This window comes from Sutcliffiella horikoshii, assembly GCF_044809035.1.
GTDB classification, from domain to species: Bacteria; Bacillota; Bacilli; order Bacillales; family Bacillaceae_I; genus Sutcliffiella_A; species Sutcliffiella_A horikoshii_G.
The window spans coordinates 333,887-391,557 of the sequence record NZ_CP085237.1; the positions used below are offsets into that span (position 1 = coordinate 333,887).

Here is a 57,671-nt window from a genome sequence, read left to right on the forward strand (position 1 = left end):
TTACAGCTTTGCTACTTAAAGAGCAAGGATATGATGTAGTTGGTATTTTTATGAAAAATTGGGATGATACTGATGAAAGTGGTTTCTGTACAGCAACTGAAGACTACGAAGATGTGATTAAGGTTTGTAATCAAATTGGGATCCCGTATTATGCTGTTAATTTTGAAAAACAGTATTGGGATAAAGTATTCACATACTTCCTAGAGGAGTACAAATCAGGTCGGACACCTAATCCTGACGTCATGTGTAATAAAGAGATCAAATTTAAGGCGTTTTTAAATCATGCGATGTCAATTGGGGCTGATTATATTGCAACAGGTCACTATGCACGAGTCGAAGAAAAAAATGGACAATACCGAATGTTGAGAGGTGCTGATCATAATAAAGACCAATCATACTTCCTTAATGCTCTTTCTCAAAAGCAATTATCCAAAACTATGTTTCCGCTTGGGCATTTATCCAAAAAGGAAGTGCGTGAGATTGCGATAGAGGCAGGTCTTGCAACAGCAAAGAAAAAAGATAGTACGGGTATTTGCTTTATCGGTGAACGAAATTTCAAGGAATTTTTAAGTGGTTTTTTGCCAGCTCAACCTGGTGAAATGCAAACCTCAGATGGTGAATTTAAAGGTCACCATGATGGTCTTATGTATTATACTATTGGTCAACGTCAAGGTCTTGGCATTGGCGGATCGGGGGAGCCTTGGTTTGTCATTGGTAAAGACTTAAAGCGTAATATTCTGATTGTTGGACAAGGGGTTCATAACGAAGGACTTTATTCAGAAGGTTTAGAAGCTATTGGAATGAATTGGATTAAAACAAATCTAACTTTTAAGCAAGAATTTAGTTGTACCGCTAAGATGAGATACCGTCAAGAGGATCAAGAGGTAACAGTCTATCCGCAAGAAGATGGAACAGCTAAGATTTATTTTCACAAAAGACAAAGGGCTATTACCCCAGGACAAGCTGTTGTTCTGTATGATGGTGATATTTGTATTGGTGGGGGAACAATAGACCGTGTTGTTAAAAAATTGGAAAATGACTATATCCGTGAAAGTTCAATCATTGCTACACTATTAAAATGAAAAGTATATCGGGGGAATAATAATGAAAATGTTAGTTACAGGAGCAACAGGAAAATTAGGTTCTAAAATTGTAGAGACTTTATTAAAAAAGGTACCAGTAAACCAATTAGCTGTTAGTGTTCGTAATCCAGAGAAAGCAGAAGGATTACAGGCTCGAGGAGTAGATGTCCGAAAAGGTGATTTTGATTATCCAGAAACACTTGATGCGGCTTTTGCTGGCGTTGATCGCTTGCTAATTATTTCTGCGGATGGAGAAAATGAAACAAGAATACGACAACACGCGAATGCAATAGCTGCGGCTGAGCGTGCTGGAGTGAAATTTATTGCTTATACGAGCATAGCGAATGCAAAGGAAAGTGAAAACCTCCTTGCTCCAACGCATAAAGCAACAGAAGAAGCTATCATGAAAACAGGTATTCCTTATTCGTTTTTAAGAAATAATTGGTACTTGGAAAATGAAATTCCAAGTATTCAAGGTGTTCTAGCAGGTGCTCCTTGGGTGACATCAGCAGGAAACGGTAAGGTAGGATGGGCATTACAACAAGATTATGCAGAGGCTGCGGTTGCGGTATTGACTGGTAATGGGCACGAAAACACTATCTACGAGCTTTCTGGAAAACTATTAACACAGGAAGAGTTTGTATCAGCTCTTGGTAATGTATTGGGTAAAGAAGTACCTGTACAACAAGTGGATGACAATATTTATGCAGACATTATGAAAGGTGCAGGTGTACCAGATTTCCTTATTCCATTTCTTGTGGAAATCCAAACAGGCATTAGAAAAGGTACGCTTGAAGTCGAAAGCAATGACTTCGAAAAACTTCTTGGGCGTCCAGCTACACCAATTAGTGACGGACTTAATCAAATTGTTAATGGAATCTCTTAAACATCGAATCCATCATAAGTATTAAGACACGTTGTATGTCACAACTTTAAACTACGGACAGCATATTGTAAAAGCTGCTCAAACCTTTGATAGTAATGGGCATGAGAATGATCATATAAAATTTAATGAGGCTTTCCATATGTTAACTAAACAATGGAGAGCCTCTTTGTTTATGATTGAAAAAAACATTAAATGTTTAAGGCTTCCGAAAAGAATACATCCACCACCACTTTTAAAACCACACAAATCTGGGTATATGAAGCCTATACGAATGTGAGGGGAAAGCCAGATGATAAGGATCGCCGGAATGACAAAGGATCATCAAATTGATAAAAATATTAACATTGATAACCTCGATAGAAACGCCTATAAATGGATTTGGGTTGATTTTAACCAACCGTCGGAAGAGGAAATAAGGCATTTGGACAGTGCTTTCCACTTCCATCCATTGGCGATAGAGGATTGCATACATAGATTGCAACGGCCGAAGCTTGATCATTATGAGGATCATACTTTTTTCGTGACGCACAGTATTCAGGAAAAGGATGAAGAGCTTCATAAGGAGGAAGTGAATTTCTTTTTAGGGGAAAATTTTGTCGTGAGTTTTCATCATGCGCCTTCTAAAGAGGTGGATGAGGTGTGGAGGAGTTTGGACAAGCCACCGAAAGACGTGGAAAACTGGGATGAATATTACGTGTTTTATGAAATCCTGGACGACATTGTGGATAATTATTTTCCGTTGCTATATAAGCTGGAGGATCAGCTGGACAAGATTGAGGCAAACACGCAAGACAAATCAATGAATCAGCTGATGGAAGAGCTGTTTGATACAAGGTATTCTTTATTGGAGCTAAGACATACGATGAACCCAATGCGGGATTTGCTGTATCGCATGCTCAACACCCATCGTCTGGATGGGGTGATGAAAAGGAAAGAGTACTTCGCGGATATATATGACCATCTTTTGAAGCTCTCTGACATGATCACTGCCAACCGGGAATTGACGGCGGACATTCGGGATAATTACCTTTCCCTGAACTCCCATCAAGCCAACAATGTCATGAAGGTCCTTACCATCATCACGTCCATTTTCGCACCATTGACTTTTATAGCGGGAATTTACGGGATGAATTTTCAAAACATGCCGGAACTGACCTTTCATTACGGGTACTTTGTCGCCCTTGGAGTCATGGCTGTCTTGGGGATAAGCTTGTTTATTTGGTTTAAGTGGAAGGGTTGGTTTAAGTAAGAGTACTTTGAATGATGAGCCGTTGAAATAACACAAATAGCATATTTAATCCATTAGGACCAAATATGCTATTTGATTTGCTCTATTTTTTTGAAAAACGCAGCTCCGCAAACTGCGCGTATTTTTTCACTTGTTCTAATTTTTGCTGCGTGGACAAAGAAACTGGTGAAATCTATACATATAATACTTCTGAAGTTTCTTCTTCGGTTATACCTTTTGTTGTATATTTTGTTGGTTCTCAGGTATTGAGAGCAGCAGTAAAGCAGATTGCAAAATCTGTTATTATTAAAAAAGTTGGCAGTACCGTTTTAAAAACAAATCCACTAGAGAAAATTAAATATACAAATAAAGTTGTAGGTCAGATGAAACAAGGGGATTATCATGCATTTCCGAGAAGTGTTGAAGCTTACGGTAAATACGGTAAGGTAAAGACAATTACAGGGGGGGACGGTAAAAAGAGAAAGTTGGTAGAGATCTCAGGCAATTATAAAGGTAAAGACGGGGTATTTGAATTTATTATTGAGCCAGATGGTGTAACAGTTAACCATCGTTTATTCAGACCTAAAAAATAGGAGTGAAGTATCTTGAGTAACAAAATTATTTTCCATCCATCAGTCATTGAATCAGCAATTTCACTAAAGGATTTAGGGATAAATGAACTGGCTTGGAAATGGGAAGATGTTCATATTGTAATTGATTATTTAGTAGAAAATAAATATGCAATTCTCGGTGGAGATGTATATTTGTTACAAGGTGACGAAAAGATTGTAACGTATGACAGTTGGTATTTAGATAGAGACACTGGAACATCGTGGCTTGATTATGTAATTAAAAGTAAGGAAACAGCTGATGAATACATTAATTCTTATCACATGAAGAATGGGGATAATTATTGCTATTCTATTATCTACTCTAAGAATGAATAGTTATTAAGAAAGAGAAAGAACTATGGGGATTAGGTGATTTAATGACCTAATCCCCTTTTCTAGCTGTAGATGAAAAAAAGAATTTCCATGACTATCATTTAAACTATATACATCACAAAAAAAAGCATACCTAACCCCTCCGGATTAAATATGCTGCCATGTCCGTTCCCCTAAATCTTAATACACCTTATCCCCATTAAAAATAGAATTCTTCACAATCACGTAATCTACGTGACGGATGGCGTCCAAGGTGGTTCCGCCAGCATAAGAGATGGAAGATTGAAGATCCTGTTCCATTTCAGTTAATGTATCTTGTAAGGCACCTTTATGCTCAACGAACATCTTTTTGCCTTCTACGTTTTTCTTTTCGCCTTTTTGGAATTCGGAAGCGGAGCCGAAGTATTCTTTGACTAGCTTACCGTTTACTTCGCTGGTTTCTCCTGGTGATTCTTCATGGCCGGCAAATAGGGAGCCGATCATGACCATCGTTGCACCGAAACGTACGGATTTCGCGATGTCACCGTGTGTACGGATTCCACCGTCAGCGATGATTGGTTTGCTTGCTGCCTTTGCACATAAACGAAGAGCTGCCAACTGCCAGCCACCAGTTCCGAAACCTGTTTTGATTTTTGTGATACATACTTTACCAGGTCCAATTCCAACCTTTGTTGCATCTGCGCCGGCATGTTCCAGTTCACGCACTGCTTCAGGCGTACCAACGTTACCAGCGATGACGAAGCTCTCAGGCAGGTGTTTTTTAATATGCTGGATCATATGGATGACCGCGTTGGAATGCCCATGGGCAATATCGATTGTGATGTATTCAGGAGTAAGACCTGCTGATGCAAGCTCTTCAACGAAGGAATACTCTTCTTCTTTCACTCCTACGCTGATGGAAGCGTAAAGGCCTTTTGCATGCATGTTTTCGATGAATGCCTGACGCTTTTGTGGCTCAAAGCGGTGCATGATGTAAAAGTAGTTATTTTCAGCAAGATAAAGGGCAATCTTTTCATCAATAATGGTTTGCATATTGGCTGGAACTACAGGAAGCTTAAATTGACGGCCACCAAGAGTTACAGTGGTATCACACTCAGAACGGCTGTTAACGACACATTTATTTGGCACTAACTGAATATCTTCATAATCAAATACATTTTCCATGAGACACACTCCTAAAAGAATAATTTTCATAGTAATGTTCGGTTTTTACGCAACAAAAAATCCAGACTGAAAATGGGCAGAGTTAATCCACCCATTCGTAGTTAGGATTTTACGGCTCCTAGTAGAAACTCTTAGACCATATCTCTAAGAATATACGAATGAAACGTTATAAGTAATTTCAACACAAGTTTGATTATAAACGAACTTTTAAGATGTGTAAACGGTAAATGTTCGTATTTTATAGAAAGTTTGATAGTATTTTAATTGTTTTCTTTCGATATAGAGGTTTTTTATTAATAAAGTTAATGTAACCTTGCATTTAGATTTTATGTGTCTTTTTTTATGAAACCGTTTAAACTTAAAGAGAGAAGGCGCTTGAATTACGCAGCATTCAAAGCTTATCTTTTTAAATACAATAGTAATTTTTAATCAAACGTTTGAATAAATGGATTTTTGTTATTGAAATAAGGGGCTTAAAAGTGATTCGGGAAATATCGACTATTTTCGAATGGTATATTGAAATACAAATTTAGTGGCGTTACGCAAAAAGGGGAGGGTTACATATGAATTTAGTAGAAATGGCCATCGTTTTTGCAGCAGAGGCACATAAGCATCAAACAAGGAAGGGTACGGAGATACCATACATTACACATCCTTTTGCGGTGGGGATGATGTTGCAATCCGCAGGTTGTTCAGAAGAAGTGGTGGCGGCGGGTATTTTACATGACACTCTGGAAGATACGGAAGCCACTTATGAAGGCTTGGTGAAAGAGTTCGGTGTCCGTGTTGCCGATTTAGTGGTGGCGGCTTCTGAAAATGACAAGAGCCTTTCGTGGGAAGAGAGGAAACAACACACCATTGATGGTTTAAAAGGTGCAACCATAGAAGAGATGCAGGTGATTGTTGCGGATAAATTGCACAATTTACGCTCCATTCGGACGGATCTTGAAGAACATGGGAACATAATTTGGCAGCGGTTCAACCGTGGAAAAGAGAAGCAGCAGTGGTATTATGGGAACATTGTGAAGGCATTGACTCCTAGAAAAGAAGATTTTAAGTTAATCGGTGAGTTGGAAGAGGAAGTGAAGGCGGTTTTTGGAACTGTATAAGAAAGTTTCTTGGGATAGTTATTTTTAAACAAACGTTCGATCAAGCCGGATTTTTTTGTTGAAATAGAGGTCTTGAAATCGTCTCGAGCGATATCGACTATTTTTGCATAGTATCTTGAAATAAAAAAGGAGGATGTGGATAGCCTTCTTTTTTCTATTTCTAAAACCATCCATTTTCCCACAAATTTTACAATACCTTCATACCCACTTAACATTCCATCGGTAACATTTTAAATGTTCAAAAAAGTTCGGTGGAGGTTAGTGATGAGGAAAGAGAAGCGTAAGTTTGGTAGGAAGTTGCTGTCGTCATTGATGATTTTTTCTATCGTAGGAACGAGTTTTCAGCCGGTTGTGCCGCTTGGTGTGGTGCATGCGGAGGAAGAGGTTACGGAAACGGAAACCACTCCTGTAGAGGATACAAACCAAGAAGAAAATATGGAGCCGGTCGAAAGTACAGAGCCACCTGCCGATGAAGAAGTAGAGCCGCAGCCACCTGAAGTAGAACCGGTGGAAGAAGAGGTTACCGAAGAACCTGTAAAAGAAGAACCAGAAGTGGAAGAACCGAGAGTAGAAGAACCTCAAACAGAAGTTGCCCCTCCAGCCGACCAGGAAGAACAACCAGAAGAACCAACGGAAATGCCACAAACGGAAGAAGAAGCCATCATTGAAGAGCTGGATTACAACCTGCTCCCACATTTACTCATCACAGAAATTTCTCCAAACTCAGCTGGTGCTGGAACTGATTATTATGAGTACGTTGAGATTTACAATAATACAGACCAAGCGATCTCAACAGCGAATCTAAATTTTATCTATACATATACGGATACAGGAAGGGAGATCCCTTTCACTGTTCCTGAAACAACCATTGAATCACAAGAAATGCTTGTGTTCTGGTACAACAACGGAGACCGTAGTTTGGCAGATTTTAATCAGAACTATGGGTTGGCGTTAACGGAAGAGCAGGTAGTTTCTTTTAAGGATGCCTTCCCGGGCTTCGCGAATGGCGGAAACCGGGCGCTAGTGGTGAAGGACAAGCAAGGACAAGAAATGGTTTCTGCCAGTTATCTTGGAACTGAGAATGATAACAACGGAGCGGGAATTGAGTATAAGTTTCCGGTGAGCGGGACGGTGATGGACAAACATGCGGTTCTTGCATTGCCTACCCCTGGATCCATTGATGCGGTTCAAGTTCCCGAACAGCCGGTAACAGTGGAAGAAGAGGAAGCGCCTGTCGCTGACCAAACACCGCCAGTGATCGAACACACGGCTGTTACAGAAGCGGAAAGATTCACGGCAATCCCCGTCCAAGCGACGATAACGGATGACGTTGGCGTCACGGCGGCTACTCTTTTTTATAAAAAAGAATCAGAGGAAAGCTTCACGAACCTAAGTATGCAACAAACAGAGGCGACCTCTACGTACGAGGCTGAAATTCCAGCTTCTAAGGTAGATGCACCAATCACCTACTACATCGAAGCAACAGATGGAACCAATACAGCAGCGACGGAGCCGTCCACGATTGAGGTTGCGGTACCGGCGGAAACTTACAGTGAATTGCCACTGCTGATTACCGAGCTGTCCCCGCACTCTAAAGGGGGAGGAACGGATTATTTTGAGTTTTTTGAGGTGTATAACAATACGAATCAGCCTATGAATATGGCAAACTACTCTTTTGTCTATGGATATACGGACACGGGGAGTGAGCTGCCGTTCCAGGTGCCTGCTGTGATGTTGGAGCCGCAGGAGGAAATCGTATTTTGGTATAACAACGGAAACAAGACGCTAGCTGAGTTTAACGAAAACTTTGGGCTGGCGCTCACAGAAGATCAAGTTGTGGAGTTCATAGATGTTTTTCCAGGCTTTGTAAATGGAGGAAACCGTGCCCTTGTGATCAAAGATGCAGAGGGTGCGGAGGTTGTGTCCGCAAGTTATCTTGGCAGTGACAATGATAATAATGGAGCGGGCATTGATTATCTGTTCCCGTCTAGCGGTACGGCGATGCTGAAGCTGGAAGGATTGACTGCGCCGACACCTGGTACGGCAAAAGAAAGCCAGGTTCCTACTAACCCGGTGGAGCTGGAAGAGATTCCGGAAGATACGGTAGCGCCAGTGATGGAGCATACGCCTGTCACAAATGGCACTGCGTACTCGCCGATCCGAATCGAGGCGACCATTACAGATGGCATGGCAAAACCTTTTGCCACTTTATTTTATAAAAAGCGGGGGGACGAAACATTTACTTCGTTGTCCATGAACCCAACGTCTGAAGGTTCCTCTGTTTATACGGCGGAAATACCTGGGGCAGATGTCTCGGGGGATATCGTTTATTATGTGGAAGCTTCGGATGGTTGGAATGTTTCCAAGACAGACGAATTCACTATTGCGGTAAAACAAATCGAAGTGGACTATCAGTCGCTGCCGCCATTTTTGGTAACGGAAGTGGTTCCGGATTCGACGAATGTTGGGTCGGCGGATGGTTATGAGTTTATAGAAATCTATAATAATACTAATCAGGATCTGAGTTTTAAAGATTACAAGCTTTATTATCGTTACGGGGCGGAGATTGCGACAGATGTGGTGTGGCCTTCGATCCCGGATGATGTGGTAATTCCATCCAAGGAAACGCTTGTATTCTGGATTATCAATGCGCAAAACCGAGAGCAGACGGTAGCGGATTTTAACGCCAATTACGGCTCGAGTTTGGTGGAAGATCAGAATATCGTCCGCATTTACAGTGACGGGATGGCCAATGGCGCGATGCGCGGACTTGTAGTGGCAACGAACTCGAAGCAGGAGCTTGCGGTTGCTTATTACAATGATGTTCCGAATGTGAAGGACACGGCAGCCAATATGGGTGTATTTTATCAATACCCGTTAGATGGCTCGACGCAAATGATCAAGACAAGCGCAGCGGTAAAAGCAGCAACGCCTGGTGTGGTGGAAGCTTCGCAAGTCCCTGCGGAAACGGTGCAGATCGAGGCAGATACGGTTGCGCCGACCTATGAAAATTTAACAAAGGTAACTCAGGTGGATCAAACGGAAAATATAGAAATCGTCGTGGATGCACAGGATGACAAGGAAGTGAAGACGGTTCGTTTATTTTACCGGACAAACGATCAAACGGACTACAAACAGGCGATTCTGACGAAGGATTACAATGATTTGCTTTATCACTATACAGTGTATTCGCCTGAAATTATCGCCAAAGAGTATGTGGAATATTACTTCGAAATTTCAGATGGCATGAATGAAGTGACAACAGAAAAATATAAGGTTGATGTGACAACGGAATTGGATTTCTCCAGTCTCCGCTTGAATGTAAAAGAGGGCGAGATTGTTGCTGGGGAGAAGATTTTGAAAGGGACTTCCAGCACCGACGCTCCGGAAGATGTGAAGCTTTTGATAGACGGAGAGGAAGTGGAAGGCGAAACATTCCAAGCGGTCGAGCATACTTCTTATTTTGCTTTTGAGGTGAGCGGAATCAATACTTTCTTCCAAAATGGGGTAACCATGGGAGATGAAGTTCTGCATATTTTTGATGATTGGATCAATGAATGGCAGACGATCACCGTTCCGATTAACCCGGACAAACTGATGCTTGGGGACAATACAATTACGATTCGTGCGGGTAACAAAGCGTCTCCGTTTGACTTGGAGTCCGAGGATAACCGTGACGACTATAATTTGAGAAATGTCCGCCTTGTTTTGGCAGATGGGACGATTCTGCGCGATGCGGGGAAAAATGATCCTGCTCAAGTGTTTGACATGGGCGATGACGGGACAGACCGTATTTTTGAAGACTTTACTTTTACGGTGACAGGGGAGCAGGCTCCTTCCAAATCGTATAAATGGGACACAGCTTCCGTATCCGATGGGGAGCATGTGATCTCCGCGATGGATGCAGATGAGGAAATCGCAACAACCGTGATGGTCGATAACACGGCTCCAAGCATCACCACTTCCTTAGAAGAAGGAAAGGAATACAAGGGTGCTTTTACAATCGATGTGACAGCAACCGATGCGATAGCTGGTGTGAAAGAAACGAGGGTGCTCCTTGATGACAAGGAAATCGCGACGCCTTTTGAAACGGCTTCTTCTAAGCTTTCGGCTGGGGAGCATACGTTAAAGGTTGTGGCAATCGATGTGGCAGGAAACGAATCGGTAAAAGTGGTGCACTTTACGGTAGTGAATGAAAATCCGCTAGAACCGGAGCTCATTTCACCTGCAGATGATGCGGAAACCCCAGTGGATGGTGACCCGACGTTGAAAGTAAAGGTGGCCGATCCTACTGATGATGATTTAGATGTTACGTTTTACGGTGGCTACAAGTACGATGTAACCCAAGGTGATCGCATGAAGGGCTATAAAAATGCCAATGAAGTCGAGCCGCCGCAAACGATGGTGCCGGAGGGTGAGGAAGCTTTTACAGAAGAAGATATCGCGCTTGTTTCTGAGGAAGATGGAGAATACCTAATCACGGACTCTTCCACAGAATTTCCGTATCATCGTTTTGATGTGAAGGTGGCCGAATCTATTCAGGAAGGGGATACCGTCGAGCTTGTTTGGAAGGGGAATTCCCTTGAAGGCAGAAAGGTGACCATGTATGCCTGGAACCATACGTCCAACAAGTGGGAGATTATTGATTATAAGATTGCTGGAACGGAAGACTTTGGACTTCAAGGGGAAGTCGCGGTCGCTGATTTTGTAAAAGAGGGCAACATCAATGTACTGGTGCAGGATGAAATTCCGGCTTCCTCTGAAGAGTACGATTACACATTTGTCTGGATGTCTGACACACAGTATTACTCAGAAAGTTTTCCGTATATCTATGAAAGGCAGACAGAATGGATAGCGGAAATGGAAGAGGAATTGAAAATCGAGTATGTGTTCCACACGGGAGATCTTGTGAATATGGCAGATCAGGAAGTCCAGTGGAATTATGCGGACCAGTATATGGGAGTCTTGGACGAACGCGAAATTCCATATGGCGTGCTTGCCGGGAATCATGACGTGGATCACAAAACAAATGACTATACGCAGTATTATAAATACTTTGGCGCGGACCGCTTTGAGGACAAACCTTATTACGGCGGGACATATAAAAATAACCGCGGCCATTATGACCTTATTTCCTCCAACGGAAATGACTATATCATGGTGTATCTTGGCTGGGGTGTGGAAGACGAAGGGATTGCCTGGATGAATGAGGTGCTTGCTGCCCATCCAGACCGCATGGCAATCTTGAGTTTCCACGAATACTTGCAGGCAACGGGTGTGCGTCATCCACTTGGTGACAAGTTGTATGAGGAAGTTGTGCTGCCGAATGAGAATGTTGTTGCTGTGTTGAGCGGCCATTATCATGAGGCGCAGCTATTGGTTGATGAAGTGGATGATGATGGTGACGGCGCGCCGGACCGCCAAGTCTATCAAATGCTTGCTGACTATCAGGCAGGTCCGGAAGGTGGACAAGGCTTCATGCGCCTGCTGCATTTTGATACAGACAATAACCGGATTATCGTGAATACGTACTCTCCGTACCTGGATCAGTATAACTATTATGATACGGAAACTTACCCTGGAAAGGACGAGTTTGTACTGGAACTCGACCTTCAGCCAAAAGAAAAGCGCGTGGCAACGGACTACTTTGCGGTGAACGTTTATACGGAAGTGGAGATTGGCAAGCATGAGGCTGTTTCAAGCGGAAGTGTGGCGGAGATGGTCTGGGAAGGGCTTGCGGAAAATGAGCGTTACTGGTGGTATGTCGTAGTGGAGGATGAGCACACGGGGATGACTACGTCGGATATTTGGACGTTTACTAAGGGAGAAATGGCGGATGGGCCGGTTGAGCCGGATCCATCAGAGCCGGGTGAACCTGAGGAGCCAGGTAAACCTGGTGGTCCGAGTAATCCGGGTGCACCCGGGCCAGTGGAACCAAGCAAGCCAAACCCCGTGAACCCAAACCCCGTGAACCCAAACCCCGTGAACCCAAACCCTGGGCAGCCTGGAAACCCGGCAGATCCGATTAAGGTGAATAATCCTGCAGCCCCAGGCAAGGGCGATGCGAAGAAAAAAGAACAAGGAAAGAAACAAAGTGGCGAGAAGCTTCCAAACACTGCTGCTAATCTATATGACTTTTATGTCATTGGGTTTGTATTGCTGATGATAGGAGTAGGGGTTTTGGTGATGGTGGGGAAGAGAAGAAGGATAGTATAGGTAGATGAGCGGGACACATGGAATCTTTCATGTGTCTTTTTTCTTTTAAGAACATAAAAAAACAGGCCCTATATTAAGAGCCTGTTTGTATAAACAATTTAAGATTAAGAAGCTTTTTGAACGTTAGAAGCTTGAGCTCCACGAGCACCTTGCTCAACGTCAAACGTTACTTTTTGACCTTCGTCTAAAGATTTGAAGCCATCAGTTTGGATTGCGGAGAAGTGAACGAATACATCGTCTCCATTTTCGCGTTCGATAAATCCAAAACCTTTTTCTGCATTAAACCATTTAACTGTACCTTGTTCCATTTTTGTTGCCTCCTAGTGCGTTGCCACACATTGTATTACTATTCTTGGCCAAGCCTTTACACCGAACAAAAATAATTAACCTAATCATATCAGAAAACGAAAGAACTTGCAAATTATTGGTATTTGACGGTAGAAATTGCAGGTGTTAACTTCCTTTTATCGGTAATTCGACTTAATTTCTACTATTCCCTTGTTTTTTAAAGGAAATTGGTTGACGGTAAAAATAAAATTATGATATTATAAAATATTTTGTTAAAAAATTTTATTTATGTTAAGGTTAAGGGGGTTACCAAATATGGAGGTGGAATATTTGTTTGAAATTGGCGATAACATAGTTTATCCAATGCAAGGCGTAGGTGTAATTAAAGATATAGAAGAAAAGGAAATCTCAGGAGAGAAACAACAATATTATGTCATAAGAATGTTAATCAGTAATATGCAAATCATGATTCCTACGGGTAAAATTTTGAGTTCAAATATACGCCCAGTTACTGATATCATTGCATTGAAACACATCATCCACATTTTTCAGCACGGAGAATCAGATAGATTACTGCCGTGGAAACAAAGGTATAAAGTGAACACGGAAAAAATCAAAACAGGTAAAATACAAGAAGGTGCTGAAGTTGTACGTGATCTACTGCGTATGAAGAAAGAGAAAGCACTTAATTCTAGCGAAAAAAGAATGCTGAATAACGCAAATGAATTTTTGATTAGTGAACTGAGATTAATTAAAGGAATCACTGAAAATCAAATTAAAAGCTTTTGTTAAGATAACTAAAAATATTGTCTGACATCTCCCGGAAATGTTTTGAATGTTTCGGGAATATGATTGATATTTACAAGATTCTACTTCTTCCATTCACCTTTAGAGCATCATCCTCTTTTGTTATTTCTACAACCAATCCATTTTAATTTACCTCATTAAGGGAATTTTCAATTCTATAGAACGCTTGATTAAATAGTAGTGACGGAACAATTTGTAAACTTTTTTCCGGTTGGCATGCCTCTGGGATCATTTTAGTGCTTGATTAAAGGACGCTTTTGACGCAAAGGAAGAGATAAAATATGATAAAGGAAAATGATAAGGGTAAGGGTGTTGGGGAATGAAAGTGTTGATGGTGGAAGACGACAGGACAATCGCTACAGGTTTGGAGTATTCGCTTCGGCAGGAGGGATATGAGACCATTCTTTGTCATGATGTTCAATCGGCAGAGTTGACGATTGCTAGTAGGCTTGAAGAGATAGATTTATGTTTATTTGATTTGTCCTTGCCTGATGGGAGCGGCTATGACCTTTGCCAACAGGTGAAAAGGCGTGAGGACAAACCGGTGATTTTCCTTACGGCCTTTGATGATGAGGTGAATGTGGTGATGGGGCTTGATATGGGAGCGGACGATTATATTACGAAGCCATTCAGGGTCCGTGAGCTGCTTTCCCGCATTAAATCGGTCTTACGACGTTACAATAAGCAGCCTGAACAGGCCAAAAGCTACATAGATATCGAGAATATCCGCATTAATACGTTGGAAGGCAAAGTATTCAAAAACGGGGAAGAGGTCCTGCTGACTGCACTGGAATACCGGTTGTTAATGATTTTTGCCAACCATATAGGGCAGGTGCTGACGAGAGCCCAGTTGCTTGACCGGATTTGGGATGTGGCAGGTGACTTTGTCAATGACAACACGCTGACCGTTTACATCAAGCGTTTGAGGGAGAAGCTGGAGGACAACCCTCAGAACCCACTGATCATCCGAACCGTGCGCGGTATGGGCTATAAGGCAGGTCAATAAGATGTGGCGAAACAGAGAAGTTCAACTATACCTGATCATCATGATCTTGATTGGCGCTGTAGCCACTGGGGCAGCAGGCCTCTTTTTTACCATATCTACAACAATACTTGTTCTCATAACTACCATGCTGCTCATCGCTTGCAGTGTGGTTTTCACCCGTTGGAGATATAAGGAAATCGAAAAACTCTCAGGGTATTTACGCCGTATCAGCAATGGCAATTATGATTTGGATGTACGGGACAATCATGAGGGAGAGCTTAGTATTTTAAAAAGCGATATCTATAAAGTCACCTTGATGCTTTCAGAGCAGCGTTCCTATTTGGAGCAGGATAAAGTCAAATTAACGAATGCGATATCTGATATCTCCCATCAATTGAAAACCCCGCTTACCTCCATGATGGTCATGGCGGATTTGCTCAGCGATAGTAAACTCAATAAAACGAAGCGGGCTGAATTCACACAGAACATCCGTATTCAATTGGAAAGAATCGAGTGGTTGGTGTCTTCCCTTTTAAAATTATCCAAAATTGATGCTGGGACTGTCAGCTTTAAAAAAGACAATGTTTCAGTCCAGGGTCTTATTGAAAGGGCTGTGCAGTCGGTGTTGATTCCAATGGACATTAAGGAACAGACCTTATTGGTGGAAGGGGATAAGTCTGCCACTTTTACAGGAGATAATCACTGGACGGCAGAGGCATTGATCAATATTTTGAAAAACTGTGTGGAACATACTGCAGTAGGCGGCAAAGTTTCCGTTTCGTTCTCCGAAAACCCCCTATATACAGAGATAAAGGTGAAAGACAATGGGCATGGAATACCTAAAGAAGATCTCCCCTATATCTTCAGACGTTTTTATAAAGGGAAAAATGCAAGTGAAGATAGTATTGGAATCGGGCTTGCCATGGCATACAGCATCATTACAAGCCAGCAGGGGGATATCGAGGTCAGAAGTGAACAAGGAAAAGGAACCGAGTTTCATATTAAGTTTTATAACAAGGCTCGTACCTGACAAAAGGGGGATAGGTTCGTCCTGTGGGACATGAATCTATCCCCTTAAGTGACTAAACTGTCACAATAGAAGTCACTTAATAGTCATCTTAGGCAGATATACTGAGGATACATTTAACATATGGAGGCGAATGCGATGAGCATTTTACAAATAGAAAATCTGTCTAAGGTTTATGGTAAGGGAGATACGGCGGTAAAGGCATTGGATGATGTATCATTTTCAGTCAAAAAAGGAGAATTCGTCGCGATCATCGGTCCGTCCGGATCTGGCAAATCAACGCTGCTTCATCTACTAGGCGGAGTGGACAGACCTTCAAGTGGCAAGGTACTTGTTGATAACACGGATATCTATCAATTGAATGAAACACAGCTTGCGATTTTCAGACGCAGACAGATCGGGTTGATTTACCAGTTTTATAATCTGATCCCGATTTTGACAGTAGAAGAGAACATGACATTGCCATTACTGTTGGATGAACACAAAGTGGACCAGAAGCAATTCAGTGATATTGCGTCCATCCTGGGATTGACGAATCGTCTGAATCACTTGCCCAATCAACTTTCCGGCGGACAGCAGCAACGTGTCTCCATCGGAAGGGCGCTCATGAGCAATCCGGCGATCATTCTGGCGGATGAGCCAACAGGTAATTTAGACAGTAAAAATAGCGGCGAGATCATGGAGCTATTGAAAATGTTTAACAAAACCTATAATCAGACGCTTATCGTCATTACCCACGATGAAAGGATTGCCTTGCAGGCTGATCGTGTCATCGAAATCAATGATGGAAAAGTTGCCAAGGACGAGGTGATCCGTCCATGAACATCATCAATAAGCTGACGTTAAGGCATCTGAAGAAAAATAAGAGAAGGACAATGGTGACCATCATTGGTGTCATCATCTCGGTTGCGATGGTGACGGCTGTCGCTACGCTTGGGGTCTCCTTTCTAGATCTTTTGAAAAGGCAAACCATTGCAGACAATGGAGAGTGGCATGTTCAATATAAAAATGTCACCAGCGATCAAATAAAAGCAATTGAAGAAGATGGGAATACGAAAGATCTGATCCTTTCCAGCAATATAGGTTATGCCATGTTGGAAGGGGATGAGGTGACGGATAAGCCCTATCTCTTTTTTAAAGGATACAATGCGGAAGGTTTAGAACAATTTCCTATAAAGTTAAGCAGTGGACGTCTGCCTAAAGCGGCAAATGAAGTAGTCGTGTCAGATCATCTTGCGAATGATACAGGGATTGACTATGAAATTGGCACTGAAATGACCGTTGAAATTGGAAATCGTATGATGGAAGGTGAACCGGACCCTTTGCTGCAGAACTATTCTGTTGAGAGGGGGGAAGAGGGATATCTTGAAAACTTGGAAATCCATTCAACAGAAACGTTCACCGTTGTAGGCACTATCGAAAGGCCACCTTGGGAAGAACCATGGGCTCCCGGATACACGGTGCTCAACTATATCGATCAGGAGAATCTAAATCAAGAGGTGAATGTTGATGCGGTGGTGGTGGTAAAGGATTTAAACCGTTCCATTTTTAAACATGCGGAACAACTGGCACAACAAAACGATATAGTTGGGGTAGGTTACAATGATGAACTGCTCCGATATTATGGCATCACAGATAACGATAATCTCCATACGACCATGTATTCTATGGCAGGAATCATTATTGCTGTCATCGTGATTGGTTCTGTATCTCTCATATATAATGCCTTTGCAATCAGCGTTTCCGAAAGGGCAAGGCATTTGGGCATGCTTTCAAGTGTTGGGGCAACCAAGAAACAAAAGCGTAATTCGGTCTTCTTTGAAGGGGCTGTCATTGGGTTGATCAGTATTCCAATCGGTGTCTTAGCGGGGCTTGGTGGGATAGCAATTACCTTTATATTCATCAACACCTATATAGCGGGTGCATTAGGAACAAGTGTAAAGCTTGAAGTAGTTGTCACGCCGGCTTCTGTTCTGGTTGCCTGCTTGATTTCAAGCGCCACTATTTTCATTTCCACCTACATGCCGGCCCGTAAAGCATCCAAAGTCTCGGCCATTGATGCCATCCGCCAGACGCAGGATATAAAGCTGACGGGCAAAGCGGTTAAGACATCCAAGGTGGTTAGGAAAATGTTCGGCCTGGAAGCGGAAATCGGGCTGAAAAATGTAAAAAGAAATAAGAAAAGGTATTATGCCACATTGTTTTCACTTGTTATCAGCATCGTCCTTTTTCTATCCGTTTCGTTCTTTACGGAGAATTTGAGCAGATCGGTGGAAATGTCACAGGATGGCATCGACTTTGATATAGTAGTTTCAGATGGCAGTGGAGACATTTCCACTTTGGAATCGTTGGTACATCTAGAAGGTATCACGGAACATAGTCTCCATAAGTCCGTCCAGGTAACGTCCTTAATAGATGAAGAGATGCTTCCTCCATTATTACTAGAGCATATAGAAAAGGAAAATGGGGCACTCCAAGAAGGGAAATTCCCATTTTACATCAATTTATATGGCTTAAGTGAAAGTAGTTTTCAAGAGTATGCAGATAGAGCAGGCACAGATCCTGCAAAATATCAGGACCCTAATAACCCGAAGGCTATCATTATCGATAAGATCTCTTACAGGGATTACGAAGCGTCCAAGTTTGTGGAAACGGAATCGATCCAAACAAAGCCAGGTGATAGGATAGAGCTACTATTTACCGACTATGATACAAACGAAAACACTACGCTTTCGGATTTGGAAATCGGCGCACTTACAGACGAACTCCTAATGGGTACCAGAACGGCAAGTCTTGGTGGGTTGGATGTCATTGTCCCCATGGAAACGTTCGATAATATCCTTAATAAGGGTGCCGCAAGCCAAGTCCAATCCTATCTGTATTTGAATACCAGTGACCCAACGGTGATGCAAGAAACGTTGGAGGAAGTCGTCCCTTCCTCGATGTATATCTATAACGCAGTTCAAAGTAGAGAACGTGACCAACAAATGATCATGTTCCTATCGGTATTCACCTATGGATTCATCGCCTTAATTTCCTTGATTTCCATTGCCAATATCTTTAATACCATTTCTACCGGTATCTCCTTGCGGAAAAGAGAATTTGCGATGCTAAAGTCTGTCGGAATGACCCCGAAAGGTTTTAACAAAATGATCAATTACGAAAGCATCTTTTATGGAGTCAATTCCCTCCTAATTGGTTTGCCAATCAGTATCGGTGTTATGTATTTATTGCATCGCTCTGTAAACGAAACCTTTGAATATGGTTTTAGCCTGCCGTGGCTCGATATCCTGTTTGTGATAGCTGCCATTTTCTTTATCGTCAGCTCGGCCATGCTATATTCCATCTCCAAAATTAAAAAAGAAAACATTATTGATGGGTTGAAGCAAGAGAATATATAAGAAATTTGATGAGAATAAGAAAAACTTATAGCTATTCATAAAATAACCGTCATTTCTATTATCACCCTCCTTGAGTAAGATGGAAGTAGAATCTAACATCTTACAAAAGGAGGGTTTTTCATGTCATTTACTATCAACAAAATTGATCATGTCCAGCTTGCCATGCCAAAGGGGCTGGAGGATGAAGCGCGCAAATTTTATGGAGAGATTTTAGGGTTGGGGGAAGTGGATAAGCCAGAGACGCTTAGAAAAAGAGGTGGGGTGTGGTTTGCTAAAGGGGCTGTTCATTTTCATTTAGGGGTGGAGGAGCCTTTTGTTCCTGCCAAAAAAGCACATCCGGCATTTGAGGTTTACCAAATAGAAGAATTTAAACATTATTTGAGCGCGCAGGCGGTTGATTACACGGTGGACGAGAATTTTCCTGGGGCGAATAGGATTTATGTAAGTGATCCTTTTGGAAACAGGCTGGAGTTTTTGGAGTGGCAATGAGTTCTAAGTGGATTTTAAGAAAGACAGTTGCCTAGAAATGTGCAAAAAACGAGAAGTATTCAATAAATGCACTTAAGTATTCAATAAGTGGGTTGAAGTATTCAATAAACTCCCTGAAGTATTCAATAAATCAAGTTAAATTCACCACAATCCATTTATTCCAAAAAATGCACAGGAGTTGCGTGTCAGGAGAAGTGTGGTGGGTCGAGGAACCTGTCCCCTCAGCCCTCTACCCCCGCAACCACTTCACCACTTCGATCCTGGTTCCTTGTTCCATCACGGAATCTATCAAAAACTCGTCCATCATTCTTTTTACTCCAGGGAGTCCGGCGCCGAGGCTGTCGGAGGTGGAATAGCCGTCTTCCATTGCTTTGCCGATACTGGTGATTCCGGGCCCGTTATCAACCACAACCACACTTAATCCTGGTGCGTATTTGTGTATCACTTCGATGTATACGGTGCCGGATCCGGCATATTTTATCACGTTTCGTGCAAGCTCTGAGATGGCGGTAGTGATACGCGCTTGATCGATATAGCTAAAGCCCATGCTGGTGGCTATTTCTCTTCCGAGTCTTCTGACCCTAATGATATCTTTGTCATCTTTGATGGTGAGTTGGTGTTTTATTTCCATTTTCATCCCTCCAAGGGTAAAGCTATTGTCCATAAGCGGAGAGGTAAGCGGTTAACGTAAACTTTGTTGCTGTTTCGAATACTCAAGTTAGCAGTTATATTACTTACTGTCGTGCTCTTTTCTCTGTTTTACGAAGCATACTAATTGCGATTTCTATAGTGTGTAAGCAGTAAAAAGTCCGATTGCCGACTTTTTACCAGTGAATAGCAACAATATTTGAGAAAAGAGCTTTAAAAAAAGCCAAAGAGAGGGTGGTTGTTTACCGCCTTCTCTTTGGCTTATGTCTAGTTCCATGCCTAGATCATTACTGCCGGATATTTTGTTTTGGTGCCAGGATGAATACGATGACGCTCTTGTCCAGGGCAAAGTCCCAGTTGACAAATATTTCGATGATATCTTTTTGTAGCAGTCGTTGAAAAGATGATTTCGCTTGGAAAAGGAGTCTTTTCTCTAGTTTCCGTTTTGCGAGAGTCAATGCTTCTTCAAACCCCAGTTCAATGAGTTGTTCCTCGATTTGAACGAGGATGCCTTCTCTTATGACAATCAATGTACGGTCATTCAACATATGGGAGTATGTAACGTCGGGGTGTTTCTCCGCTTCGGCGCTGATTTTGGCAATGATGGTTTCTATTTCTCTTCGATTTGGATAATTGTATTCAAAATATTTCTCTATTTTTTCCTCGACTCCGACCAACAGGCCAGATCCGTTCTCGAAAGTCCAGTCATAGTAAAACTCTTTTATAGGTAACCCTGTGACGGAATGGATCATTTCTTTTATTTTGTCGTTCAATTTACGCATCATTTTATCCCGTATCTCTTCGACCGTCATCGTATGGTTGTCTTCAAGTAGCATATTTTCTATTGGAGATAGGAAATGGCGCAAATAGATGATGACATATGGTGATGCGATGGTTACAAATACAGCTTCAGGCCCTTTTCCGAAGTGCCTTCTAAGTAACCTTCCGATTTCGCTTGATAACTCTGACTGCTGCAGTTTCACTTCCATTGTCCCATCCCTTTAAGAACAAGAGGTTTGCTCTATGCTCTGTGAAGATTTTTTAAGGGATGTATAGGTAAAAAGTTTAACCCTTTTGATATAGGGGTAAATGTTTAAGTTGCCTACACCCTCTTATATGTAAAAAATTCTACACGGATTGCGAAATTCCTTCTTTAATTATAAGATATTGTTTGCTATTTTTTCCCTGAGAGCGATTAGTACCATTCGTTCTCCTTTTTTTGTTATTCTATAAATAGGGAAAATTGAAACTATTTGCATGGGTATTGAAGGGTTTTTCTGACAGAAAAGCGAATATAATGTAGGTTAGGTATCAGTTTGTTGTCGATTATTAGATAAATATAGATTCTAGGGGGTACGGAATTGGAAACTACACCATTACAAGTAAAACGAATATTGGACAATATTGGAAATGTAATGATAGGCAAAGAACATGTGGCAGAGTTGAGTATTGTTGCTTTGCTTGCGGGAGGGCATGTATTGCTTGAGGATGTACCGGGAGTGGGGAAGACATTGATGGTGCGTTCCCTTGCCAAGTCAGTGGGGGCAAACTTTAAACGCATCCAGTTTACGCCTGACCTTTTGCCTTCCGATGTAACAGGAAGCTCCATTTACAACCCGAAAGAATTAAAGTTTGAGTTCAGACCAGGCCCGATCATGGGTAATATTGTCCTTGCAGATGAAATTAACAGGACATCCCCGAAAACCCAGGCTGCTTTGTTAGAGGGAATGGAAGAGGGAAGTGTGACAGTGGATGGCAACACCCTTTCTCTAGGAAGTCCGTTTTTCGTCATGGCGACACAGAACCCGATTGAATATGAGGGAACGTATCCTCTGCCAGAGGCGCAGCTTGACCGCTTTTTATTCAAAATGAATATGGGCTATCCAACGCCTCAGGAAGAAGTGAATATTTTACATACAACAGAAAAGAAACAACCGATCAATGAATTGCAGTCGGTTATATCATTGGAAGAACTCCAGGCCATGCAAAAGCAGGTCAAAGAAGTGCATGTGGATGTGACGGTTAAAGAGTACATCGTGGACTTGGTTAATCGTACGCGTACCCATCAATCCGTTTACTTGGGAGCGAGTCCGCGTGGGTCGGTGGCATTGATGAAAGCGTCCCAAGCATATGCCTTTATTCATGGCAGGGATTATGTGGTACCGGATGACATTCAATATTTGGCTCCCTACGTACTTCCGCACAGAATTATCTTGAAATCAGAAGCGAAGTTTGAGGGGATGACGGCAGAGCAAGTGGTGAAAAAGGTGATCGACCGCACACCGATTCCGGTTCAAAGGTCGATGACAAGATAATGAAGGTGCTTTTTCAGAAAGCTAAAAAAGTCTGGAAATTGGTATCTTTTTTGCTATTGGTTGTCACCACATTTGTTTATGCCATGTTTCAAGGCGGGTTTGTCAGCTGGTTTTTGTTTATCAGCTTTCTTCCATTTGCCTTGTATGCTTTCTTAATTTTAGTTTATCCTCTCAAGGATTTTGACGTTTCACGAACGATCAATCAGGAGAAATACCGGGCGGGCGATAGGTTAATAGGAACGATTACCTTAAGGAGAACGGTGCCGGTACCGCTGGCTTTTCTTCTTATAGAAGAGGTGCTACCTAATGACCTGATGTTTTGTCAGCAGACCAAACAGGCAAAACGGATTATTTTCCCGTGGTTTAAAAGCACCATTACCATCGAGTATGCCTTGGACCGTGTGCCGCGGGGGGAGCATACATTGAATGGGATCCGGTTGGTGACGGGAGATTTCCTCGGTTTGATTGAAAAAGAGAGAACGATAGAGTCAGTTCAACACTTTTTGGTGTATCCGAGCTTTACGGAAATGACCTATAGGCAGCATGAAAATAAGTTTGATCAAGGGTCCACTTCCTCCAAGATGAAGATGGTTCGTGATACGTCCATGACCGTTGGTGTCAGGGAGTATCAACCTGGGGACCGGTTTTCTTGGATTGATTGGAAGGCGACTGCGCGTCGGAATGATATCATGACAAAAGAATTTGAGCAGCAGCAATCACATGATGTGATGTTGTTTATTGACCGATCCCAGAGCGCATCGTTTGAAAGTGCGGTCAGTTATAGCGCTGCCATGACGAAAGCAATCTTGAAATATGGTTCCCAGGTTGGCCTAGTGTCCGTTGGGGAAGACAGGTCGATCTACTCGTTGCGAAGCGGGGAAGAACAGTTTGCAGGGATTTATTATCATCTTGCAAAAATACAGCCGAACAGCAAAAGGGACTTTTCCAAAGTGATTGAAATGGAAATCGGCAAATTTCAACCAACAGTTACGTTCCTTTTTATCACAGGCAAGCTTGGCAGGGGCATGGTGGAAAGTCTTGAGAAGCTCTCTACTAGACACCTGCATCTAGAAGTCCATCTCACAAAAGATGAAGGAGTTCGATTAACAAAAGAAGAGCTCACGTATATGGATCTCTTAAAACGGAGAAATATCTTGATAAAAACCGTTTACCCCAATAAACCGAAAAGTACCATCATAAGTGAGGTGAGTTAGCGATGGCGAAATCCAACCCATATCAGCGGAACGTCTATGCTTTACTCATGCATGTTTTTGGATTTGTTCTTCTATTAGAGTGGATCCTTCCGTTGAGGGATGTGACGGATACCGCAAATTTATATGTGTTCGTCGTGTTCCTGCTCCTATCTTTTTCACTGTCCTTTTTGCAAATACTCCCACTACTGAGCTTTTTCGTTCATTTTGGGTTTATGTTTTATTTTATTCACATCCTCTATATGGATGGAAGGTTTCTAAGTAAAGACTGGTTTTCTTACCTTTGGAATGACTTGAAATATAATGCAAATGTTATTTGGGCACAGGATTGGGTCGCTATGACGGGAATGTTCAGAAGTATCTTGTTGTTTGTCCTTCTATGGCTTGTGAGCTATCTAGTTATCTACTGGATTTTGTACCGAAAACAAATGCTGCTCTTTGTTATTTCGACCATTACTTACGTTGCCATTCTGGATACATTCACTCCGTATCAAGGAAATGAAGCGATTGTGCGTCTGATTGTTGTAGGGCTTTCCATTGTTGGATTTGTCCATCTGGAGCGGTTAAAAGAGCGAGAAGGTGTATATAGAAGTGGAAAACTCCTCATCGGATGGGGGATTCCGCTGGTTATCTTTATTCTTCTTTCTGCTACTGCCGGCTATTTCTCGCCTAAAGCGGCACCTATTTGGCCTGACCCTGTGCCATTTTTAAAGGGAATAGGAAATGGAGATGGTCTAGGAACAGGCGGTGTCCGTAAAATCGGGTATGGCGAAAATGATTCGCGCCTTGGTGGCCCGTTTGTCCCAGATGATAGCGTGGTGTTCCAGGCAGAGCTGACGCGCACCCATTATTGGCGTGTGGAAACAAAAGATATCTATACGGGAAAAGGGTGGGATTCCACAGAAGGGGAGCGTGCCGAGTTAAACAGAGGACTGAATGACCAAGTCTCTTGGATGAGTGATGCGGTTCCAACAGACGCCTATTCTGCCACATTGGCGATGGAGAAAACTTATCCGCATATCAATTATCCGCTTGGTTTAAAGGAAATCCAAGTGGAAGAAGAGGGTGTCACTTTTAGCCTGAATGATAGTACGGAAAAAATACGTACGGTGGATGAAAGTGGAGATCCCATTGAGTTAGAAAAATATCAGGTGAACTATGATTTTCCGAGGTATTATATAGAAGCATTAAAGGGAGCGGAGCCTGGTACTGGCGAGGAAAGCAACGAGGAGTTTGTGGAACGTTACACCCAGTTGCCTGACACGTTGCCAGACAGGGTAGTGGAGCTCGCCGAAGAAATTACTGGATCTTTTCCCACTCGTTTCGATAAGGTCAATGCGGTGGAAAGGTATTTCCGCAACAACGACTTTGTCTATGAAACAACAGATGTTGCCGTGCCAACAGGGGATCAGGATTATGTGGATCAATTCCTGTTTGAAACTATGCAAGGATATTGCGATAACTTCTCGACTTCCATGGTGGCGCTCTTGCGTGCAGTGGATATTCCGGCTAGGTGGGTAAAAGGGTACACAGAAGGCGAATTTCTCGATACGACCGATAATTCGACGAGGCTTTTTGAGGTAACGAACAACAACGCCCATTCATGGGTGGAAGTTTACTATCCGGAAGTAGGCTGGGTAACATACGAACCAACAAGCGGATTTTCTAACCCTTATAGCTTTGTGTATCAATCTGTAGAAGAAAATACAGGAGAAACCACAGAAGAAGAAGACACCATCGAACAACCGCAACAGCCAGAAACAGATCAAAGTAATATTCCTGAGTTGGATCAGGGTGAAGATGAAGAGGCTGCTGGAGCAACTGGTTCTAATGATGGAACGTGGAATTTTGCGGATATCTCTTGGAAACCAGTAGCACTTTTCGTGGCGTCGTTGGTCTCTGCAGGTGCCTTGTTATTTTTCGGGCGCAATAAGTGGATTCCTTACTTTTATATCCTGCGCTATAAAGGGAAAAAGGACGAGGGAACGTTTAATAAAGCATATCCTGCACTGTTAAGACAGTTGCACGCCGTTGGTCTGACCCGTAAAGACGGTCAGACACTTAGGGAATATGCCAAGTATATCGACGATCATTACAGTACAGGTGATATGCAGTCTCTCACCGCTCGATACGAACGGGTGCTTTACCGGGGAGATTCCTCTGAGCAGGAATGGGAGAAATCGGTGGAATTATGGGAAAATTTAATTAAAAAGACATCATCTTGACCTAGTAGAAACACACTGATAGAATAAGGTCAAATTAATACAACTATAAATTATTGGCTTCATATATCCTCGATAATTTGGTTCGAGAGTCTCTACCGGGTTGCCGTCAACTACCCGACTATGAAGGCAGTTCTATTACTGGTAGGGTGAATTATATCCATATATGTTCCCCGCTAGCAAACTAGAATTCTGCCTTCTTATGTATATATGAAGGGAAGATTCTAGTTTTTTTGTGTTTTAAAGGCATATCTTACCTATTTTAGGTCAAAATAAACGAAAAGATATGCTCCGAAAATAATATACTTATGAGGTGAATTCGGGTGGAAGGTATCCAAGAAATGGTCGTCGTCCTTGACTTCGGCAGTCAATATAACCAACTAATTACACGTCGTATCCGTGAGTTCGGTGTTTACAGCGAGCTTCATCCACATACGATTACAGCAGAAGAAATCAAAAAAATGAACCCAAAAGGAATCATCCTTTCCGGCGGTCCTAACAGCGTCTACGGAGAAAACTCCTTCCGTTGTGACGAAGAAATCTTTGAACTCGGCATCCCGGTTCTAGGTATTTGCTACGGTATGCAGCTGATGACGATGCACTTTGGCGGAGTAGTGGAAAAAGCAAGTCACCGTGAATACGGTAAAGCACTTGCAACAGTCTCTAACCAATCTGCGGTGTATCAAGATATCCCAGAACAACAAGTTGTATGGATGAGCCATGGGGACTTAGTTGTTAAAGAACCAGCGGATTTCGCAGTTGATTTAACAAGCCCAGCATGTCCAATCGCCGGAATCAGTAATGAAGAAAAGAAAATGTACGGCGTTCAATTCCATCCAGAGGTACGTCACTCTGTATATGGTAATGATCTTTTAAGAAACTTCGTCTATAACGTTTGCGGTTGCACAGATAGCTGGACAATCGAGAACTTCCTTGAAATCGAAATGCAGAAGATCCGTGACATCGTTGGCGACAAAAAAGTACTTTGCGCACTAAGCGGCGGAGTAGACTCTTCCGTTGTGGCTGTGTTAATTCACAAAGCTATCGGTGATCAGTTAACATGTATTTTCGTAGACCACGGTCTATTGCGTAAAAATGAAGCGGACGCTGTAATGAAGACGTTTAGTGAAGGCTTCAACATGAACGTTATCAAAGTAGATGCAAAAGACCGTTTCCTTAACAAGCTAAAAGGTGTTTCTGACCCTGAGCAAAAACGTAAAATCATCGGTAACGAGTTCATCTATGTATTTGATGATGAAGCTTCTAGATTGGAAGGTATCGACTATCTTGCACAAGGTACGCTTTATACAGATATCATCGAGAGTGGTACGGCAACTGCACAAACAATCAAATCCCACCACAATGTGGGCGGGCTTCCTGAGGACATGCAGTTCCAACTAATCGAGCCATTGAACACATTGTTCAAAGATGAGGTTCGTGCTTTAGGTACAGAACTAGGTATTCCGGATGAAATCGTTTGGCGCCAGCCGTTCCCTGGCCCTGGTCTTGGAATCCGTGTTCTTGGTGAAATTTCTGATGAAAAACTAGAAATCGTTCGCGAATCCGATCACATCCTTCGTGAAGAGATCAAAAAAGCGGGTCTTGACCGTGACATCTGGCAATACTTCACAGTACTTCCTGACATCCGCAGTGTTGGAGTTATGGGAGACCAACGTACGTATGATTACACAATCGGTATCCGCGCGGTAACTTCCATCGACGGAATGACTTCCGACTGGGCACGTATCCCTTGGGATGTGCTAGAAGTAATTTCCACGCGTATCGTAAACGAAGTGGATCATATCAACCGCGTCGTGTATGACATTACATCTAAGCCACCTGCAACAATTGAGTGGGAATAATAAACGAAAAAGCCGATCAGAACCACTGGTCGGCTTTTATTTTTGGTGTAAAAACGAACATTGGTAAAAAATAATTGTCGAATGTTCGCTTTTTATGTTGACGAATCTTTGTAAGCTTGGTAATATGAAAAAAGAAATTATCATACATTTATAGTTCAAATCTCGTATAAATTTGGGAATATGGCCCAAAAGTTTCTACCAGGCTACCGTAAACGGCTTGACTACGAGGTATCAGGATTTTGTGCAGGACATCTATCTTTTTTCAGATAGGTGAGCTCTCATTTTTCCTATCCTCGTCAGTTAATTGTGAACGCTCCTGGTTTATGCCGGGGGCGTTTTCTTTTTTATACGAATTACCTTGAGGAGGATTTTGGCATGAAGAATTATTTCGAGTTTCAAAAACACGGCACAAGCTACAAAACAGAATCCATTGCAGGTCTAACGACTTTCCTGGCAATGGCCTATATATTGGTGGTAAATCCTCTTATGCTTTCATTGGCAAGCGTGGGTGATTATCCAGATGCGCTTCGCATGGACCAAGGTGCGATCTTTACAGCGACTGCATTATCCGCAGCAATTGGTTGTTTAATCATGGGGCTCTATGCAAAATACCCAATCGCACTTGCGCCGGGTATGGGTCTTAACGCATTCTTCGCATACTCTGTAGTGCTTGGCATGGGTATCCCTTGGCAAACTGCATTGGCGGGGGTATTAGTTTCTGGTATTATCTTTATCTTTTTAACACTATTCGGCATTCGTGAAAAAATCATCAATGCTATTCCAGCAGAATTAAAATATGCGGTAGGAGCAGGTATCGGACTTTTCATCACATTCATCGGTTTTCAAAATGCCGGTGTCATCGTGGGGGACGAAGTAGTACTTGTCGCACTGGGAGATCTAACAAACGGTAATACCTTACTAGCAATCTTCGGTCTAGTAATCACTGTTATTCTTATGGTAAGAGGCATAAAAGGCGGTATCTTCTTCGGTATCGTCATTACAGCAGTAGTTGGGATGCTGTTCGGACTTATTGATCGACCTACTGCAGTGGTAGGAGCAGTTCCAAGTATCGATTCTACATTCGGTGCGGCATTCGCTAGTTTAGGAGATATCTTCACTATTCAAATGCTTGTTGTCATCCTTACATTCTTATTCGTAGATTTCTTTGATACAGCGGGCACGCTTGTTGCTGTTGCAAATCAAGCAGGATTCATGAAAGAAAACAAACTTCCACGAGCGGGAAAAGCACTTTTTGCAGACTCTGCAGCAACAGTAGCAGGAGCGGTACTTGGAACATCCACTACCACTTCCTACATTGAATCATCTGCTGGTGTAGCAGCTGGAGGCAGAACAGGATTTGCTTCTGTGGTAACAGCAGGATTGTTCTTATTATCCCTGGTATTCTTCCCATTGTTATCTGTCATTACAGAACCAGTAACAGCACCAGCGCTAATCATCGTCGGTGTGTTAATGGTTTCGGCACTAGGGAAAATTGATTGGAACAAATTCGAGATCGCAGTACCTGCATTCTTGACAGTCATTGCAATGCCGTTAACATACAGCATCGCAACAGGGATTGCAGTAGGATTCATCTTCTACCCAATCACGATGATCATGAAAGGAAGAGCGAAAGAAATTCACCCAATCATGTATGCTTTGTTTGTCATCTTCGTTCTGTACTTTGTTTTCTTGATTGAATAGATTAATAGAAGGCACTAAAAATCCCTGCTATAATATGGCAGGGATTTTTTCTGTTAGAAGGGTTTGAGGAAATGTAGAGGTGGTACCGTATATATAAGAGGTCGCTCTTATACCTTCTATATAGAAGAAAGTCCTCTTAAAATAGTAATTTTAAATTATATTAAAAAAGTAGTTGACCGTGTTGTGGTTACCATGGTATATTATTATTCGTTGCTGCAAAACACGATTTGTTAACTCGCTGTAATGCTCGCAACAAAAACTTAAAAAAACATGTTGACGAAAAACACACAGCATGGTATAGTAATTAAGTCGCCACAGAGCGACGGAAAATGATCTTTGAAAACTAAACAAAACAACAGCGTCATAACGTCGGTTCTACGGAACACGACAAAATGATTTAAGTAAGACAAGCTAGCAAATTTTGAGCAAAAGCTCAGACTCTTTATTGGAGAGTTTGATCCTGGCTCAGGACGAACGCTGGCGGCGTGCCTAATACATGCAAGTCGAGCGGACCTTTCAAAAGCTTGCTTTTGAAAGGTCAGCGGCGGACGGGTGAGTAACACGTGGGCAACCTGCCTGTAAGACTGGGATAACTTCGGGAAACCGGAGCTAATACCGGATAATATAAAGAACCTCCTGGTTCTTTATTGAAAGATGGTTTCGGCTATCACTTACAGATGGGCCCGCGGCGCATTAGCTAGTTGGTGAGGTAACGGCTCACCAAGGCGACGATGCGTAGCCGACCTGAGAGGGTGATCGGCCACACTGGGACTGAGACACGGCCCAGACTCCTACGGGAGGCAGCAGTAGGGAATCTTCCACAATGGACGAAAGTCTGATGGAGCAACGCCGCGTGAGCGATGAAGGCCTTCGGGTCGTAAAGCTCTGTTGTTAGGGAAGAACAAGTGCGAGAGTAACTGCTCGCACCTTGACGGTACCTAACCAGAAAGCCACGGCTAACTACGTGCCAGCAGCCGCGGTAATACGTAGGTGGCAAGCGTTGTCCGGAATTATTGGGCGTAAAGCGCGCGCAGGTGGTCCTTTAAGTCTGATGTGAAAGCCCACGGCTCAACCGTGGAGGGTCATTGGAAACTGGGGGACTTGAGTGCAGAAGAGGAAAGTGGAATTCCAAGTGTAGCGGTGAAATGCGTAGAGATTTGGAGGAACACCAGTGGCGAAGGCGACTTTCTGGTCTGTAACTGACACTGAGGCGCGAAAGCGTGGGGAGCAAACAGGATTAGATACCCTGGTAGTCCACGCCGTAAACGATGAGTGCTAAGTGTTAGAGGGTTTCCGCCCTTTAGTGCTGCAGCTAACGCATTAAGCACTCCGCCTGGGGAGTACGGTCGCAAGACTGAAACTCAAAGGAATTGACGGGGGCCCGCACAAGCGGTGGAGCATGTGGTTTAATTCGAAGCAACGCGAAGAACCTTACCAGGTCTTGACATCCTCTGACACTCCTAGAGATAGGACGTTCCCCTTCGGGGGACAGAGTGACAGGTGGTGCATGGTTGTCGTCAGCTCGTGTCGTGAGATGTTGGGTTAAGTCCCGCAACGAGCGCAACCCTTGATCTTAGTTGCCAGCATTCAGTTGGGCACTCTAAGGTGACTGCCGGTGACAAACCGGAGGAAGGTGGGGATGACGTCAAATCATCATGCCCCTTATGACCTGGGCTACACACGTGCTACAATGGACGGTACAAAGGGCAGCAAAACCGCGAGGTCGAGCCAATCCCATAAAACCGTTCTCAGTTCGGATTGCAGGCTGCAACTCGCCTGCATGAAGCCGGAATCGCTAGTAATCGCGGATCAGCATGCCGCGGTGAATACGTTCCCGGGCCTTGTACACACCGCCCGTCACACCACGAGAGTTTGTAACACCCGAAGTCGGTGGGGTAACCTTTTGGAGCCAGCCGCCTAAGGTGGGACAGATGATTGGGGTGAAGTCGTAACAAGGTAGCCGTATCGGAAGGTGCGGCTGGATCACCTCCTTTCTAAGGAATGTACGCTTGTTGTTTTGTTTAGTTTTGAGAGAGCATTCTCTCTGTTTAGATAAATCTTCGGATTTATCCCTAGACAATTCTTCCGAATTGTCATCGTTGTTCCTTGAAAACTAGATAATGTAACTAATATCAAGATATTCACAGAATATCGTTCATCTTAGTAATTTTCTTTATAGATATCATCGCTGATATCGACACATGACCATATTGGTCAACGGTTAAGTTATTAAGGGCGCACGGTGGATGCCTTGGCACTAGGAGCCGATGAAGGACGGGACTAACACCGATATGCTTCGGGGAGCTGTAAGTAAGCTTTGATCCGGAGATTTCCGAATGGGGAAACCCACTGTTCGTAATGGAACAGTATCCTTATCTGAATACATAGGGTATGGAAGGCAGACCCGGGGAACTGAAACATCTTAGTACCCGGAGGAAGAGAAAGCAAATGCGATTTCCTGAGTAGCGGCGAGCGAAACGGAATTAGCCCAAACCAAGAGGCTTGCCTCTTGGGGTTGTAGGACACTCAACATGGAGTTACAAAGGAACGGGGTAAATGAAGCGACCTGGAAAGGTCCGTCATAGAAGGTAAAAACCCTGTAGTTGAAACTTCGTTCCCTCCTGAGTGGATCCTGAGTACGGCGGGACACGAGAAATCCCGTCGGAAGCAGGGAGGACCATCTCCCAAGGCTAAATACTCCCTAGTGACCGATAGTGAACCAGTACCGTGAGGGAAAGGTGAAAAGCACCCCGGAAGGGGAGTGAAATAGATCCTGAAACCGTGTGCCTACAAGTAGTTAGAGCCCGTTAATGGGTGATAGCGTGCCTTTTGTAGAATGAACCGGCGAGTTACGATTACGTGCAAGGTTAAGTCGATGAGACGGAGCCGTAGCGAAAGCGAGTCTGAATAGGGCGAATGAGTACGTGGTCGTAGACCCGAAACCAGGTGATCTACCCATGTCCAGGGTGAAGTTCAGGTAACACTGAATGGAGGCCCGAACCGACTCACGTTGAAAAGTGAGCGGATGAGGTGTGGGTAGGGGTGAAATGCCAATCGAACCTGGAGATAGCTGGTTCTCTCCGAAATAGCTTTAGGGCTAGCCTCATGTGTTAGAGTCTTGGAGGTAGAGCACTGATTGGACTAGGGGTCCTCATCGGATTACCGAATTCAGTCAAACTCCGAATGCCAAAGACTTATCCATGGGAGTCAGACTGCGAGTGATAAGATCCGTAGTCAAGAGGGAAACAGCCCAGACCGCCAGCTAAGGTCCCCAAGTATACGTTAAGTGGAAAAGGATGTGGAGTTGCTTAGACAACCAGGATGTTGGCTTAGAAGCAGCCACCATTTAAAGAGTGCGTAATAGCTCACTGGTCGAGTGACTCTGCGCCGAAAATGTACCGGGGCTAAACGTATCACCGAAGCTGCGGACTGTTCTTACGAACAGTGGTAGGAGAGCGTTCTAAGGGCGTTGAAGCTAGACCGTAAGGACTGGTGGAGCGCTTAGAAGTGAGAATGCCGGTATGAGTAGCGAAAGAAGGGTGAGAATCCCTTCCACCGAATGCCTAAGGTTTCCTGAGGAAGGCTCGTCCGCTCAGGGTTAGTCGGGACCTAAGCCGAGGCCGAAAGGCGTAGGCGATGGATAACAGGTTGATATTCCTGTACCACCTCCACTCCGTTTGAGCAATGGGGGGACGCAGAAGGATAGGGTAAGCGCGCTGTTGGATATGCGCGTCTAAGCAGCAAGGCTGAGAAGTAGGCAAATCCGCTTCTTATTAAGGCTGAGCTGTGATAGCGAGGGAAATATAGTACCGAAGTTCCTGATTTCACACTGCCAAGAAAAGCCTCTAGCGAGGAGTATGGTGCCCGTACCGCAAACCGACACAGGTAGGCGAGGAGAGAATCCTAAGGTGAGCGAGAGAACTCTGGTTAAGGAACTCGGCAAAATGACCCCGTAACTTCGGGAGAAGGGGTGCTCTGTTAGGGTGTTAAAGCCCGAGAGAGCCGCAGTGAATAGGCCCAGGCGACTGTTTAGCAAAAACACAGGTCTCTGCGAAGCCGTAAGGCGAAGTATAGGGGCTGACGCCTGCCCGGTGCTGGAAGGTTAAGGGGAGAGGTTAGCGCAAGCGAAGCTTTGAACCGAAGCCCCAGTAAACGGCGGCCGTAACTATAACGGTCCTAAGGTAGCGAAATTCCTTGTCGGGTAAGTTCCGACCCGCACGAAAGGCGTAACGATCTGGGCACTGTCTCAACCAGAGACTCGGTGAAATTATAGTACCTGTGAAGATGCAGGTTACCCGCGACAGGACGGAAAGACCCCGTGGAGCTTTACTGTAGCCTGATATTGAATTTTGGTACAGCTTGTACAGGATAGGTAGGAGCCTGAGAAGCCGGAGCGCTAGCTTCGGTGGAGGCGTCGGTGGGATACTACCCTGGCTGTATTGAAATTCTAACCCGCAGCCCTTATCGGGCTGGGAGACAGTGTCAGGTGGGCAGTTTGACTGGGGCGGTCGCCTCCTAAAGAGTAACGGAGGCGCCCAAAGGTTCCCTCAGAATGGTTGGAAATCATTCGCAGAGTGTAAAGGCACAAGGGAGCTTGACTGCGAGACCTACAAGTCGAGCAGGGACGAAAGTCGGGCTTAGTGATCCGGTGGTTCCGCATGGAAGGGCCATCGCTCAACGGATAAAAGCTACCCCGGGGATAACAGGCTTATCTCCCCCAAGAGTCCACATCGACGGGGAGGTTTGGCACCTCGATGTCGGCTCATCGCATCCTGGGGCTGTAGTCGGTCCCAAGGGTTGGGCTGTTCGCCCATTAAAGCGGTACGCGAGCTGGGTTCAGAACGTCGTGAGACAGTTCGGTCCCTATCCGTCGTGGGCGCAGGAAATTTGAGAGGAGCTGTCCTTAGTACGAGAGGACCGGGATGGACGCACCGCTGGTGTACCAGTTGTCTTGCCAAAGGCATAGCTGGGTAGCTACGTGCGGACGGGATAAGTGCTGAAAGCATCTAAGCATGAAGCCCCCCTCAAGATGAGATTTCCTTTTGCTTCGGCAAGTAAGATCCCTGAAAGATGATCAGGTAGATAGGTTCGAGGTGGAAGCGTGGCGACACGTGCAGCTGACGAATACTAATCGATCGAGGACTTAACCCAAATAAGTATCGAAATAAGTGAACGATATGAATTTCTTGATATGAACACATTATCTAGTTTTGAAGGATCAACCTTCAACTGAATATGTCTGGTAATGATGGCGAAGAGGCCACACCCGTTCCCATCCCGAACACGGAAGTTAAGCTCTTCAGCGCCGATGGTAGTTGGGGGATCTCCCCCTGTGAGAGTAGGACGTTGCCAGGCAAATTTATGGAAGACCAGTGCTTATTGCGCTGGTTTTTTTGTGTTTTTGGTGATTAAGGGAGTGCGGTTTTTGTATGTTTGTGTCGAATGACGGTTATATCGTTCGACTTAGCGGATAAACCAAAAAGTTCGCGGATAAAACAAAAACTTGGACTATAAAATGAAAACTCCCCCCTAGATTTTCCAACTAATTTCCTCTATACTAAATATCCTAAACATAGTGCGTACATAAAAGGGGAGGGAAACCAAACATGCAGCGGATTATGGTCATTGGGGTATCGGCCGGAGCAGGAAAGTCCACTTTTGCCTCCAGGCTCGGAAGAGCTTTAGACATAGAAGTGTTTCACTTGGATGCGCACTTTTGGAAATCAGGCTGGGTAGAGGCAAGCATGGAGGAATTCACCCACGCGCAAAAAGAAATGATAAAGAAAAACAGCTCGTGGATCGTGGAAGGAAACTATACGGCTACTTTTGATATCCGAGCAGAAAAAGCAGATACCATCATCTATCTGGAGCTCCCTCTATGGGTTTGTTTGTATCGTGTAATAAAGAGATGGCTGACGAACCTTGGGAATCGTCGTCCTGATCTTGGCGGGGAGTGTACGGAGAGGATGGAGTGGGCTTTCCTTAAGTTTATTATCACCACTTACCGAGCAAGGAAGAAAGCGATGAAAAAGCGGCTGGATTTTTATCAGGAGGACAAGGTAGTTGTGAGGCTGAAGGGGAAAAGGGCCATTGAATATTTTTTACAAGAGATAGAAAGATCAAAGAGTAGCTCGGCATCCTAATATAAGGACCGGTGGCTACTCTTTTTTTATATAAGAAGCTTAGAACTGTTCGAATCTTTTAAAATTGAAGGTTGCCAATAGTACAAGCAGTAAAGAAAGGCTGAGTGTAGCTACAATAACGAGCAGGCCGTTTTCTAGGAGCTCTCCTTGCATGAGGATGGCAGTTGCGTGTTCTCTAAGTTTTGCTGGGCTCCATTCCATAAATTTGGTGAAGAGTCCGGTGGATACAGTCAAAAGTGCAAGGAAGGATACGCTGACACCGGCAATGCCTCCTGAGGTGCGGAGCAATGTTCCTGCAAAGATGGTAACGGAGATAATTAACACGATCCATAAGCTGTAGACGCCAAGGCTTGCGAGCATGATGTTCCAGTCTACTTTGTCGAATAGTAGATTTGTATAGTACCAGGTCAAGACGTAGCTTAGTAGCAGGGAAGCTAGCGTGATGACGAGTTGTGCTGCCCATTTGCTTAGAATGTATTGTATGGGCTGGACAGGGCGGGCCATGACGAGTGTGAGTGTGCCGCTTTGGCGTTCATATGAGATGGCACTCATGGTAGCTAGCACGAAAAGTAGGGTGGCAAGTGTGCCGTACTGTCCGAGAGTTCCGGCGAGTACCTCTTCTCCGGAGGGTGTCGGGATTTCAATGACTGCTCCTTCTGGCAGGTTACCGGCGGACTCGATGATTTGTGGCATATAGTAGCTTGTGAGTGGTTGGGATATGCCAATGATCATGATGACGATCGGTAGCCAGATCCACTTTCCGTTTCGCATGCTTTCTTGCATTTCTTTTATAAAAAGGGTTATAAAATTTTTCATCGATTCATCACCTTCATATATGCGTCTTCTAGGGAATCTTGCACCTTTTCATAGTGTGATAGGGTGAGTTTACTTTCTAGTAGTTTGGTTAATAAGGTTGTGCTGCGGAAGTTTGTTTCATTTACATAGATGGTGGCAGTGTGTTTGTCGGTATAGTCGACGGATTCTATGCTAGGAATGCCGTCTAAGTGGCCGGTGAGTGATTCGTCTGTCTTTATTTTTACAGCAGAGGTTCTATGTTCGGACCTTAACAATTCTAGGTTGCCGTCCCATTTGATTTGACCGTCTTTTAGCATGATGACGGTGTCGCAAACCTGTTCTGCATCATGTAGGACATGGGTGGAAAACAAGATGGTCATGCGGCTTTTTAATTCAGTGAGGATTTTTAAGACATCGCGTCTGCCGTCCGGATCCAGGGCGGAAACGGGTTCGTCGAGAATCAGGAGCTCCGGGTCGTGCAAGAGTGCTTGAGCCAGGCCGAGGCGCTGTTTCATTCCGCCGGAGAAGCCGCCGATTCGTTTGTTTTTCACGTCTGTTAAGCTGACGAATGCAAGTGTTTCGTCAATTTTGGCTTTGAGTTGAGTCTTGGATAGGTGTGAGAGTTTGCCTGCGAACTGTAAATATTCTTTTGGCGTCATCCAGGAAAAAAAGGAAGGATGCTGCGGTAAGAATCCGATCTTGTGACGATAGTCGTTACCGTTGCTTTCGGAAAAACGAATCGTTCCGTATGTTGGTGTAAGAAGTCCGGCAAGCATCTGCAGGGAGGTCGTTTTTCCGGCGCCGTTCGGACCGAGTAGCGCAACACAGCTTCCTTTTTCTATGTGAAAAGAAATGCTTTTGACTGCTTGGTGCTGCTTAAATGTCTTGGTTAGGTTTTTGATTTCAAGTAACATGACGGTCGCTCCCTAGTCGTTTTTTCGGCCGATGACAAAGTAAAGAATCGGTCCGATGGTAGTGATGAAAAGAATGATGAGAGCCCATGCCCATTTCGGTCCATTCGTTTGTTCTTGACGGCTAAGGCTGATTAGGGCCGTGACGATTAAAATAAGTTGCAAAACGATTAGTGGTGCAACAAGTGACCAGTTGATGTTTTCCATTACAATCCTCTCCTTTTTTGTCTCTTTTGATGTGGGTAGAACACGAATATGAGATAGAACAGGGTAGGTAGCGGTAATTGAATTAACCCCCAGATTCCCCAAAACCAGGCGTAACTGCCTTTTTTCTTAGCATCAATGAACAGCAGAATACTTTGAGTCAAAAGAACAGGAATGAGCCATGGCAGAATGGTGTACAGTTGCTCTAGTTTTTCTGGCGTCATGACAGGATGCTTCCTTCCTGCTTAGCTTTGTTTTTTTGCAAGATGTAAAAAATGATGGGTGCTACGACGAGTGCGGACACTTGGATGATGACAAAAAGCAATGGTGCTTGGAACATGGCGGTTGTAAAGGCAGTCAAAAGGATAATTGCTGTGATGACGAACATGCTGAGTTCCTTTTGGAAGGCTTTGCGCTTTGCCGATTTTGCCAGATGAAGTTGTTCCTGCATTTGCTGAGCGGTAGGAATAGGAGGTGGCCCAAGCTCATCTAGTTGTTGCCAATCTTTTTGGAGTTTTGTTATAAGTTCCTGTTCTCTCTTATCCTGTTTACTCTTCGTCATGGTCCCACTCCTTTCTTAGCGTTTTAATCCCTTTGTGGACTCTTGATTTGACTGTTCCTGATTTGATGCCAAGCATGGCGCCGATTTCCTCATAGGTGTAGCCGTAGTAATGTCTTAGTAAAATGGGTGTTCTTGTTTCCGGCGGCAGCTGGTTGAAGTCGGAGAACGTGTCGCTCCATTCCATGCCGTTTGATTTTGAGCGGAAATTGAGCTGTCTCGATAGGACATGCAGGAGCCGGTTGGCTTTTTTCTTCTCCCGCTCTTTTTTCCGGATGGTATCAATGTAGAGCCTAGAGGCAATTGAGATCATCCAGGTGGAAAATTTCCCTTCTCCTTTGAAGGAGGCGAGGTTGGTGTAGCATTTTATCATTGTTTCCTGGGTCAGGTCGCTGCTCGTTTCTTCGTTCAGTGTAAGTTTGAGTAAGTATTTGTATAGAAAAGAATAGTGCTTCTGAAATAGCTGCGTGAAGGCATCGTCGTCGCCAGTTATTGCCTCTTGTATCAAATAAATATCTTCTTCCTGCTCCAAATCGATGCCTCCTTTCTTAACGATTTTGTGTTCTTCTTTTGTGTTCAACCATAAGACGCTGCAAGTTTACAAACCGTTCATTTTAATTTTAAATTTTTTCAAAGAGGTACCCATCCTACTCTTAAAGTTCCTAAAACCCATAAAAAAACCCCTACGTAAGTGAAGGGGGAGATTGAAAATGGTTAACTTATATAGTATTCGACGTCGAAGGGGAAATTCCTAGAGGGGTCTGACCCCTTATCACTTATTTTTTCTTTTTATCTACTCTCAAACATTTGCAGCCGGTTGTTTCGGAGTTCTGCTACGTAGATGTTTCTTTTTTGGTCGACGGCGATGTCGTGTGGGATGTTGAGTTCGCCGAGTGCAGTGCCATAGGTGCCAAATCGTTGTTTGATTTGACCGTCTTTGTTGAGGATGACGATTTGGTGGGTGCCGTCCCCGTTTTCAGGGTATAAGGAATCGCCACCGTCCGCTAGGTAAATGGAGCCTTTGTCGTCTGCTTCTATACCAAATGGTCTCCCAAGTTCATTATGGTCCCAATCTTCGATATAGTCTCCCTCATGTGTGAAGATTTGCACTCTTGCATTGCTTCGGTCCGCCACATAAATGTGTTGTTCATCGCTGCTAATCCCATGAGGAAGGTTGAATTCTCCGGCTCCACTGCCTAATTTATTCTTTTCCCACAAGAACTGGCCATTTTTATCAAACTTTACGATTCGACGATTTCGATAACCGTCACTTACTACAAAGGAACCATCCTGGAGAACAGTTACATCTGTCGGTCTTGCAAAGGATGATTTACTCATTCCGGTCGGGAAGTTGGATAGTTTGTTTCGAATTCTAAGAGCAACCTCCATATAAAAAGGATAATCGTCACCAAATTCCTGAACCAATTTTCCATCTGGTGAAAATTTGTATACTTTGTTTAGAGAGATATCAGTAATCCATATATTATCTTCATGATCGATTTCGAGACCATGTGGAGAAGAAAATCGGTTCTCCCCCCATTTGTCCTTCACTTCTAGGGTTTGTCCATCCAGAACAATTATCGTAGGTTCCTTAATAATTTCTTCTCCGCCATAGTTTGAGCTGCCTCTGTGTAGGTAGTAAATGTCTCCATTCGAATTGACAGCAACACCACTGGCCTCACCGGCTATTTGTTGATCTTCTTCTGTTTTCGGCCATAGTATGGTCGGTTCATAATTTTCAGGTAGTGGTTGTGCAGGTGCGTGATCTTTATAAATAGGATCCACTCCACCACGGTTGAACCATAGTGTGAGAGCGAGTATAAAAATGGTGCTGATAATGACTAATTTCTTCATAATAAATATATAATCTCCTTTAGCGATGATGTTGATATACATGGATGTTTCCTTAGATATAAGTGTACGACGATGCTGGTAGTGTCCACAAAAGACCACAGATATATTTATCAGTAAGACCAGGGGCGTATCTCTAGTTCAAAAAAGAATGGCCAGGCTCCAAAAAAGGAGCTGGCCATTTTGAGTTTTACTCTAACCTTTAATTATTCGACGTCGAAGGGGAAATTCCTAGAGGGGTCTGACCCCTTATTTTTTATTTTTTTTACCCCTTCTCCTTGTTCCCGCCGCCCCTGACGTAGATTTGGCGTTTGGTGTCGCTTATGATGTGGCGGTGGAGTTGGATGAGGAGCAGGCCGTTTTCGTAGGTGGCGTCTACTTTGTCGTCGCGGACTGGGAATGGGAGTTCAAAGGTGCGTTGGAATTCGCCTTGTGCGATTCCTTCTTCGACGAGTTCGTAGCCTTGGATGTTAAGGTTGATTTGGCCTTTCACTTCAAGCTGTTGCGGGCGAACAAACAATTGTACTTGTTCTGGGTTCACAAGGCCGGGCAGGCACATCACGCAAAGCAGTTCGTTTTCTTTTTTGTAAAGATTGGTTTGTGTCTGCATGTTTTCAAAGTATGGCTCAAAGCCGTTCCAGAATTCATCTCCAAAGAACTGATCCCATTGTTTTCTCCAGTCTCCCATGTTTTTAAATTGATTAAATGGCATCATCGGCCATCACGCTTCCTTTCCTGCTTGCATTCTCTTTGCATTAGATTATGCAGAGATGGGCGGGTAAGTGCCTATGAAAGTACCTAGTAGTCACGTGGTCCTAAGTCAATATCCATCCTGTTTGTCGATTTTCTCTTAAACACAGATGAGGAAAATCATGGTATATTTTGAAGTGGAGGTGTTTAAACATGTCAAAAAACAATACATGTATTATAAACAAAACACAGAGGGAACAACGAATTAGCAAGTAACGACAGGCATAAATAAACCGTGTTGTTGCTTGCTGGAAAGTAGGTAACAATGAATACATTGGAAATAAAGCATGTGTATTACACAATGCATATTATTATTTCGCTTGCGAGCTCTATTATGTTTACGACGTATGCGATCTATTATGTTGAAGAATTAGGGTTAAATCCTTTACAGCTAATATTGATTGGAACGGCCATTGAGTTGACTGTTATTGTTTTTGAAAGTATTACGGGAGTGGTGGCGGATACGTATAGCAGAAGACTATCTATTATCATTGCAACATTCATTTTAGGAGCTGCCTTTATTTTTGAAGGAAGTATTCCATATCTCAGCAACAGCACATTGGCAGTAGGAGTCCTGTCCGCTTTTGTCTTATTGCTATTCGCTGAGTTTATCCGCGGCATCGGTGAGACGTTTTTGAGCGGTGCAGATCAGGCCTGGCTCACGGACGAAGTGGGGGAAGAGAAAGTTGCGAAAATATTTGTCCGCACCAATCAGCTTCGACTTATTGCGAACCTCGTCGGAATCATCATCAGTGTGGCACTAGCTAGTGTGGCTCTAAATCTTCCTTATTTGGCAGGAGGGGGGCTTTACATCTTGCTTGGCATTTTTCTATGTATTTATATGAAGGAAAAGAATTTCGAGCGAGTGGAAAATGCTGATGTGAATCCTCTGAAAGCAATGTCAGGGACGTTTCTTTCTGGTGTATCTTTTATAAAAAATAAGCCTGTACTTATTATGTTGTTAGTGGTGACGGTATTTATCGGTGCAACATCTGAGGGTTTTGACCGTCTTTGGGAAGCGCATTTGTTGGAGGCTTTCACGTTTCCGAGCATCTGGGCACTTGATATGGTAGTCTGGTTCGGTGTCATTCAGTTTGCGGGAACTTTGATTAGCATTGGGGCGATGGAATGGTACCAACGCAGATTTGATGTTAATCAGCCAAAAGTGATTAGATACAGCTTGTTTTATTTCTCGATTGGGCAGGTTATCTTCCTGGTACTCTTCGCTGTATCACCATCCTTTTACTTGGCCATTTTCAGCTTCTGGATGCTTGGCATTATCGGATCCATCACAGCACCGATGTACCAGGCGTGGCTGAATCAGCAGCTTGAAAGTAAATCCCGTGCCACCGTCCTGTCCATCATGGGTCAGGGAAACGCGGTCGGCCAAGGACTGGGAGGTCCATTTGTAGGCATCATCGCCACAAGATACTACATCCGAACCGCCCTCGTACTGGGTGCCATGCTCCTGCTGCCGGCAGTTGTTTTGTATGGTAAAGTGATGAAGAAGTAAAGAGGGGTCTGACCCTCACTCCGTTAAAGCGCTAAAACCCCGCCTCAAAAAAGGCGGGGTTTTACGCTTGCTGCTGTTATTATGATTGGTCAGTCTTTCTTTTCTAAATTCAACGGTTTGGTAACGTTGGTGAACTTCTCTTCTTTAAATGATTTCATGAGCGAGAAGACCATGAGAATCATGATGATGGCAAATGGGAAGGCGGCGATGATGGAAGCGGTTTGTAGTGCTTCGAGTCCGCCGGTCCATAATAGGATTGCTGCTGCTGCCGATTGGATTATGCCCCATACAAACTTAATGGAGTTTGGCGGATGCAGGCTTCCATTGGTTGTTTGCATACCAAGTACAAAGGTTGCAGAATCTGCTGATGTGATGAAGAAGGTACAGATCAAGAAAATGGCCAGGCCGGACATGATCATGCCAAGCGGGTAGTTCTGCAGTACGGAGAACAATGCCACTTCCATTCCGGATTCCTCAATAACACTGTAAACAGGAATACCTTCGAAATACTCCAAGAATATCGCAGACCCTCCGAAAACAGAGAACCATAATCCACCGAATACAGTCGGAACCAATAAAACCCCTAGCAAGAATTCACGGATTGTGCGCCCTTTAGAAATGCGGGCGATGAACGTACCCACAAATGGTGCCCAAGCAATCCACCATGCCCAGTAGAAAATCGTCCAATCCTGTACCCACGTGTTATCCGTGTCAAAAGGGAACAGACGGAAGCTCATGGCGGGTAAGTTTTGAATATAACTCCCTATAGTAGTTGTGAAGAGATCCATAATGAAATTGGTTGGTCCTGCGAATAACAAGAAAAACATCAAGGCGATGGCCAGGACCACATTTAGGTTACTTAAGTATTTGATTCCCTTGTTCAGCCCGGTCTGTGCCGACAGCATAAACAATACCGTTACCACTACAATGACGATAAGTTGAGTAGTTATATTGTTTGTGATAGCTGGGGTGATACTCGAAAGTCCACCACTGATTTGGATCGCTCCTAACCCGAGGGAAGTAGCGACACCAAAGATTGTCGCGAAAACCGCGATAAAGTTGATGAAAGTCCCTAAGTGACCGTCAACCCGGTCTCCTAGAATTGGTCGTAAAATGGAGCTGATAACTCCTGGTGAGCCTTTTCTAAACTGGAAATACGCTAAAGCTAGCGCGATGACAGAATAGATGGCCCAAGGGTGCAGTCCCCAATGGAAAAATGAATAGCGCATTGCTATCCTGGCCGCTTCAGCCGTTTCCCCATCTCCGGTAGGCGGGGCGAAAAAATGATACATTGGCTCTGAAGCACCCCAAAATACTAATCCGATACCCATCCCGGCACTAAATAACATCGCAAACCATGTAATGTAATTGTATTCCGGTTCGTCCGTGTCTTTTCCTAGTTTGATACGTCCGAATTTAGTAAATATAAGAATAATGCTAAATAACAAAAATCCTGTTGCGGTTAAAAGATAAAACCAGCCGAACTTTTCGACAATAAAACCTTGCACAGCTTCTGTTACAGGCTTTAGAGCGGCATCTCCCAACATGCTTGCAGGAATCACTCCCCAGATGATGAATAAGACAGCAACAATAATAGAAACAATAAATACAGGTGTTGTTTTCTTCATGATGGTTTCACTCCTTTTTAAGATTTCTCATCACTTCTTTCATAGGTTAAGTATTTGTTACAAAAACGGCAGCTATACTATCCTAACACTTCTGGGACTTTAGTCCAATTTATTTACCTTAAGTGTTTACAGGTTATAGCAGGTTCCATTAGAATTAGTAACTAGATTTGGCATCTAGGAGGCAGGTATCTTGCTTGAAAATAGTTTCGTTATGGTAGCAATCATCATCATTATCAATATTGTTTATGTGTCTTTTTTTACAATACGAATGATCTTGACTTTAAAAGGACAGCGTTATCTTGCTGCGGGCATCAGTATGGTCGAGGTGGTCATCTATGTGGTTGGCCTTGGTCTTGTACTAGACAACCTTAATGAAATCCAAAACTTGGCAGCATATGCACTGGGTTATGGGATTGGCGTTATTGTAGGGATGAAAATAGAAGAAAAGCTGGCGCTCGGATACACAACGGTAAATGTCATTACAAAGGAATATGACAAGGATTTGCCGAAGCTTTTGCGTGAAAAAGGCTACGGCGTGACCAACTGGCAGGCAAATGGGTTAGAAGGCGACCGGATGGCCATGCAAATATTAACACCAAGAAAATACGAAGTAAGCTTGTATCATGCCATCAAAGAGCATGATCCCAAGGCATTCATCATTGCCTATGAACCAAAAACCATCCATGGCGGGTTCTGGGTAAAAGCAGTAAAAGAAAGGAAAATCAAAGAATGGGTAAGACGCCGCGAAAACGAAAATTCGAAGTAATGGAAAATGAGACCATCGGGGATTGCCTAGATAGGATGGCAAAAGAAGGCTATATGCCCTCTCGCCGCATGGAGGAGCCTATTTTTCAAGAGACTATCAAAAACGGTCATAAAGAAGTACATCCAATTGGCAGAAAAATAGTATTTGAAGGCAAATTAATGGAAGAATAACACCAAAATACGAACATTATTCGACAAAAACAATCATATCGTTCATGATTATCGTTGACATCCGCGGAAAATGACGGTAAGATAAACGTAGATACCAACGAAATAGTAAACGAAAAAACGAAATAATGAAACCTCATATAATTTTGGGAATATGGCCCATAAGTTTCTACCCGACCGCCGTTAATTGGTCGGACTATGAGGGGAAGTTTACACTATCTATGTTTTTCATGGCGAAAAGTTTGTTTACTTATGCGATGAAAGCCCAGATGGACTGCTTTCCCTCTAAACCAGGGACCAGTCCATTCTGGGCTTTTCTGTTTTTAAAAAACCACCCTGTTGACTGGAGTGCAAGGTGTGAGACTCCAGCGGGGGAGTAACGGTAGGTTGAGACCCCGCAACGAAGTGAGGAGGCTCAAGCACCGTCCCGCGGAAAGCGAACACCTGGAACGATAGGAAACAGGGAGTTAACCAAATAACCTACCATTACAAAAAGGGAGGCAACAAAATGAACGCTTTAGTTGGAGTGATCATGGGAAGTACTTCCGATTGGGAAACAATGAAACACGCATGCGACATGCTTGAAGAACTACATATACCATACGAAAAGAAAGTCGTATCCGCACACCGCACACCAGACCTCATGTTCACCTACGCAGAACAAGCAAGAGAACGAGGTCTGAAAGTCATCATCGCAGGAGCAGGAGGAGCAGCCCACCTGCCTGGAATGGTAGCAGCAAAAACAACGCTTCCAGTGATCGGGGTACCGGTCCAATCCAAAGCACTCAACGGCCTTGACTCCCTGCTCTCCATCGTCCAGATGCCAGGCGGGGTGCCGGTCGCAACGGTCGCCATCGGAAAAGCCGGCGCGACAAACGCAGGCCTCCTTGCAGCACAGATGATCGGAGCCTATGACAGCAACACGGCAGAACGCCTGCAAGCACGAAGAGACAAGACAGAACAACAAGTGATAGAAAGTAGTGATCAGCTTGTTTAAACATATCGTACCACCAGCAACCATCGGGATCATCGGCGGCGGACAGCTTGGCCGGATGATGGCCCTATCAGCAAAAGCAATGGGATTTAAAATCGCTGTGCTTGACCCAACACCTGATTCACCATGCGGACAGGTCGCAGACATCGAAATCACCGCGGCATTTAACGACATGGAAGCCATCAAAAAGCTTGCATCATTATCAGATGTCGTCACCTATGAGTTTGAAAACATCGATTACGAAGCGCTGACTTGGCTAGAAGAGAACGCCTACTTGCCTCAAGGCAGTGCAGTGTTAAAAGTAACCCAGCACCGCGCTACCGAAAAAATGGCGATTGAAGCAGCCGGACTTCAGGTTGCCCCCTTTATGGAAGTAACGACGAAGGAAGAGCTTAACGAAGCCATCCAGAAAATCGGCTATCCAAGCGTGCTGAAAACATGTCGCTTCGGTTATGACGGCAAAGGCCAGGTAGTTTTAAAGGATGACACAGCCATCGAACAGGCTGCGAAACTCCTCCAACATGGCGAATGTGTCCTTGAAAAATGGATACCGTTCGTAAAAGAAATATCCGTTGTGGTCGCACGTAGCACGACAGGTGAAATCAAAGCATTTCCAGTCGGCGAAAACGAACATCGGGAAAATATTTTATACAAAACAATCGCACCTGCAAGGGTCGATCAGATCCTCGAGATGAATGCCATACAAAGTGCGATGACATTGGCACGGTACTTCAATCTTATCGGGACACTGGCGGTGGAAATGTTCGTCCTAGAGGATGGTACCTTCTATATAAATGAACTGGCGCCAAGGCCGCACAATTCTGGACATTATACGATGGATGGATGCGAGACATCACAGTTCGAGCAGCATATCAGAGCGGTGACAGGGATGCCACTTGGAAAAACGACCTTATGGAAGCCTACGGTAATGGTTAATCTATTAGGGGAGCATGTGGACGCGGCAATAGCGCACATTCCTCATTACGAAAATGCAAAGCTTCACTTATATGGCAAGCATGAGAAAAAAGAGAAACGAAAAATGGGACATATCAATATTTTAGCTGATACAATAGAACAGGCTTTGGAGCAAGAAGCTTCCTGGCAGATATGGAACACAGTTGAACGGAGGATTTTAACATGATTGAACGTTATACAAGACCCGAGATGGGCGCAATTTGGACAGAAGAGAACCGTTTTCAGGCTTGGCTTGAAGTGGAAATTTTAGCTTGTGAAGCATGGGCAGAACTTGGGGACATCCCGAAAGAAGACGTAAAGGTGCTTCGTGAAAAAGCATCATTCGATATCGAGCGCATCAAAGAGATCGAAGCGGAAACTCGCCATGACGTGGTTGCTTTTACAAGAGCGGTATCCGAATCATTGGGTGACGAGAAAAAGTGGGTGCATTACGGACTAACTTCCACAGATGTAGTCGACACAGCACTTTCTTACCAATTGAAGCAGGCAAACGAGATCTTACTTGCTGACATCGAACGCTTTGTCACTATTTTAAAAGAAAAAGCGCAAGACCATAAATACACAGTCATGATGGGACGTACGCATGGTGTGCATGCAGAGCCGACAACATTCGGTTTAAAGCTTGCCCTTTGGTACGAAGAAATGAAACGTAACTTGGAGCGTTTCAAACAAGCGGCAGAAGGCATCGAGTTCGGAAAAATCTCCGGAGCGGTTGGTACATATGCCAACATCAACCCGTTTGTTGAAGAGTATGTGTGTGAAAAGTTAGGCTTGCAACGAGCGCCAATCTCGACACAAACCTTGCAGCGTGACCGTCATGCTCACTACTTAAGCACACTTGCGTTGGTTGCAACTTCTATCGAAAAATTCGCAGTCGAAGTTCGCGGACTGCAAAAGAGTGAAACACGTGAAGTAGAAGAGTTCTTTGCAAAAGGTCAAAAAGGATCTTCCGCTATGCCGCATAAACGCAACCCGATCGGTTCGGAAAACATGACAGGCCTTGCACGTGTGATTCGCGGATACATGATGACAGCTTACGAGAATGTGCCACTATGGCATGAGCGCGATATCTCGCATTCTTCTGCAGAGCGCATCATTTTACCGGATAGCACGATTGCTTTGAACTATATGCTAAACCGTTTTGGCAATATCATCAAAAACTTGACAGTGTTCCCGGAAAATATGAAGCGCAACATGGACCGCACATTGGGTCTTATCTACTCCCAACGCGTGTTGCTTGCGTTGATCGACACTGGCATGTCCCGTGAGGAAGCATATGATACGGTTCAACCAAAAGCGATGGAAGCTTGGGAGAAGCAAGTGCACTTCCGTGAGTTAGTGGAAGGCGAAGAGAAAATCACTTCCCGCCTGACACCGGAACAAATCGAAGACTGCTTCGACTACAACTATCACCTGCAACATGTTGATACTATTTTCGATCGACTAGGGCTATAAAATTTTAATTGGTTAAACGCCGCTGTTGATTTCCGCACAACTGGAACGGAAATCAACAGGGAGTTATACCAAAAACCCATCTCTCTTTTACAGGAGGCAAACCCATGACCTTGCAAAAGCAAGTACTACTATACGAAGGCAAAGCAAAACTTGTCTACTCAACATCCGACGACAACACCGTCTGGATCCAATATAAAAACTCCGCCACCGCCTTCAACGGCGAAAAAAAAGCCGACATCACAGGCAAAGGCCGATTGAATAACGAGATTACTAGCCTACTATTTTCTATGCTCACCGAAGCAGGAATCGAAAACCACTTCATCGAGCGCAAGTCCGAAACAGAACAAATCGTAAAAAAAGTAGACATCATTCCACTCGAAGTTGTCGTCCGCAACATCACCGCCGGCAGCATGGCAAAACGCCTTGGAATCGAAGAAGGTCTCAAGCTCGAGCAACCCATCGTAGAGTTCTACTATAAAGATGACTCGCTTGGTGATCCGCTCATCACAGAAGATCATGTTCAGCTTTTGAAGCTTTCAACACCTGCAGAAGTGGATATTTTGAAGCATGTAGCGCGTAAAGTGAATGTTGTATTATCGGAATTTTTCGAAAATAAGAATTTGAAATTAGTAGATTTCAAGCTTGAGTTTGGTAAAACAAAAGACGGCAGAATCATCTTGGCTGATGAAGTGTCACCGGATACTTGCCGCCTGTGGGATAAGGATACGAATGAAAAGTTAGATAAAGATGTCTTCCGCAGAAACCTTGGAAGCCTGACAGATGCATACGAAAAAATACTGGCACGTATTGGAGGAGAGCAGCATGTATAAAGTGAAGGTATTCGTAACGTTAAGGGAGAGTGTACTAGATCCACAAGGAACAGCGGTTAAAAATTCGCTTCATAGTCTTTCTTACAAAGAGGTTGAGGAAGTTCGTATCGGAAAATTTTTAGAGTTGACTATTGCCAAATCAGATCGTGACCTAGACGTGCTTGTGAAGGAAATGTGTGAACGCTTACTAGCAAATACTGTGATTGAAGACTTCCGTTATGAGGTGGAGGAGGTTGTTGGATCGTGAAATTTGCAGTCATCGTGTTTCCGGGCTCCAACTGTGATGTAGATATGTACCATGCGATCAAAGACGAGCTTGAGGAAGAAGTCGACTATGTGTGGCATGATGCAACAAACTTAGAGGAGTATGACGGAATTTTACTTCCAGGTGGATTTTCTTATGGAGATTACTTAAGATCTGGTGCGATTGCACGTTTTTCCAATGTCATGCTTGAGGTGCAAAAGGCTGCTGAAGCCGGTAAGCCGATTTTGGGCGTATGCAACGGGTTTCAAATTTTACTGGAGTCAGGTCTTCTTCCAGGGGCAATGAGAAGAAACAAGAACTTGAAGTTCATGTGCCGTCCGGTGGAATTAAAAGTGGTAAACAATGAGACGATGTTCACGTCGGGGTATGAAAAAGATGAGATTATCACCATCCCCATTGCACATGGGGAAGGAAATTACTATTGTGATGAGAAAACCTTAGGGGAATTAGTAAGCAATGGGCAAATTGCTTTTTCCTATAATGGTGACAATCCAAATGGTAGTCTACAGGATATTGCCGGGATTGTAAATGAAAAAGGAAATGTACTAGGTATGATGCCACACCCGGAAAGAGCGGTTGCTGAGCTGTTAGGCAGTGCAGATGGCCTCAAACTCTTTCAATCTATCGTTCGTAATTGGAGGGAATCACATGTCGTTACTTCTTGAGCCAAATCCAGAGATGATCAAAGCGGAAGGCATTTACCGCGAAATGGGACTGAGTGATGAAGAGTTCCTGATGGTGGAAAAAATTCTTGGACGTTTGCCGAACTACACAGAAACCGGATTATTTTCGGTGATGTGGTCCGAGCATTGCAGCTACAAGAATTCCAAGCCTGTATTGCGCAAGTTCCCGACAGAAGGGCCAAAAGTATTGCAAGGTCCTGGGGAAGGTGCCGGAATCGTGGACATTGGCGACAATCAAGCGGTTGTGTTCAAAATCGAGAGTCATAATCACCCGTCTGCAATTGAGCCTTACCAAGGGGCAGCAACAGGTGTCGGCGGGATCATCCGCGATGTCTTTTCGATGGGCGCTCGTCCGATTGCATTATTGAATTCTCTGCGCTTTGGAGAACTAACAACTCCGCGAGTGAAATATTTGTTTGAAGAAGTGGTGGCAGGAATCGCAGGCTACGGAAACTGTGTGGGCATCCCGACAGTTGGCGGCGAGATCCAATTCGACCCGGCCTATGATGGCAACCCACTTGTGAACGCGATGTGTGTGGGTCTGATCAATCATGAAGATATCAAAAAAGGGCAGGCAAAAGGTGTAGGCAATACCGTCATGTACGTTGGGGCAAAAACGGGACGCGACGGCATTCACGGGGCGACTTTTGCATCAGAAGAACTGTCTGAAGCGTCCGAAGAAAAACGTCCGGCCGTTCAAGTTGGCGATCCTTTTATGGAAAAATTATTGCTTGAAGCATGCTTGGAAATCGTGAAGTGGGATGGCCTTGTTGGCATCCAGGACATGGGAGCGGCTGGTTTAACGAGTTCGTCTGCTGAGATGGCATCCAAGGCAGGTTCCGGGATTGAGATGAACCTGGACCTTGTGCCACAGCGTGAAACAGGGATGACTGGTTATGAAATGATGCTTTCTGAATCCCAAGAGCGCATGTTGATTGTCGTGGAAGCGGGCCGTGAGCATGAAGCGCATGAGATCGTGTCGAAATATGGTCTTGAAGCTGTATCGATTGGAAAAGTGACAGATGACAAAAAGCTGCGCCTTGTTCATAAAGGGGAAGTGATTGCAGATGTACCGGTCGATGCTCTTGCTGAAGAGGCACCTGTATACCATAAGCCTTCTACGGAGCCTGCGTATTATCGCGAGTTCCAGGAGATGGAGGTAGCGGTGCCGGAAGTAGCCGACTATGAAGAGACGTTAGTGGCTCTGTTGAAGCAGCCGACTATAGCAAGCAAAGAGTGGGTTTATGACCAGTATGACTATCAGGTTCGTACGAATACGGTAGTGGTTCCTGGTTCTGATGCGGCAGTGGTTCGTATCCGCGGGACAGAAAAAGCGTTGGCCATGACAACCGACTGTAACTCCCGTTATCTGTATTTGGATCCGGAAGTGGGCGGCATGATCGCAGTGGCTGAAGCGGCGCGTAATATCGTGTGTTCCGGTGCGAAGCCATTGGCTATTACAGACTGCCTGAATTTTGGTAATCCGGAAAAGCCGGAGATCTTCTGGCAAATCGAAAAAGCGACAGATGGTATGAGTGAAGCTTGCCGCAAGTTAGAGTCACCTGTTATCGGCGGAAATGTTTCTTTATATAACGAAACAAACGGCGTGGCTGTGTATCCGACACCTGTAGTCGGCATGGTCGGGTTGATTGATGACTTGAAGCATGTGACAACTCAGGAATTTAAAAATGAGAGCGACCTGATTTATGTGATTGGGGAAACGGCTTCTGAGTTTGGCGGAAGTGAGCTGCAGAAGCTTACCTATGGTGAAATTTTCGGGAAAGCGCCTGCGATTGATTTGGATGTGGAAGCTCGACGTCAGGATGAGTTGTTGGCGGCGATCCGTGCTGGACTTGTGGCATCTGCCCATGATGTATCCGAAGGTGGAGTAGGCGTTGCTTTGGCGGAGAGTGCGATGGGAGCTCGTGGTTTGGGAGCATCTGTTACGCTTACAGGTGACATGACGTCTGCACTATTCAGTGAAACGCAATCTCGCTTTGTTGTCTCTGTTCGCCCAGAAAATCAAGAGGCTTTTGAGGCAGTGGTTGCGGATGCTAGTTTAATAGGAAACGTGACAGCAACAGGAAATCTTCATATTGAATCGGCATCCCGTGAAGTGGCCGTTCACGTATCTGTGGACGACCTTCGCGATGCTTGGAAAGGAGCCATTCCATGCTTGCTGAACTAAAGGGCTTGAATGAGGAATGTGGGGTGTTCGGGATTTGGGGACATCCCGAAGCGTCCCAGATTACCTATTACGGTTTGCACAGCCTGCAGCACCGTGGCCAGGAAGGCGCAGGAATTGTTTCAACGGATGGGGAAAAGCTTGTAGCGGTAAAAGGGGAAGGCCTTGTGAACGAAGTGTTCGGAAATGGAAGATTGCAAGAACTTGGCGCTGGAAAAGCAGCGATTGGCCATGTCCGTTATGCAACGGCAGGGGGCGGCGGTTATGAGAATGTGCAGCCTTTATTGTTTCACTCTCAGTCTGGCAGTCTTGCACTTGCCCACAATGGAAATCTCGTAAACGCGAACGCGTTGAAGCACCAGCTTGAGACGATGGGGAGTATTTTACAGACGACATCAGATACGGAAGTGTTGGCTCATTTAATAAAAAGAAGTGGCTACACGTTGTTGAAGGATCGTGTGAAAAATGCGTTGTCGATGCTAAAGGGCGCGTATGCCTTTTTGATCATGACAGAGACGGAAATGATGGTCGCGCTTGACCCGAACGGTTTACGTCCACTTTCACTTGGGAAGCTGAATGACGCTTATGTCGTGGCTTCGGAAACCTGTGCGTTTGATGTGGTCGGAGCGGAATTCATCCGTGACATCGAGCCTGGGGAGTTGTTGATCATCGACAATGGCGGCTTGCATTCCGAACGTTTTACACTGCATACGCAGCGCGCGATGTGCAGCATGGAGTACATTTATTTTTCCAGACCTGACAGCAATATAGATGGCATCAACGTGCATACAGCAAGAAAAAGTCTTGGCAAGCAGCTGGCGATGGAATCAGCTGTTGAGGCGGATGTGGTAACAGGGGTACCAGATTCCAGTATTTCTGCGGCGATTGGGTACGCGGAACTTTCGGGAATTCCTTATGAGCTTGGTCTGATCAAAAATAGATATGTAGGCCGGACGTTCATTCAGCCTTCCCAAGCATTGCGTGAGCAGGGTGTGAAGATGAAACTTTCTCCTGTCCGCGGTGTCGTAGAAGGCAAGCGCGTGGTGATGGTCGATGATTCCATCGTACGCGGGACGACAAGCAGAAGAATTGTGAAGATGCTTCGCGATGCAGGTGCGACTGAGGTGCATGTGCGCATCAGTTCGCCACCGATCAAGAATCCTTGTTTTTACGGCATCGACACATCTACGCATGAAGAGTTAATTGCTTCTTCGCATTCTGTGGAGGAAATGCGCGAGATCATCGGTGCGGATTCGTTGGCGTTCTTGAGCCCTGGTGGCATGGTCGAAGCGATTGATCGCCCGTTTGACGGGGAGACTCGCGGCCAGTGCATGGCGTGCTTTACCGGCAAGTATCCGACGGAGATTTTCCCGGACACGGTGCTGCCGCATGAGAAGTGCTAATAGTAATATTACTTTTTTAAAAAAAGCTTACAAAAAAGCGGCGGGATTCTTAAGATTCGTCGCTTTTCCATTGGAAGGGAGATACAACACATATGGCAAATGCATACAAGCAAGCGGGTGTAGATATAGAAGCGGGCTATGAAGCGGTGACGCGTATGAAAAAGCATGTGGCGAGAACGATGAGGCCAGAAGTGATGGGGGGCCTTGGCGGATTTGGAGGCCTGTTTGACCTATCGGCAGTAAATGTAAAAAACCCGGTCCTTGTATCCGGTACGGACGGTGTCGGCACAAAGCTGATGCTTGCTTTCCAGCTCGACAAGCATGACACCATCGGGGTGGATGCAGTTGCGATGTGTGTGAACGATGTTGTCGTGCAAGGAGCAGAGCCGCTTTATTTTCTGGACTATATTGCATGCGGAAAAGCGGTGCCGGAGCGAATCGAGGCCATCGTAAAAGGGATCGCAGACGGCTGCGAGCAAGCGGGCTGTGCCTTAGTAGGCGGCGAAACGGCGGAAATGCCTGGCATGTATGATGACTCCGAATACGATCTTGCCGGTTTTACAGTTGGCGTGGTAGACAAGGAGCGTTTGATTAATGGTTCCCAAATAGAGCCGGGCAACGTGTTGATTGGACTTAGCTCAAGCGGGATCCATAGCAATGGCTACTCGTTGGTCCGCAAAATTGTTTTTGAAAAAGGCAAACTGGACCTTGATGCGAAGTACGATGGCTTTGCCGGGACACTCGGCGAAGAGCTGCTGACTCCTACGAAAATTTATGTGAAACCGATTCTTGAAGTTTTAAAAAAGTACGACATTAATGGAATGGCTCATATAACAGGCGGTGGATTTATCGAAAATATTCCGCGCATGCTACCGGAGGGCTTGCAAGCTGAAGTGGATTACGGGACATGGCCGATTCCACCGATTTTCGACCTTTTACAAGAGGTTGGCGAGCTGGATCGTAAGGAAATGTTCAATATTTTCAACATGGGCATTGGCATGGTGCTTGCGATCAACGAAGAAATTTTACCACAGGTAGTTCGGATTCTTGAAGCTAACGGAGAGAAGGCCTACTTGATTGGGCGTGTAAAAGAGGGCGAGGGCATCACGTTTGGCGGAGGAGAAATCCGATGACAAAGAGAATCGCCATTTTCGCATCAGGGAGCGGCTCCAATTTTCAGGCGATCACGGATGCGTGCCGAAAAGGCTTGCTCGATGCCACACCGGCATTGCTTGTGTGTGACCGGCCAGGTGCCTATGTGGTGGAACGTGCGACTGCAGCGGACATTCCCTATTTCGCATTTGCGCCAAAAAGCTATCAAACGAAAGTAGAATTTGAAGATCACATCCTCCAGGAGTTGGCGCGATATGAAGTGGATTTCATTGTGCTGGCAGGCTATATGCGTCTGATCGGCCCGACACTTCTTGACGCTTATAAAGGGAAAATCGTCAATATCCATCCTTCCCTTTTACCGGCGTTCCCCGGCCTTGATGCAGTCGGTCAAGCGCTCGAGTATGGTGTTAAATTGACAGGAGTGACCATTCATTTTGTGGATGAAGGCATGGACACCGGTCCCATCATTGCGCAACACACGATTGAAATTGGCCCGGACGACACACGTGAAAGTTTAGAAAAGAAAATACATGAGATTGAACATACATTTTACCCGAAAACCTTACAACAACTTTTTACAGTCAAAGGAGAGGCAGCGATACGATGAGAGCATTAGTGAGTGTTTCCAATAAAGAGGGCATCGTCCCATTTGTACAACAATTAGTGGACCTAGGGGTGGAGGTTATCTCTACTGGCGGGACCAAAAAAGTATTGCAGGATAATGGTGTGAAGGTCATCGGCATTTCTGAAGTGACAGGATTCCCTGAAATCCTGGATGGCCGTGTAAAAACATTGCACCCGATGATCCATGGTGGATTATTGGCGATGCGTGACAACGAAAGCCACAAAGCGCAGCTTGAGGAGCATGGAATTACCCCGATCGACTTGGTTGTGGTAAACCTTTACCCATTTAAAGAGACGATCTCTAAAGCGGACTCCACCTTTGAAGATGCCATTGAAAACATTGATATCGGCGGCCCGACGATGCTTCGTGCAGCAGCAAAAAATCACAAGGACGTTGCAGTTTTAGTAGATCCGGTTGACTACGAGGGCGTTATTTCGGAGCTAAAAGAAAGCGGAAAAGTCGAGGTGGCAACACGCCGCCGCCTTGCTGCCAAAGTATTCCGCCATACAGCAGCATATGACGCGATGATCTCTAACTATCTGACAGAAGCGGTGGAAGAAAAGCACCCGGAGTCCCTGACTGTTACATTTGAGAAAAAACAAGACTTGCGTTACGGAGAGAATCCACACCAACAGGCAGCTTTCTACCAAGCGCCATTAGCATCGGAATTCTCGATTGCATCAGCTGAGCAGCTTCACGGAAAAGAATTATCCTACAACAATATTAATGATGCAGATGCGGCATTGCAGATTGTAAAAGAGTTCACAAATCCTGCAGTCGTTGCGGTTAAGCATATGAATCCTTGCGGAGTGGGCACTGGTGCAACAACGGTGGAAGCGTACCGTCGTGCATATGAAGCAGATCCGGTATCCATTTTCGGAGGCATCATCGCTTTCAACACGGAAGTGGATAAGGAAACGGCAGAACTTTTACATGAATTATTCTTAGAGATTGTCATTGCGCCGTCCTTCAGTGAGGATGCGTTCGCTGTCTTGAAGCAGAAAAAGAATATCCGTCTGTTATTGGTTGATATGAACGGGGCAGGTGTGATGCAGTCCCGCATGGTATCCGTTCGCGGTGGTCTGTTGGTGCAGGATGAGGATCAGTTCGGCTTAGAAGATGCGACTGTTTCTGTTCCAACCAAGCGCGAGCCTACAGAGCAAGAGTGGGCAGATCTGAAGCTTGCATGGAAAGTCGTGAAGCATGTGAAATCCAACGCTATCGTGCTTGCAAAAGAAGGGCAGACCGTCGGCGTTGGAGCAGGACAGATGAACCGCGTTGGCGCTGCCAAAATTGCCATTGAGCAGGCTGGCGAAAAAGCGGTAGGTTCCGCACTAGGATCTGACGCATTCTTCCCAATGAACGACACAGTCGAAGCAGCCGCAAAAGCCGGCGTAACAGCCATCATCCAACCGGGCGGCTCCATCAAAGACGAAGACTCCATAAAAAAAGCCGACGAATACGGCATTGCGATGGTATTTACAGGGATGAGACATTTTAAGCATTAAAGGAAGTTGTCCATCTGGAATTTGAGACTCGCCCGTGATTAGCCAGTTTCCCCTGTTGACTGAAGTGCAAGGTGTGAGACTCCGGCGGGAGGTAGCGGTAGACTTGAGACCCCACAGCGTAGCGAGGAGGCTCAAGCACCGCCCCGCGGAAAGCGAACACCTGGAACGAAAGGAAACAGGGAGTTAACGAATAAATCCCTCAACACGTCAGGAGGAAAAACCATGAAAGTATTGGTAGTTGGAAAAGGCGGACGCGAACACGCCATCGCCTGGAAATTCGCACAAAGCCCGTCCGTAACCGAAGTCTTCATCGCTCCAGGAAACATCGGCATGGAAGCAGTCGGAACCCTAGTACCCATCCAAGAATCCGACACAAACTTCTTAATTAATTTTGCAAAAGAAAACCAAATCGACCTCACCATGGTCGGCCCGGAAGTACCTTTACTGAACGGAATTGTCGACGCATTCCAAGCGGAAGGACTTCAAGTATTCGGACCAACCAAGGACGCAGCTCTCATAGAAGGAAGCAAAGGCTTTGCCAAAGATCTCATGAAAAAATACGGCATCCCAACAGCTGGCTATGAAACGTTCACAGATTATGAAGAAGCAAGAACGTATATAGAAGGCAAAGGTGCACCAATTGTTCTGAAGGCCGACGGATTGGCGGCTGGAAAAGGTGTAGTTGTAGCAATGACAGATGAAGAAGCGTTGGAAGCGGTACGCGAAATGTTGGCAGAATCAAAATTCGGGGAAGCCTCTTCCA

47 protein-coding genes, 3 rRNA genes and 4 riboswitches (2 of these 54 running past the window's edge) are annotated in these 57,671 nt (G+C 44.6%); of the genes, 37 read left to right on the forward strand and 13 right to left on the reverse strand.

Annotated elements, in window-relative coordinates; all coding sequences use genetic code 11:
* The 5 genes from mnmA to imm40 form a co-directional block, all read left to right on the forward strand.
* A protein-coding gene (mnmA, locus tag LG307_RS01830) for a tRNA 2-thiouridine(34) synthase MnmA (protein ID WP_404447365.1) crosses the window boundary here: on the forward strand, window positions 1–1,082 show its 3' portion. 64 nt of this gene lie to the left of the window's left edge; the window shows 1,082 of its 1,146 coding nt (coding positions 65–1,146); its start codon lies off the left edge, out of view; it ends in the stop codon at window positions 1,080–1,082.
* Window positions 1,083–1,104: 22 nt separating this feature from the next.
* Window positions 1,105–1,968 carry an SDR family oxidoreductase gene (locus LG307_RS01835; protein WP_404447367.1) on the forward strand — a complete coding sequence of 288 codons (864 nt, stop codon included), beginning with the start codon at window positions 1,105–1,107 and terminating at the stop codon, window positions 1,966–1,968.
* 289 nt (window positions 1,969–2,257) lie between these two features.
* Window positions 2,258–3,217 (forward strand): magnesium/cobalt transporter CorA, encoded by a 960-nt coding sequence (corA, locus tag LG307_RS01840; protein WP_404447370.1) that lies wholly within the window; start codon window positions 2,258–2,260, stop codon window positions 3,215–3,217.
* A gap of 65 nt (window positions 3,218–3,282) precedes the next feature.
* Window positions 3,283–3,789 (forward strand): hypothetical protein, encoded by a 507-nt coding sequence (locus LG307_RS01845; protein WP_404447372.1) that lies wholly within the window; start codon window positions 3,283–3,285, stop codon window positions 3,787–3,789.
* Window positions 3,790–3,801: 12 nt separating this feature from the next.
* A complete protein-coding gene (imm40, locus tag LG307_RS01850; protein ID WP_404447374.1) occupies window positions 3,802–4,143 on the forward strand; it encodes an Imm40 family immunity protein in 342 nt (113 codons plus the stop codon).
* Between the two features lie 177 nt (window positions 4,144–4,320).
* Here the strand turns inward: imm40 and guaC are convergent, their stop codons facing one another.
* The gene (gene guaC / locus LG307_RS01855) at window positions 4,321–5,304 is read right to left on the reverse strand and encodes a GMP reductase (RefSeq protein ID WP_404447377.1); all 984 of its coding nucleotides are present in this window, start codon (window positions 5,302–5,304) and stop codon (window positions 4,321–4,323) included.
* A gap of 78 nt (window positions 5,305–5,382) precedes the next feature.
* Window positions 5,383–5,482, reverse strand: a riboswitch (purine riboswitch).
* 385 nt (window positions 5,483–5,867) lie between these two features.
* On the opposite strand from guaC, the gene LG307_RS01860 reads away from it, so the two are divergent.
* Entirely contained in the window at window positions 5,868–6,413 is a 546-nt protein-coding gene (locus tag LG307_RS01860; RefSeq protein WP_404447380.1) for an HD domain-containing protein, read from the forward strand.
* Between the two features lie 264 nt (window positions 6,414–6,677).
* Complete coding sequence (locus LG307_RS01865) at window positions 6,678–12,629, forward strand: lamin tail domain-containing protein (RefSeq protein WP_404447382.1); 5,952 nt, start codon at window positions 6,678–6,680, stop codon at window positions 12,627–12,629.
* A 104-nt stretch (window positions 12,630–12,733) separates the two neighbouring features.
* Here the strand turns inward: LG307_RS01865 and cspC are convergent, their stop codons facing one another.
* Window positions 12,734–12,937, reverse strand: coding sequence for a cold shock protein CspC (gene cspC / locus LG307_RS01870; protein WP_404447385.1), 204 nt, complete (start codon window positions 12,935–12,937; stop codon window positions 12,734–12,736).
* Between the two features lie 295 nt (window positions 12,938–13,232).
* Between cspC and LG307_RS01875 the strand changes: the two genes are divergently transcribed.
* From LG307_RS01875 to LG307_RS01900, 6 genes are all read left to right on the forward strand, one after another.
* Window positions 13,233–13,709 (forward strand): CarD family transcriptional regulator, encoded by a 477-nt coding sequence (locus LG307_RS01875; RefSeq protein ID WP_404447388.1) that lies wholly within the window; start codon window positions 13,233–13,235, stop codon window positions 13,707–13,709.
* 334 nt (window positions 13,710–14,043) lie between these two features.
* Window positions 14,044–14,730, forward strand: a complete 687-nt coding sequence (locus LG307_RS01880; RefSeq protein WP_404447390.1) for a response regulator transcription factor — start codon at window positions 14,044–14,046, stop codon at window positions 14,728–14,730.
* 1 nt (window position 14,731) lies between these two features.
* Window positions 14,732–15,739, forward strand: a complete 1,008-nt coding sequence (locus tag LG307_RS01885; protein ID WP_404447393.1) for a sensor histidine kinase — start codon at window positions 14,732–14,734, stop codon at window positions 15,737–15,739.
* 135 nt (window positions 15,740–15,874) lie between these two features.
* A complete protein-coding gene (locus LG307_RS01890) occupies window positions 15,875–16,558 on the forward strand; it encodes an ABC transporter ATP-binding protein (RefSeq protein ID WP_404447396.1) in 684 nt (227 codons plus the stop codon).
* Window positions 16,555–19,137 carry an ABC transporter permease gene (locus LG307_RS01895; RefSeq protein ID WP_404447398.1) on the forward strand — a complete coding sequence of 861 codons (2,583 nt, stop codon included), beginning with the start codon at window positions 16,555–16,557 and terminating at the stop codon, window positions 19,135–19,137. The genes LG307_RS01890 and LG307_RS01895 overlap by 4 nt, the downstream gene beginning before the upstream one ends.
* Window positions 19,138–19,257: 120 nt before the next feature.
* Window positions 19,258–19,626 carry a VOC family protein gene (locus tag LG307_RS01900; RefSeq protein WP_404447401.1) on the forward strand — a complete coding sequence of 123 codons (369 nt, stop codon included), beginning with the start codon at window positions 19,258–19,260 and terminating at the stop codon, window positions 19,624–19,626.
* Between the two features lie 229 nt (window positions 19,627–19,855).
* Here the strand turns inward: LG307_RS01900 and LG307_RS01905 are convergent, their stop codons facing one another.
* A complete protein-coding gene (locus tag LG307_RS01905; protein WP_404447403.1) occupies window positions 19,856–20,257 on the reverse strand; it encodes an anti-sigma regulatory factor in 402 nt (133 codons plus the stop codon).
* A 304-nt stretch (window positions 20,258–20,561) separates the two neighbouring features.
* Window positions 20,562–21,263 (reverse strand): Na-translocating system protein MpsC family protein, encoded by a 702-nt coding sequence (locus LG307_RS01910; RefSeq protein WP_404447405.1) that lies wholly within the window; start codon window positions 21,261–21,263, stop codon window positions 20,562–20,564.
* 372 nt (window positions 21,264–21,635) lie between these two features.
* On the opposite strand from LG307_RS01910, the gene LG307_RS01915 reads away from it, so the two are divergent.
* The 9 genes from LG307_RS01915 to LG307_RS01955 all read left to right on the forward strand — a co-directional run bounded on the left by LG307_RS01915 (window position 21,636) and on the right by LG307_RS01955 (window position 35,728).
* Complete coding sequence (locus LG307_RS01915; RefSeq protein ID WP_404447407.1) at window positions 21,636–22,589, forward strand: AAA family ATPase; 954 nt, start codon at window positions 21,636–21,638, stop codon at window positions 22,587–22,589.
* On the forward strand, window positions 22,589–23,803 hold the full coding sequence (locus tag LG307_RS01920; protein WP_404447409.1) for a DUF58 domain-containing protein: 1,215 nt from the start codon (window positions 22,589–22,591) through the stop codon (window positions 23,801–23,803). The genes LG307_RS01915 and LG307_RS01920 overlap by 1 nt, the downstream gene beginning before the upstream one ends.
* Before the next feature lie 2 nt (window positions 23,804–23,805).
* Window positions 23,806–26,025, forward strand: a complete 2,220-nt coding sequence (locus LG307_RS01925) for a DUF4129 domain-containing transglutaminase family protein (protein WP_404447412.1) — start codon at window positions 23,806–23,808, stop codon at window positions 26,023–26,025.
* Window positions 26,026–26,064: 39 nt separating this feature from the next.
* Window positions 26,065–26,166: riboswitch (purine riboswitch) on the forward strand.
* A gap of 197 nt (window positions 26,167–26,363) precedes the next feature.
* Window positions 26,364–27,884 (forward strand): glutamine-hydrolyzing GMP synthase, encoded by a 1,521-nt coding sequence (gene guaA / locus LG307_RS01930; RefSeq protein ID WP_404450354.1) that lies wholly within the window; start codon window positions 26,364–26,366, stop codon window positions 27,882–27,884.
* A gap of 142 nt (window positions 27,885–28,026) precedes the next feature.
* A riboswitch (purine riboswitch) is annotated at window positions 28,027–28,128 on the forward strand.
* Window positions 28,129–28,259: 131 nt separating this feature from the next.
* The gene (locus LG307_RS01935) at window positions 28,260–29,585 is read left to right on the forward strand and encodes an NCS2 family permease (RefSeq protein ID WP_404447415.1); all 1,326 of its coding nucleotides are present in this window, start codon (window positions 28,260–28,262) and stop codon (window positions 29,583–29,585) included.
* Window positions 29,586–30,027: 442 nt separating this feature from the next.
* Window positions 30,028–31,579: ribosomal RNA gene (locus LG307_RS01940) — 16S ribosomal RNA — on the forward strand.
* Window positions 31,580–31,804: 225 nt separating this feature from the next.
* Window positions 31,805–34,736 (forward strand): 23S ribosomal RNA (locus LG307_RS01945).
* Between the two features lie 87 nt (window positions 34,737–34,823).
* Window positions 34,824–34,940, forward strand: a 5S ribosomal RNA gene (gene rrf, locus LG307_RS01950).
* Together the 16S, 23S and 5S rRNA genes form the textbook arrangement of a ribosomal RNA operon.
* Before the next feature lie 251 nt (window positions 34,941–35,191).
* Window positions 35,192–35,728, forward strand: a complete 537-nt coding sequence (locus LG307_RS01955) for a topology modulation protein (protein WP_404447418.1) — start codon at window positions 35,192–35,194, stop codon at window positions 35,726–35,728.
* Between the two features lie 39 nt (window positions 35,729–35,767).
* Here the strand turns inward: LG307_RS01955 and LG307_RS01960 are convergent, their stop codons facing one another.
* The 8 genes from LG307_RS01960 to LG307_RS01995 form a co-directional block, all read right to left on the reverse strand.
* Window positions 35,768–36,544 carry an ABC transporter permease gene (locus tag LG307_RS01960; protein WP_404447420.1) on the reverse strand — a complete coding sequence of 259 codons (777 nt, stop codon included), beginning with the start codon at window positions 36,542–36,544 and terminating at the stop codon, window positions 35,768–35,770.
* Window positions 36,541–37,437, reverse strand: coding sequence for an ABC transporter ATP-binding protein (locus LG307_RS01965; protein WP_404447423.1), 897 nt, complete (start codon window positions 37,435–37,437; stop codon window positions 36,541–36,543). Before LG307_RS01965 ends, LG307_RS01960 begins: the two co-directional genes overlap by 4 nt.
* Window positions 37,438–37,449: 12 nt before the next feature.
* Window positions 37,450–37,641 (reverse strand): PLD nuclease N-terminal domain-containing protein, encoded by a 192-nt coding sequence (locus LG307_RS01970; protein ID WP_404447427.1) that lies wholly within the window; start codon window positions 37,639–37,641, stop codon window positions 37,450–37,452.
* Window positions 37,641–37,862 carry a transcriptional regulator gene (locus tag LG307_RS01975; RefSeq protein ID WP_404447429.1) on the reverse strand — a complete coding sequence of 74 codons (222 nt, stop codon included), beginning with the start codon at window positions 37,860–37,862 and terminating at the stop codon, window positions 37,641–37,643. Before LG307_RS01975 ends, LG307_RS01970 begins: the two co-directional genes overlap by 1 nt.
* Window positions 37,859–38,200, reverse strand: a complete 342-nt coding sequence (locus tag LG307_RS01980) for a YxlC family protein (protein WP_404447431.1) — start codon at window positions 38,198–38,200, stop codon at window positions 37,859–37,861. The genes LG307_RS01975 and LG307_RS01980 overlap by 4 nt, the downstream gene beginning before the upstream one ends.
* Window positions 38,187–38,729, reverse strand: coding sequence for an RNA polymerase sigma factor SigY (sigY, locus tag LG307_RS01985; protein ID WP_404447433.1), 543 nt, complete (start codon window positions 38,727–38,729; stop codon window positions 38,187–38,189). Before sigY ends, LG307_RS01980 begins: the two co-directional genes overlap by 14 nt.
* 257 nt (window positions 38,730–38,986) lie before the next feature.
* Window positions 38,987–40,051, reverse strand: a complete 1,065-nt coding sequence (locus LG307_RS01990; protein WP_404447435.1) for a peptidyl-alpha-hydroxyglycine alpha-amidating lyase family protein — start codon at window positions 40,049–40,051, stop codon at window positions 38,987–38,989.
* 262 nt (window positions 40,052–40,313) lie between these two features.
* Window positions 40,314–40,763 carry an Hsp20/alpha crystallin family protein gene (locus LG307_RS01995; RefSeq protein WP_404447437.1) on the reverse strand — a complete coding sequence of 150 codons (450 nt, stop codon included), beginning with the start codon at window positions 40,761–40,763 and terminating at the stop codon, window positions 40,314–40,316.
* A 300-nt stretch (window positions 40,764–41,063) separates the two neighbouring features.
* Here LG307_RS01995 and LG307_RS02000 point away from each other — a divergent pair, with 300 nt between their 5' ends.
* Window positions 41,064–42,311 carry an MFS transporter gene (locus tag LG307_RS02000; protein ID WP_404447440.1) on the forward strand — a complete coding sequence of 416 codons (1,248 nt, stop codon included), beginning with the start codon at window positions 41,064–41,066 and terminating at the stop codon, window positions 42,309–42,311.
* Window positions 42,312–42,400: 89 nt separating this feature from the next.
* On the opposite strand, the gene LG307_RS02005 is transcribed toward LG307_RS02000, so the two are convergent.
* Window positions 42,401–43,939 carry a BCCT family transporter gene (locus LG307_RS02005; RefSeq protein WP_404447442.1) on the reverse strand — a complete coding sequence of 513 codons (1,539 nt, stop codon included), beginning with the start codon at window positions 43,937–43,939 and terminating at the stop codon, window positions 42,401–42,403.
* Window positions 43,940–44,150: 211 nt separating this feature from the next.
* Between LG307_RS02005 and LG307_RS02010 the strand changes: the two genes are divergently transcribed.
* The 14 genes from LG307_RS02010 to purD form a co-directional block, all read left to right on the forward strand.
* Complete coding sequence (locus LG307_RS02010) at window positions 44,151–44,705, forward strand: DUF2179 domain-containing protein (RefSeq protein ID WP_187443912.1); 555 nt, start codon at window positions 44,151–44,153, stop codon at window positions 44,703–44,705.
* Entirely contained in the window at window positions 44,669–44,875 is a 207-nt protein-coding gene (locus tag LG307_RS02015) for an NETI motif-containing protein (RefSeq protein ID WP_404447444.1), read from the forward strand. Before LG307_RS02010 ends, LG307_RS02015 begins: the two co-directional genes overlap by 37 nt.
* Before the next feature lie 113 nt (window positions 44,876–44,988).
* Window positions 44,989–45,091, forward strand: a riboswitch (purine riboswitch).
* A gap of 289 nt (window positions 45,092–45,380) precedes the next feature.
* On the forward strand, window positions 45,381–45,869 hold the full coding sequence (gene purE / locus LG307_RS02020) for a 5-(carboxyamino)imidazole ribonucleotide mutase (RefSeq protein ID WP_404447446.1): 489 nt from the start codon (window positions 45,381–45,383) through the stop codon (window positions 45,867–45,869).
* Window positions 45,853–47,007, forward strand: a complete 1,155-nt coding sequence (gene purK / locus LG307_RS02025; protein ID WP_404447448.1) for a 5-(carboxyamino)imidazole ribonucleotide synthase — start codon at window positions 45,853–45,855, stop codon at window positions 47,005–47,007. Before purE ends, purK begins: the two co-directional genes overlap by 17 nt.
* Window positions 47,004–48,296 (forward strand): adenylosuccinate lyase, encoded by a 1,293-nt coding sequence (gene purB / locus LG307_RS02030; protein ID WP_404447450.1) that lies wholly within the window; start codon window positions 47,004–47,006, stop codon window positions 48,294–48,296. The genes purK and purB overlap by 4 nt, the downstream gene beginning before the upstream one ends.
* Before the next feature lie 104 nt (window positions 48,297–48,400).
* Window positions 48,401–49,126, forward strand: coding sequence for a phosphoribosylaminoimidazolesuccinocarboxamide synthase (gene purC / locus LG307_RS02035; protein WP_404447452.1), 726 nt, complete (start codon window positions 48,401–48,403; stop codon window positions 49,124–49,126).
* Window positions 49,119–49,373 (forward strand): phosphoribosylformylglycinamidine synthase subunit PurS, encoded by a 255-nt coding sequence (gene purS / locus LG307_RS02040; RefSeq protein WP_060664027.1) that lies wholly within the window; start codon window positions 49,119–49,121, stop codon window positions 49,371–49,373. Before purC ends, purS begins: the two co-directional genes overlap by 8 nt.
* The gene (gene purQ / locus LG307_RS02045) at window positions 49,370–50,056 is read left to right on the forward strand and encodes a phosphoribosylformylglycinamidine synthase subunit PurQ (protein ID WP_404447455.1); all 687 of its coding nucleotides are present in this window, start codon (window positions 49,370–49,372) and stop codon (window positions 50,054–50,056) included. The genes purS and purQ overlap by 4 nt, the downstream gene beginning before the upstream one ends.
* The gene (gene purL / locus LG307_RS02050; RefSeq protein ID WP_404447457.1) at window positions 50,040–52,262 is read left to right on the forward strand and encodes a phosphoribosylformylglycinamidine synthase subunit PurL; all 2,223 of its coding nucleotides are present in this window, start codon (window positions 50,040–50,042) and stop codon (window positions 52,260–52,262) included. Before purQ ends, purL begins: the two co-directional genes overlap by 17 nt.
* A complete protein-coding gene (purF, locus tag LG307_RS02055) occupies window positions 52,247–53,662 on the forward strand; it encodes an amidophosphoribosyltransferase (protein WP_404450355.1) in 1,416 nt (471 codons plus the stop codon). Before purL ends, purF begins: the two co-directional genes overlap by 16 nt.
* Window positions 53,663–53,754: 92 nt before the next feature.
* Window positions 53,755–54,795 (forward strand): phosphoribosylformylglycinamidine cyclo-ligase, encoded by a 1,041-nt coding sequence (gene purM / locus LG307_RS02060; protein ID WP_404447460.1) that lies wholly within the window; start codon window positions 53,755–53,757, stop codon window positions 54,793–54,795.
* Entirely contained in the window at window positions 54,792–55,382 is a 591-nt protein-coding gene (gene purN / locus LG307_RS02065) for a phosphoribosylglycinamide formyltransferase (RefSeq protein ID WP_404447463.1), read from the forward strand. The genes purM and purN overlap by 4 nt, the downstream gene beginning before the upstream one ends.
* The gene (purH, locus tag LG307_RS02070) at window positions 55,379–56,908 is read left to right on the forward strand and encodes a bifunctional phosphoribosylaminoimidazolecarboxamide formyltransferase/IMP cyclohydrolase (RefSeq protein ID WP_404447466.1); all 1,530 of its coding nucleotides are present in this window, start codon (window positions 55,379–55,381) and stop codon (window positions 56,906–56,908) included. The genes purN and purH overlap by 4 nt, the downstream gene beginning before the upstream one ends.
* 222 nt (window positions 56,909–57,130) lie before the next feature.
* A protein-coding gene (gene purD / locus LG307_RS02075; RefSeq protein ID WP_404447469.1) for a phosphoribosylamine--glycine ligase crosses the window boundary here: on the forward strand, window positions 57,131–57,671 show its start. 731 nt of this gene lie beyond the right edge of the window; 541 of the gene's 1,272 nt are visible here — the first part of the coding sequence; its start codon is at window positions 57,131–57,133; its stop codon lies off the right edge, out of view.

What these genes read in the sequence shown, in the direction of transcription:
- LG307_RS01900 (WP_404447401.1), top strand. Translation starts at nt 19,258, where the DNA reads ATGTCATTTACTATCAACAAAATTGATCATGTCCAGCTTGCCATGCCA.
- LG307_RS01955 (WP_404447418.1), top strand. Translation starts at nt 35,192, where the DNA reads ATGCAGCGGATTATGGTCATTGGGGTATCGGCCGGAGCAGGAAAGTCC.
- purF (WP_404450355.1), top strand. Translation starts at nt 52,247, where the DNA reads ATGCTTGCTGAACTAAAGGGCTTGAATGAGGAATGTGGGGTGTTCGGG.
- purL (WP_404447457.1), top strand. Translation starts at nt 50,040, where the DNA reads ATGTCGTTACTTCTTGAGCCAAATCCAGAGATGATCAAAGCGGAAGGC.
- LG307_RS02005 (WP_404447442.1), bottom strand. Translation starts at nt 43,939, where the DNA reads ATGAAGAAAACAACACCTGTATTTATTGTTTCTATTATTGTTGCTGTC.
- LG307_RS01960 (WP_404447420.1), bottom strand. Translation starts at nt 36,544, where the DNA reads ATGAAAAATTTTATAACCCTTTTTATAAAAGAAATGCAAGAAAGCATG.
- guaA (WP_404450354.1), top strand. Translation starts at nt 26,364, where the DNA reads ATGGTCGTCGTCCTTGACTTCGGCAGTCAATATAACCAACTAATTACA.
- LG307_RS01910 (WP_404447405.1), bottom strand. Translation starts at nt 21,263, where the DNA reads ATGGAAGTGAAACTGCAGCAGTCAGAGTTATCAAGCGAAATCGGAAGG.
- purB (WP_404447450.1), top strand. Translation starts at nt 47,004, where the DNA reads ATGATTGAACGTTATACAAGACCCGAGATGGGCGCAATTTGGACAGAA.
- LG307_RS01980 (WP_404447431.1), bottom strand. Translation starts at nt 38,200, where the DNA reads ATGACGAAGAGTAAACAGGATAAGAGAGAACAGGAACTTATAACAAAA.
- LG307_RS01885 (WP_404447393.1), top strand. Translation starts at nt 14,732, where the DNA reads ATGTGGCGAAACAGAGAAGTTCAACTATACCTGATCATCATGATCTTG.
- guaC (WP_404447377.1), bottom strand. Translation starts at nt 5,304, where the DNA reads ATGGAAAATGTATTTGATTATGAAGATATTCAGTTAGTGCCAAATAAA.
- LG307_RS01905 (WP_404447403.1), bottom strand. Translation starts at nt 20,257, where the DNA reads ATGGAAATAAAACACCAACTCACCATCAAAGATGACAAAGATATCATT.
- LG307_RS01920 (WP_404447409.1), top strand. Translation starts at nt 22,589, where the DNA reads ATGAAGGTGCTTTTTCAGAAAGCTAAAAAAGTCTGGAAATTGGTATCT.
- LG307_RS01875 (WP_404447388.1), top strand. Translation starts at nt 13,233, where the DNA reads ATGGAGGTGGAATATTTGTTTGAAATTGGCGATAACATAGTTTATCCA.
- purE (WP_404447446.1), top strand. Translation starts at nt 45,381, where the DNA reads ATGAACGCTTTAGTTGGAGTGATCATGGGAAGTACTTCCGATTGGGAA.
- LG307_RS02010 (WP_187443912.1), top strand. Translation starts at nt 44,151, where the DNA reads ATGGTAGCAATCATCATCATTATCAATATTGTTTATGTGTCTTTTTTT.
- LG307_RS01925 (WP_404447412.1), top strand. Translation starts at nt 23,806, where the DNA reads ATGGCGAAATCCAACCCATATCAGCGGAACGTCTATGCTTTACTCATG.
- LG307_RS01865 (WP_404447382.1), top strand. Translation starts at nt 6,678, where the DNA reads ATGAGGAAAGAGAAGCGTAAGTTTGGTAGGAAGTTGCTGTCGTCATTG.
- LG307_RS02000 (WP_404447440.1), top strand. Translation starts at nt 41,064, where the DNA reads ATGAATACATTGGAAATAAAGCATGTGTATTACACAATGCATATTATT.
- LG307_RS02015 (WP_404447444.1), top strand. Translation starts at nt 44,669, where the DNA reads ATGGGTAAGACGCCGCGAAAACGAAAATTCGAAGTAATGGAAAATGAG.
- LG307_RS01835 (WP_404447367.1), top strand. Translation starts at nt 1,105, where the DNA reads ATGAAAATGTTAGTTACAGGAGCAACAGGAAAATTAGGTTCTAAAATT.
- LG307_RS01895 (WP_404447398.1), top strand. Translation starts at nt 16,555, where the DNA reads ATGAACATCATCAATAAGCTGACGTTAAGGCATCTGAAGAAAAATAAG.
- LG307_RS01860 (WP_404447380.1), top strand. Translation starts at nt 5,868, where the DNA reads ATGAATTTAGTAGAAATGGCCATCGTTTTTGCAGCAGAGGCACATAAG.
- LG307_RS01880 (WP_404447390.1), top strand. Translation starts at nt 14,044, where the DNA reads ATGAAAGTGTTGATGGTGGAAGACGACAGGACAATCGCTACAGGTTTG.
- purN (WP_404447463.1), top strand. Translation starts at nt 54,792, where the DNA reads ATGACAAAGAGAATCGCCATTTTCGCATCAGGGAGCGGCTCCAATTTT.
- purS (WP_060664027.1), top strand. Translation starts at nt 49,119, where the DNA reads ATGTATAAAGTGAAGGTATTCGTAACGTTAAGGGAGAGTGTACTAGAT.
- LG307_RS01890 (WP_404447396.1), top strand. Translation starts at nt 15,875, where the DNA reads ATGAGCATTTTACAAATAGAAAATCTGTCTAAGGTTTATGGTAAGGGA.
- cspC (WP_404447385.1), bottom strand. Translation starts at nt 12,937, where the DNA reads ATGGAACAAGGTACAGTTAAATGGTTTAATGCAGAAAAAGGTTTTGGA.
- LG307_RS01845 (WP_404447372.1), top strand. Translation starts at nt 3,283, where the DNA reads ATGCTATTTGATTTGCTCTATTTTTTTGAAAAACGCAGCTCCGCAAAC.
- LG307_RS01970 (WP_404447427.1), bottom strand. Translation starts at nt 37,641, where the DNA reads ATGGAAAACATCAACTGGTCACTTGTTGCACCACTAATCGTTTTGCAA.
- LG307_RS01995 (WP_404447437.1), bottom strand. Translation starts at nt 40,763, where the DNA reads ATGATGCCATTTAATCAATTTAAAAACATGGGAGACTGGAGAAAACAA.
- LG307_RS01990 (WP_404447435.1), bottom strand. Translation starts at nt 40,051, where the DNA reads ATGAAGAAATTAGTCATTATCAGCACCATTTTTATACTCGCTCTCACA.
- LG307_RS01935 (WP_404447415.1), top strand. Translation starts at nt 28,260, where the DNA reads ATGAAGAATTATTTCGAGTTTCAAAAACACGGCACAAGCTACAAAACA.
- purC (WP_404447452.1), top strand. Translation starts at nt 48,401, where the DNA reads ATGACCTTGCAAAAGCAAGTACTACTATACGAAGGCAAAGCAAAACTT.
- purM (WP_404447460.1), top strand. Translation starts at nt 53,755, where the DNA reads ATGGCAAATGCATACAAGCAAGCGGGTGTAGATATAGAAGCGGGCTAT.
- corA (WP_404447370.1), top strand. Translation starts at nt 2,258, where the DNA reads ATGATAAGGATCGCCGGAATGACAAAGGATCATCAAATTGATAAAAAT.
- LG307_RS01975 (WP_404447429.1), bottom strand. Translation starts at nt 37,862, where the DNA reads ATGACGCCAGAAAAACTAGAGCAACTGTACACCATTCTGCCATGGCTC.
- purH (WP_404447466.1), top strand. Translation starts at nt 55,379, where the DNA reads ATGAGAGCATTAGTGAGTGTTTCCAATAAAGAGGGCATCGTCCCATTT.
- LG307_RS01965 (WP_404447423.1), bottom strand. Translation starts at nt 37,437, where the DNA reads ATGTTACTTGAAATCAAAAACCTAACCAAGACATTTAAGCAGCACCAA.